Source organism: Hymenobacter sp. HDW8 (genome assembly GCF_011305775.1).
Taxonomy (GTDB): domain Bacteria; phylum Bacteroidota; class Bacteroidia; order Cytophagales; family Hymenobacteraceae; genus Hymenobacter; species Hymenobacter radiodurans.
This window is the reverse complement of the sequence record NZ_CP049907.1, coordinates 3,101,795-3,159,465: the sequence shown is the minus strand read 5'-3', so window position 1 is coordinate 3,159,465 and position 57,671 is coordinate 3,101,795. Positions and strand designations below refer to the sequence as shown.

49 protein-coding genes and 2 pseudogenes (1 of these 51 cut by a window edge) are annotated in these 57,671 nt (G+C 54.3%); 28 read left to right on the top strand and 23 right to left on the bottom strand.

Annotation, left to right across the window (positions count from 1 at the left end; translation table 11 throughout):
• A protein-coding gene (locus G7064_RS13405) for an endo-1,4-beta-xylanase (RefSeq protein WP_166073982.1) crosses the window boundary here: on the top strand, positions 1-14 show its final stretch. 2,626 nt of this gene lie to the left of the window's left edge; 14 of the gene's 2,640 nt are visible here — the last part of the coding sequence; the start codon falls outside the window, past its left edge; its stop codon occupies positions 12-14.
• A gap of 324 nt (positions 15-338) precedes the next feature.
• Here the strand turns inward: G7064_RS13405 and G7064_RS13400 are convergent, their stop codons facing one another.
• On the bottom strand, positions 339-782 hold the full coding sequence (locus tag G7064_RS13400; protein WP_133274299.1) for a hypothetical protein: 444 nt from the start codon (positions 780-782) through the stop codon (positions 339-341).
• 403 nt (positions 783-1,185) lie between these two features.
• On the opposite strand from G7064_RS13400, the gene G7064_RS13395 reads away from it, so the two are divergent.
• The 7 genes and pseudogenes from G7064_RS13395 to G7064_RS13365 all read left to right on the top strand — a co-directional run bounded on the left by G7064_RS13395 (position 1,186) and on the right by G7064_RS13365 (position 7,969).
• On the top strand, positions 1,186-1,557 hold the full coding sequence (locus G7064_RS13395; RefSeq protein ID WP_166073981.1) for a hypothetical protein: 372 nt from the start codon (positions 1,186-1,188) through the stop codon (positions 1,555-1,557).
• 271 nt (positions 1,558-1,828) lie between these two features.
• Complete coding sequence (locus G7064_RS13390; protein ID WP_166073980.1) at positions 1,829-4,282, top strand: TonB-dependent receptor; 2,454 nt, start codon at positions 1,829-1,831, stop codon at positions 4,280-4,282.
• 18 nt (positions 4,283-4,300) lie between these two features.
• A pseudogene (locus tag G7064_RS13385) lies at positions 4,301-5,220 on the top strand (cation diffusion facilitator family transporter).
• A gap of 95 nt (positions 5,221-5,315) precedes the next feature.
• Positions 5,316-6,581 (top strand): MFS transporter, encoded by a 1,266-nt coding sequence (locus G7064_RS13380; RefSeq protein WP_166073979.1) that lies wholly within the window; start codon positions 5,316-5,318, stop codon positions 6,579-6,581.
• A gap of 70 nt (positions 6,582-6,651) precedes the next feature.
• Positions 6,652-7,041 (top strand): hypothetical protein, encoded by a 390-nt coding sequence (locus tag G7064_RS13375; protein ID WP_133274305.1) that lies wholly within the window; start codon positions 6,652-6,654, stop codon positions 7,039-7,041.
• 117 nt (positions 7,042-7,158) lie between these two features.
• Positions 7,159-7,608, top strand: a complete 450-nt coding sequence (locus tag G7064_RS13370; RefSeq protein ID WP_133274306.1) for a DUF6526 family protein — start codon at positions 7,159-7,161, stop codon at positions 7,606-7,608.
• Positions 7,609-7,666: 58 nt separating this feature from the next.
• Positions 7,667-7,969, top strand: a complete 303-nt coding sequence (locus G7064_RS13365; protein WP_133274307.1) for a DUF4286 family protein — start codon at positions 7,667-7,669, stop codon at positions 7,967-7,969.
• Positions 7,970-8,042: 73 nt separating this feature from the next.
• Here the strand turns inward: G7064_RS13365 and G7064_RS13360 are convergent, their stop codons facing one another.
• The 4 genes from G7064_RS13360 to G7064_RS23065 form a co-directional block, all read right to left on the bottom strand.
• Complete coding sequence (locus tag G7064_RS13360) at positions 8,043-8,549, bottom strand: GNAT family N-acetyltransferase (protein WP_166073978.1); 507 nt, start codon at positions 8,547-8,549, stop codon at positions 8,043-8,045.
• 127 nt (positions 8,550-8,676) lie between these two features.
• Positions 8,677-8,910 carry a hypothetical protein gene (locus G7064_RS13355; protein WP_166073977.1) on the bottom strand — a complete coding sequence of 78 codons (234 nt, stop codon included), beginning with the start codon at positions 8,908-8,910 and terminating at the stop codon, positions 8,677-8,679.
• Between the two features lie 144 nt (positions 8,911-9,054).
• Positions 9,055-10,791 (bottom strand): prolyl oligopeptidase family serine peptidase, encoded by a 1,737-nt coding sequence (locus G7064_RS13350; RefSeq protein ID WP_317172857.1) that lies wholly within the window; start codon positions 10,789-10,791, stop codon positions 9,055-9,057.
• Positions 10,674-11,252, bottom strand: coding sequence for a hypothetical protein (locus G7064_RS23065; RefSeq protein ID WP_317172761.1), 579 nt, complete (start codon positions 11,250-11,252; stop codon positions 10,674-10,676). Before G7064_RS23065 ends, G7064_RS13350 begins: the two co-directional genes overlap by 118 nt.
• 309 nt (positions 11,253-11,561) lie before the next feature.
• Between G7064_RS23065 and G7064_RS13345 the strand changes: the two genes are divergently transcribed.
• Together G7064_RS13345 and G7064_RS13340 are read left to right on the top strand one after the other, a co-directional pair.
• Entirely contained in the window at positions 11,562-14,018 is a 2,457-nt protein-coding gene (locus G7064_RS13345; protein ID WP_166073976.1) for a TonB-dependent receptor, read from the top strand.
• Positions 14,019-14,039: 21 nt separating this feature from the next.
• Positions 14,040-15,188: a PepSY-associated TM helix domain-containing protein gene (locus tag G7064_RS13340; protein ID WP_166073975.1), complete on the top strand. Its 1,149-nt coding sequence runs from the start codon at positions 14,040-14,042 to the stop codon at positions 15,186-15,188.
• 6 nt (positions 15,189-15,194) lie between these two features.
• Here the strand turns inward: G7064_RS13340 and G7064_RS13335 are convergent, their stop codons facing one another.
• The 8 genes from G7064_RS13335 to G7064_RS13300 all read right to left on the bottom strand — a co-directional run bounded on the left by G7064_RS13335 (position 15,195) and on the right by G7064_RS13300 (position 27,468).
• The gene (locus G7064_RS13335) at positions 15,195-15,881 is read right to left on the bottom strand and encodes a hypothetical protein (RefSeq protein WP_166073974.1); all 687 of its coding nucleotides are present in this window, start codon (positions 15,879-15,881) and stop codon (positions 15,195-15,197) included.
• A gap of 100 nt (positions 15,882-15,981) precedes the next feature.
• Positions 15,982-17,442, bottom strand: a complete 1,461-nt coding sequence (locus tag G7064_RS13330; RefSeq protein WP_166073973.1) for a hypothetical protein — start codon at positions 17,440-17,442, stop codon at positions 15,982-15,984.
• A 111-nt stretch (positions 17,443-17,553) separates the two neighbouring features.
• Positions 17,554-19,089: a hypothetical protein gene (locus G7064_RS13325; protein ID WP_166073972.1), complete on the bottom strand. Its 1,536-nt coding sequence runs from the start codon at positions 19,087-19,089 to the stop codon at positions 17,554-17,556.
• Positions 19,090-19,148: 59 nt separating this feature from the next.
• The gene (locus G7064_RS13320) at positions 19,149-22,622 is read right to left on the bottom strand and encodes a hypothetical protein (protein WP_166073971.1); all 3,474 of its coding nucleotides are present in this window, start codon (positions 22,620-22,622) and stop codon (positions 19,149-19,151) included.
• Positions 22,623-22,686: 64 nt separating this feature from the next.
• Positions 22,687-24,135 carry a hypothetical protein gene (locus G7064_RS13315; RefSeq protein ID WP_166073970.1) on the bottom strand — a complete coding sequence of 483 codons (1,449 nt, stop codon included), beginning with the start codon at positions 24,133-24,135 and terminating at the stop codon, positions 22,687-22,689.
• A 150-nt stretch (positions 24,136-24,285) separates the two neighbouring features.
• Positions 24,286-24,600 carry a hypothetical protein gene (locus G7064_RS13310; RefSeq protein ID WP_166073969.1) on the bottom strand — a complete coding sequence of 105 codons (315 nt, stop codon included), beginning with the start codon at positions 24,598-24,600 and terminating at the stop codon, positions 24,286-24,288.
• A gap of 183 nt (positions 24,601-24,783) precedes the next feature.
• Positions 24,784-26,175, bottom strand: coding sequence for a hypothetical protein (locus G7064_RS13305; protein ID WP_166073968.1), 1,392 nt, complete (start codon positions 26,173-26,175; stop codon positions 24,784-24,786).
• A gap of 291 nt (positions 26,176-26,466) precedes the next feature.
• Positions 26,467-27,468, bottom strand: a complete 1,002-nt coding sequence (locus G7064_RS13300; protein ID WP_133274316.1) for a sugar phosphate nucleotidyltransferase — start codon at positions 27,466-27,468, stop codon at positions 26,467-26,469.
• Between the two features lie 156 nt (positions 27,469-27,624).
• Between G7064_RS13300 and G7064_RS13295 the strand changes: the two genes are divergently transcribed.
• From G7064_RS13295 to G7064_RS13285, 3 genes are all read left to right on the top strand, one after another.
• On the top strand, positions 27,625-28,203 hold the full coding sequence (locus G7064_RS13295) for a LemA family protein (protein WP_133274317.1): 579 nt from the start codon (positions 27,625-27,627) through the stop codon (positions 28,201-28,203).
• A gap of 79 nt (positions 28,204-28,282) precedes the next feature.
• Positions 28,283-28,738: a TPM domain-containing protein gene (locus G7064_RS13290; protein ID WP_166073967.1), complete on the top strand. Its 456-nt coding sequence runs from the start codon at positions 28,283-28,285 to the stop codon at positions 28,736-28,738.
• Positions 28,735-29,562 carry a TPM domain-containing protein gene (locus G7064_RS13285; protein WP_166073966.1) on the top strand — a complete coding sequence of 276 codons (828 nt, stop codon included), beginning with the start codon at positions 28,735-28,737 and terminating at the stop codon, positions 29,560-29,562. The genes G7064_RS13290 and G7064_RS13285 overlap by 4 nt, the downstream gene beginning before the upstream one ends.
• Here G7064_RS13285 and G7064_RS13280 read toward each other — a convergent pair whose 3' ends face one another.
• Both G7064_RS13280 and G7064_RS13275 read right to left on the bottom strand, forming a co-directional pair.
• A complete protein-coding gene (locus G7064_RS13280) occupies positions 29,563-30,183 on the bottom strand; it encodes a hypothetical protein (protein WP_166073964.1) in 621 nt (206 codons plus the stop codon).
• Between the two features lie 53 nt (positions 30,184-30,236).
• Positions 30,237-30,875, bottom strand: a complete 639-nt coding sequence (locus G7064_RS13275; RefSeq protein ID WP_166073963.1) for a DUF1684 domain-containing protein — start codon at positions 30,873-30,875, stop codon at positions 30,237-30,239.
• A 112-nt stretch (positions 30,876-30,987) separates the two neighbouring features.
• On the opposite strand from G7064_RS13275, the gene polA reads away from it, so the two are divergent.
• The 3 genes from polA to G7064_RS13260 all read left to right on the top strand — a co-directional run bounded on the left by polA (position 30,988) and on the right by G7064_RS13260 (position 35,370).
• Positions 30,988-33,840, top strand: a complete 2,853-nt coding sequence (gene polA / locus G7064_RS13270) for a DNA polymerase I (RefSeq protein WP_166073962.1) — start codon at positions 30,988-30,990, stop codon at positions 33,838-33,840.
• A gap of 145 nt (positions 33,841-33,985) precedes the next feature.
• Positions 33,986-34,420, top strand: a complete 435-nt coding sequence (locus G7064_RS13265; protein ID WP_166073961.1) for a hypothetical protein — start codon at positions 33,986-33,988, stop codon at positions 34,418-34,420.
• Positions 34,421-34,473: 53 nt separating this feature from the next.
• Entirely contained in the window at positions 34,474-35,370 is an 897-nt protein-coding gene (locus G7064_RS13260) for a YpdA family putative bacillithiol disulfide reductase (RefSeq protein WP_240935493.1), read from the top strand.
• Between the two features lie 195 nt (positions 35,371-35,565).
• Here G7064_RS13260 and G7064_RS13255 read toward each other — a convergent pair whose 3' ends face one another.
• The 3 genes from G7064_RS13255 to G7064_RS13245 all read right to left on the bottom strand — a co-directional run bounded on the left by G7064_RS13255 (position 35,566) and on the right by G7064_RS13245 (position 39,263).
• Entirely contained in the window at positions 35,566-37,023 is a 1,458-nt protein-coding gene (locus tag G7064_RS13255) for a hypothetical protein (RefSeq protein ID WP_166073960.1), read from the bottom strand.
• 23 nt (positions 37,024-37,046) lie between these two features.
• On the bottom strand, positions 37,047-38,300 hold the full coding sequence (locus G7064_RS13250) for an OmpP1/FadL family transporter (protein WP_166073959.1): 1,254 nt from the start codon (positions 38,298-38,300) through the stop codon (positions 37,047-37,049).
• Positions 38,301-38,456: 156 nt separating this feature from the next.
• Complete coding sequence (locus tag G7064_RS13245; protein ID WP_166073958.1) at positions 38,457-39,263, bottom strand: cyanophycinase; 807 nt, start codon at positions 39,261-39,263, stop codon at positions 38,457-38,459.
• Positions 39,264-39,628: 365 nt separating this feature from the next.
• Between G7064_RS13245 and mgtE the strand changes: the two are divergent.
• The 3 genes and pseudogenes from mgtE (at position 39,629) to G7064_RS13230 (ending at position 42,814) form a co-directional block, all read left to right on the top strand.
• Positions 39,629-41,010 (top strand): annotated as a pseudogene (mgtE, locus tag G7064_RS13240) (magnesium transporter).
• 88 nt (positions 41,011-41,098) lie between these two features.
• Positions 41,099-42,010, top strand: coding sequence for a CorA family divalent cation transporter (locus G7064_RS13235; RefSeq protein ID WP_133274329.1), 912 nt, complete (start codon positions 41,099-41,101; stop codon positions 42,008-42,010).
• Between the two features lie 45 nt (positions 42,011-42,055).
• Complete coding sequence (locus tag G7064_RS13230; RefSeq protein WP_166073957.1) at positions 42,056-42,814, top strand: hypothetical protein; 759 nt, start codon at positions 42,056-42,058, stop codon at positions 42,812-42,814.
• Between the two features lie 30 nt (positions 42,815-42,844).
• Here G7064_RS13230 and arfB read toward each other — a convergent pair whose 3' ends face one another.
• Together arfB and G7064_RS13220 are read right to left on the bottom strand one after the other, a co-directional pair.
• On the bottom strand, positions 42,845-43,249 hold the full coding sequence (gene arfB, locus G7064_RS13225; RefSeq protein WP_166073956.1) for an alternative ribosome rescue aminoacyl-tRNA hydrolase ArfB: 405 nt from the start codon (positions 43,247-43,249) through the stop codon (positions 42,845-42,847).
• 43 nt (positions 43,250-43,292) lie between these two features.
• Entirely contained in the window at positions 43,293-43,724 is a 432-nt protein-coding gene (locus G7064_RS13220) for a hypothetical protein (protein ID WP_166073955.1), read from the bottom strand.
• A gap of 190 nt (positions 43,725-43,914) precedes the next feature.
• Here G7064_RS13220 and G7064_RS13215 point away from each other — a divergent pair, with 190 nt between their 5' ends.
• Together G7064_RS13215 and G7064_RS13210 are read left to right on the top strand one after the other, a co-directional pair.
• Positions 43,915-44,643 (top strand): head GIN domain-containing protein, encoded by a 729-nt coding sequence (locus tag G7064_RS13215; RefSeq protein WP_166073954.1) that lies wholly within the window; start codon positions 43,915-43,917, stop codon positions 44,641-44,643.
• Positions 44,644-44,800: 157 nt separating this feature from the next.
• Positions 44,801-45,808, top strand: a complete 1,008-nt coding sequence (locus G7064_RS13210) for a DUF3667 domain-containing protein (protein WP_166073953.1) — start codon at positions 44,801-44,803, stop codon at positions 45,806-45,808.
• 13 nt (positions 45,809-45,821) lie between these two features.
• Here G7064_RS13210 and G7064_RS13205 read toward each other — a convergent pair whose 3' ends face one another.
• The gene (locus G7064_RS13205; RefSeq protein WP_166073952.1) at positions 45,822-46,415 is read right to left on the bottom strand and encodes a hypothetical protein; all 594 of its coding nucleotides are present in this window, start codon (positions 46,413-46,415) and stop codon (positions 45,822-45,824) included.
• Between the two features lie 160 nt (positions 46,416-46,575).
• Here G7064_RS13205 and G7064_RS13200 point away from each other — a divergent pair, with 160 nt between their 5' ends.
• Positions 46,576-47,523: a 3-oxoacyl-ACP synthase III family protein gene (locus G7064_RS13200; protein ID WP_133274770.1), complete on the top strand. Its 948-nt coding sequence runs from the start codon at positions 46,576-46,578 to the stop codon at positions 47,521-47,523.
• A 75-nt stretch (positions 47,524-47,598) separates the two neighbouring features.
• On the opposite strand, the gene G7064_RS13195 is transcribed toward G7064_RS13200, so the two are convergent.
• Positions 47,599-49,758 carry a matrixin family metalloprotease gene (locus G7064_RS13195; RefSeq protein WP_166073951.1) on the bottom strand — a complete coding sequence of 720 codons (2,160 nt, stop codon included), beginning with the start codon at positions 49,756-49,758 and terminating at the stop codon, positions 47,599-47,601.
• 319 nt (positions 49,759-50,077) lie between these two features.
• Here G7064_RS13195 and G7064_RS13190 point away from each other — a divergent pair, with 319 nt between their 5' ends.
• From G7064_RS13190 to G7064_RS13175, 4 genes are read left to right on the top strand one after another with little or no spacing between them, the layout of a single operon-like run.
• On the top strand, positions 50,078-50,932 hold the full coding sequence (locus G7064_RS13190) for an ATP-binding cassette domain-containing protein (RefSeq protein WP_133274339.1): 855 nt from the start codon (positions 50,078-50,080) through the stop codon (positions 50,930-50,932).
• On the top strand, positions 50,916-51,692 hold the full coding sequence (locus tag G7064_RS13185) for a hypothetical protein (protein ID WP_166073949.1): 777 nt from the start codon (positions 50,916-50,918) through the stop codon (positions 51,690-51,692). Before G7064_RS13190 ends, G7064_RS13185 begins: the two co-directional genes overlap by 17 nt.
• Positions 51,693-51,708: 16 nt before the next feature.
• Positions 51,709-52,092: a GntR family transcriptional regulator gene (locus tag G7064_RS13180; RefSeq protein ID WP_133274341.1), complete on the top strand. Its 384-nt coding sequence runs from the start codon at positions 51,709-51,711 to the stop codon at positions 52,090-52,092.
• 2 nt (positions 52,093-52,094) lie between these two features.
• Positions 52,095-52,829 (top strand): DUF2807 domain-containing protein, encoded by a 735-nt coding sequence (locus G7064_RS13175; RefSeq protein WP_166073948.1) that lies wholly within the window; start codon positions 52,095-52,097, stop codon positions 52,827-52,829.
• 41 nt (positions 52,830-52,870) lie between these two features.
• Here the strand turns inward: G7064_RS13175 and G7064_RS13170 are convergent, their stop codons facing one another.
• Complete coding sequence (locus tag G7064_RS13170; RefSeq protein ID WP_166073947.1) at positions 52,871-53,785, bottom strand: DUF72 domain-containing protein; 915 nt, start codon at positions 53,783-53,785, stop codon at positions 52,871-52,873.
• Between the two features lie 349 nt (positions 53,786-54,134).
• On the opposite strand from G7064_RS13170, the gene G7064_RS13165 reads away from it, so the two are divergent.
• Positions 54,135-54,977: a septal ring lytic transglycosylase RlpA family protein gene (locus G7064_RS13165; protein ID WP_166073946.1), complete on the top strand. Its 843-nt coding sequence runs from the start codon at positions 54,135-54,137 to the stop codon at positions 54,975-54,977.
• A gap of 197 nt (positions 54,978-55,174) precedes the next feature.
• Positions 55,175-57,610: a penicillin acylase family protein gene (locus tag G7064_RS13160; RefSeq protein ID WP_166073945.1), complete on the top strand. Its 2,436-nt coding sequence runs from the start codon at positions 55,175-55,177 to the stop codon at positions 57,608-57,610.
• Positions 57,611-57,671 lie beyond the last annotated feature (61 nt).

Here is a 57,671-nt window from a genome sequence, read left to right as displayed (position 1 = left end):
TGCTGAACAGATAAGTAAACTTCCATAATTCTAGAAACAAAAAGGGCGCCTGTACAAGGCGCCCTTTTTGTTGGATGTAGGTAGTAGAACTTAAATTATGCAGTTAGCAGAAATTTTCGTCAGACGAAAAGGTTCTCCGTTTTGTCTGTGGGGGTTTTTTTGGTAGCGGGGCGAAGGATGGCCGCAAAGCGACGCAGTAAGCGGGTGGATAGTGTTTTCATAGCGTGGGTGGTAAAAGGGTGGTTTATATGTCTTTATACTGCAAAGGTCAACAGTTGTTGTGTTCTTACTATTGTCGGTAGGTTATGCTTTTGTTGCTGAGCCATTGGGGGGCTTTTTTAAGAGGCCGACTGCCATTCAGCCAGCAACGCCAGCATATGAATGGGCGAGTTGGTCAGCCAATCCAGCGCCGAGCCAGGGTCAGCAAAAAACTGCACATCGAAGCGAGTGATTTGCCGGCTAAACCCCAATAAGCTTTCCACTACCATCTGATTGTAGGTGGCAGCGGGAGGAACAACTACCGCTACATGCTGCACGGATTGGGCCGCCACGCGGGGAAACCAGCTAACGCCCACCCAAATCTGTTCCTTCATGCTCAGCTCAGGTAAGCCGTTCATATCCACCAGCACGCGCTTGATTTGATGCGTCTGCACCAGCTCAGCTAGGTAGTTCATGGCCTGAGCAAAGCTGTGCAGAGAACTACCACCGCACCACTGGTAGCGCAACAGGCACAAGGATTCATCGTACTGCACCCGCAGACAGTCTATTTGAGCAAGTATCATTCTGAAAGTAAAAGCCAGAAGCTTTTTAAAGTGCTAAAAGCAACGCAACAATTATAAGTAGCGAATTGCTTGCCAGTAATTTTTATTTAAGAATGTAATAGCTTATTTATTTACGCATTAAGAATAGATTATATACTTTATGAGCACTGACAATATAATGCTTTACTTATTAGATTAGCCAGTACACCTTTCTCTTATTTCTTTAATTCGTATAAAAATAGCAGCCCGTATAAATCCGGATCGGTTCGAAGTGTAGCTCCGTAGTTTTGACAATTTAAGGCTACGCTCTTCAATTAATTCTGGGGGGCTTTTATCAGGCCGTAAATAGTTAATAAGTTGATTTAACTACCTATTATCATTTTCCGCGTACTTTTGCGTATTCCCTTCTGACACATTGTTGCAAATGCGGACTTTGCGTTCCCGTCTGGCTCTTCTGCTGCTGCTCTGCTTTACGCGGGTGCTGCTGCCCGACGCGTGGATACTGGCGCTGCACCAGCACGAGCACACACTGGAGGAATCGGCGCAAGCCACCCGCGTTGATAAAGCGCAGGACAAGGCCTTGCTCACGGTTCAGCACCAGCACTGTCAGGTCGATCATTTCTATAACGTCCCCTTCCAGGTACCAGCGCCGCTGGAGTTGCCATTCGTGGTGCTCTATGCCCATCAGGAGGCTGTGGGGGCTTTTTGGCTGATGCACATCGGAGTGTGCAAGTGGCGCGCCTGCGGGGCCCACCCACCCAGGCTTAGCTTCTTCTCCCAGCCACATTCCCGATGAATTTGCTCCCCAGGGGCTAATTCTACCTGCGTTTCCTCACTGCTTTGCTGTAGGGGTTGCCCTCGCGACAATTTTCATAAGGCGCTTTAGGTTCCGACCCTACGTTCAGGCAACCAAGCCGCCCAAGGCAAGAGCAGCCACGATGGCAATGCCTCTTTGCAGGCAGCAAAATGCGCCAACAGGACCGTAGAGTGCGCAATGGCTGGCATTTCAGTTTCCCAATATCAATTGATGGGCTGCGCGTGCGTAGTTGCCCACTGAACCTATGTTTATGACGCGTATCATTCTGACCGCCGGGCTGTTGCTGCTGGCGGGGGGCGTTTTTGCCCAAAAACCATCTTCTCCTCCGGCCTCATCCACTAGCCGCGCCCTCGCCGCACCCATTACAGGACGCATCGTTGACCAAGCCACCGGCGAGCCGCTCCCGTCGGCCACCATCCTCTTTCCAGATCTGCGACGATTTACAGCCACGGGACCCGATGGCGCTTTCCGCTTCACCAATCTACCCAAGGGTCGTTTTCTAATGCAAGTGCGCAGCTTAGGCTACACCACTGTAGTGCGCACTGTAGATACCGGCGCTGGGCAGCCACTCGATATTGCGCTGGTTTCGGCGGCCACCGAAATTGGGCAGGTGGTAGTTACGGGCGTATCGGCGAGTACGGAGATGCGCCGCTCTCCCATCCCGACTACCGTCGTAAACCGTACCCAACTGAATCAGATGGCGGCTACCAATGTAGTTGATGCCATCGCGCACACCCCCGGCCTCTCCCAAATCACGACCGGCGTGGGCATCAGCAAACCCATTATTCGGGGTTTGGGGGCCAACCGGGTGATAACACTAAACAATGGCGCCCGCCAAGAAGGCCAGCAGTGGGGTGATGAGCACGGCATCGAAATCGACGAAGCCGGCATCGACCGAGCCGAAGTTATCAAAGGCCCTGGCAGCCTGCTCTACGGCTCCGATGGCTTGGCCGGCGTCGTCAACTTTGTGGCCCCCGACCCCGTGGAAGAAGGCAAAATCATCGGCTCCGTATCGACTAACTATCAGACTAATAATAGCTTGCTGGGTTACTCCGTGATGAACGCCGGCAACCTCAACGGCTTCAATTGGATGGCTCGCAACAGCGGCAAAGTAGCCAGCAACTACCGCAACCCTTATGATGGCCGCGTGTTCAATTCGGGCTTCCGGGAGCTAAATGGCAACGGTTACATCGGCCTGAATAAAAGCTGGGGCTATTCGCACCTCACCCTTAGCACCTTCAATCAGCTCGTGGGTTTGGTAGAAGGCGACCGGGATACTATTACGGGCCAGTTTCTAAAGCCAGTTGCTCGCGGCGCCGATGACATTATAGGCGAGCCTCAGAGCGAAGATGCCCTGCGCACCTACACGTTGCAGGTGCCCCGCCAGCAGATTAATCATTTGCGCATTGGCACTGAGAACAACTTTATTTTCAACCAAAGCCGCCTGACGCTCAACGTGGGCTGGCAGCAAAACCTACGTCGCGAATTTGGCAACCCCGCCGACTACTACGAGGAGTCGTTGTTCTTTCAGCTTCGTACCGTAGACTATAGCCTGCGCTATTTTTTGCCCGAGGTGAACGGCTGGAACACCACGATTGGGACCAGCGGCATGCGGCAGCAAAACGTGAATAAAGGCGTTGAGTTCCTAATTCCGGCTTACCAGCTATTCGATGCTGGCGCGTTTGCGGTCACCAAGAAAACATTCGGCAGGCTCGATCTGAGCGGCGGCTTGCGCTACGACTGGCGTCGCATCGAGGCCGATAACCTTTACCTTGATGCCGAAGAACAGCCCGTGCCCGCGCCGACGGGAGAAATGAAATTTCCGGGCTTTGTGAGCACATTCCGGAATGTATCGGGTAGTGTGGGGGGCTCTTTTGAGGCTACCGAGAAGCTCGTGCTCAAAGCTAACGTGGCCCGTGGTTTCCGGGCACCCAATATTGCCGAGCTAGGCTCCAATGGCATTCATGAGGGTACTATTCGCTACGAAATTGGCAACCCCGCGCTGAAGGCCGAAACCAGCTTTCAGCTTGACGCGGGGGCCAGCTACGAAACCGAACACGTAGGCCTGCGCATCGACGCTTTCCGCAACCAGATTCAGAACTACATCTTCCCGCGCCGCCTGCCCGGCGCAACCGGCGCCGATTCGCTTTCGGTCGACGGCGACCCGGTTTTCGCGTATGGCCAGGGCGATGCGCGCCTGCTGGGGGGCGAATTTACGATTGATATTCACCCTCACCCGCTCGACTGGCTTCACTTTGAGAACAGCTTTTCGATGGTGCGGGCCCAGGAGCGCAACCAGCCCGACAGCCTGCGCAATCTGCCCTTCATTCCCGCCGACCGGCTACAATCAGAGGTGCGCGTCAATTTTAATAAAGTAGGTACTCACTTCGCCAACCTCTATGCCCGCGCCGGTATTGAGCACACGTTTGCTCAAAATAGATTCTTCTCCGCTTTCGGCACCGAAACCCGCACGCCCGGCTACACCCTGACCAATGCCAGCATTGGCACCGACGTGGTAACGTCGCAAGCCAAAACGCTGTTTTCTATTTATTTAACGGGCACAAACCTCTTCAACGTAGGGTACCAAAGCCATTTGAGCCGATTGAAATACGCAGCTTTCAACCCCGCGAATGGTCGTAGTGGCGTATTTAATATGGGCCGCAATGTGAGCGTGAAGCTGGTGGTGCCACTAGTGTTTAAGTAGAAATAACTATACTGAGCTATGGCACACGCTCACCACCACGGTCACGATCACCATCACGCCGTTCCCACTGAGGGCGACTACAGCCAAGCTTTTGCTATAGGTATTGCGCTGAATATGGTTTTTGTGGTGGTGGAAGCGGCGGGCGGCCTATGGGCTAACTCTTCGGCACTGCTTTCCGATGCGGGCCACAATCTGAGCGATGTACTAAGTCTGGCGCTGGCCTGGGGGCTACTCGCTTGGCCCGCCGACCGGCGTCCGAGCGCTACACTTATGGCCTGAAGAGCGCTACTATTCAGGCGGCTTTGCTGAATGCTGCCCTGCTGTATGCAGCACTTGGCATTATCCTCTGGGATGCCATCAACCACTTGCTCCACCCCACGCCCGTCGACGGCCGCGTTGTGATGCTGCTGGCTAGCATTGGCATTGTGGTCAATGGCTTCACGGCGTGGCTGTTCCGACGCGGGCAGCAGGGCGACGTAAACGTGCGTGGCGCTTATATGCACATGCTCACCGATGCCTTGGTGTCGGCGGGCGTGGTGGTTGGGGGCGCCCTCGTGCTCTGGACGGGTTGGCTGCGGCTCGATGCGCTGATCAGCTTTGGTATTCTGGGTTTGATTGCGTACAGCTCGTGGAGCTTGCTGCGCGAAACCGTACAACTCAGCCTACAAGCCGTTCCGCCGGGCATCGACCTAGCCGCCGTGCGTCAGTTTTTGCTGTCCTGCCCCGGCGTTACGCAGGTCCACGATCTGCATGTGTGGCCCCTGAGTACCCGCGATACCGCCCTTTCGGCCCATCTCGTGCGCCCAGGTGGCGCCAACAACGCTTTTCTGCATGAGCTACAGACCACGCTAGAAGCTACGTTTGGTATCAGCCATTGCACCGTGCAGATAGAAGATACGGTACCAGTAGCAGGCAGTCACGGTGGCTGCGAAGTATAAGGCTGCTTATTGCGGGCAGGCTGGGGGGCTTTTTTGCCAAAAAATCTTCACCTTCACCGGACCCAAAATCAGCATATCTACCCAACCTTGCTTTTATGAGTAAACCCGCTGCCCCAGCTCCCATTTTGCCCCCCGAAACTAAACACGCCTCTGTATTTAGCGCCGTGGTGATTGTGGCTGCCCTGGGCTACTTTGTGGATATTTATGACCTGATTCTGTTCAGTATTGTGCGCGTGCAAAGCCTGAACGCACTGGGTGTGACAGATAAAGCGGCCGTCACCAGCCAGGGCCTGTACCTGATCAATATGCAGATGGGCGGCATGCTGCTGGGGGGCATTTTGTGGGGCGTGTTGGGCGACAAGCGAGGCCGGATCTCGGTGCTGTTCGGGTCTATTCTCTTGTATTCGCTGGCCAATATTGCTAACGGCTTTGTGCAGACCATCGACCAGTATGCCTGGCTGCGGCTCATTGCAGGTATCGGTTTGGCCGGAGAGCTAGGGGCTGGAATTACGCTGGTAGCCGAAAGTCTGCCGAAAGAAAAGCGTGGGTACGGCACCATGATAGTGGCCACCGTGGGCGTATCGGGAGCTATGCTGGCCTACTGGGTGGGCGAGCGGTTTGGTTGGCGCAACGCTTACTTTATCGGGGGCGGACTAGGCTTAGCATTGCTGTTATTACGCGTTAGCGTTTACGAATCAGGCATGTTTGAACAAGCCAAGCGCAGTGAGGCCGTGCGCGGCAGGTTTCTAGATTTATTTACCAACGGGCCACGCTTGGCCAAATACATCAAGTGCCTACTCATTGGTGTGCCACTATGGTTTGTAGTGGGCATTCTGATCACGCTGGCGCCGGAGTTTGGGCGGGAGTTGGGTGTGCAGGGCGAGGTAACGGCCGGCTTGGCGGTATTCTGGTGCTATTTCGGGCTGGTATTTGGTGATTTTGCCAGCGGGGGGCTAAGTCAGATCTGGCGAAGCCGCAACCGCGCGTTGCAAGTGTTCCTAGTATTCTGCGGACTCATGGTGGCGGCCTACTTGTTTGGCTTGCGCGGCGCCAGCACCACTACTTTCTATGCGGTGTGCTTCGTGTTGGGCTTATCCGTGGGCTTCTGGGCGTTGTTTGTAACCGTGGCAGCTGAGCAGTTCGGCACCAATCTGCGAGCTACGGTAGCTACTACGGCTCCTAATTTTGCCCGCGGCTCCGTAATAATTCTGGCTCCCACCTTTCAGTTTCTCACTGGCCCACTTGGCCTTATCGGGAGCGCGGCTGTTTTGGGTGTGGTATCGCTGCTGATAGCATTCTGGAGCGTAAGCACTCTGCCTGAGAGCTACGGCAAAGACCTTGATTATCTGGAAGTTTCATAAGTATCAGTATTTGGCAACATTCGGCTGCTTCGTACCGTTTCAGGCTAAACAGCGGCAAGTCCGACCTATCATGAAAAAATTAGCAAGTATTCTTACCCTGGTTGGCATCGCTTTACTAAGCCACACCGCCCAGGCCCAAACTACTACCGTTGACTCTACTCAATTGCGGATTCAGCAACAGCAAGAGGCGTTAAAAACCAATGAGCAGGCTCTGAAGGAGCAGCGCAAGGAACGCGAGAAGACTGCCGACGCGATTGATAATCAGCGCGACGACATGCGTAAGCAGAAAAAGGAAATGGATCGTCAGGAGGACGAGATGCAGGCTAATCGTCGGGCGCAGAAAAAGCAGATAGAAGGTCAAGAACTAGATCTAAAAGCTACTAAGCAACGCGAAAAAGCCCGGCAGGCAGAGTTGAAAGCCGAACGGCTTCGCTTAAAAGCAGAACGTAAGCGCTCCTAAGCAGTTGTCTGTAAGCCGTCGCTTTACGTAGGCAGTTCAGACACAATTACCCTTGTAAAAACTCCAGCCCATCGGCTGGAGTTTTTTATGTTCACACGCTCACTTCACCCCTTATTAATGGCCAATCTACCGACCAAAAACACTGCTCGCTATTATCCGCTGCACCATTTCGTTCTGCTGCCAGCGGCGCTCATTATGGCCTTCTACACCGGCCGGCGCTACGCTGAGGTAGCCGGCGACGACTCAGATCTGTCGCGGCTCTGGTTTTCCATCATGGCGCTGGCCGTTATCGGGTTAGGTGTGCTGGTAATGCTACGTCAGCATTATGCCCTTACTTTGCAAGACCGCCTGATCCGGCTGGAGGTACGGCAACGGTATTTTGAGGTCACGGGCCAAAGCCTGCGGCCGTTGGAAGATCGGCTTTCGCTAAAGCAGATTCTGTCGCTACGCTTTGCCGGCGATGCCGAGCTGGCTGGCTTGGTGCAGGCTACTATCAGCGAAAATTTGCCCCCCAAAACCATTCAGGCTCGTATTCAAGAGTTTCACTTCGATCCTATGCGGGTGTGAGGAAAGCTTACACCGATCAAATGGCTGCCTGACCATTTAACAATCAACCGTTTACATCATGATTCTTTACAACGTAACAAGCAGCATCGAGCCAGAAATAGCGGACGAGTGGCTGGCTTTTATGCAAGAAACCCATATGCCGGAGGTGATGGCCACTGGTTTTTTCATTCGCAGTCAGCTCTGCCGTCTGCTCAATGAGGAAGAAGGAGGCATCACCTACGCAGCGCAATACTACTGCGCTAGCCTGGAGCAGCTCGAAGAGTACCAGCGCATATCCGCCCCCGGCTTGCGCGCCGACCTCGAAATTCGCTTTCCCGGTCAGTACGTTTCTTTCCGCACCGTACTAGAGGTGATGGACTGACAGCAAGCTGCACCTTAATTAAAAAGCCCCCAGATGATTCCGGGGGGCTTTTTTAATTGAGTTATTCGCTCATCTACGCATTATTCACCGCTGCTTCCGCGGCGGGGGCACAGGCATAAGCTTGCAGTTGCTCGGCGTTGAGGTTGCCGTTGAACCACTCCGGGTCAAGGTTGGCCCCAATCTTTTTGTAGAAGCCGATAGCGGGCTCGTTCCACTCCAGCACCTGCCATTTCATACGATTAGCGCCGGTAGCGCGGGCTTCAGCCACTACCGCGTCGAAAAGCAGTTTGCCGAGGCCCGTACCGCGCACTTCTTCCGTCACGACCAAGTCTTCCAGAAACAGCATCCGGCCCTTCCAGGTAGAGTAAGCAGTGTAGTACAAAACCAGTCCCACGATCTGCTGGGGGGCTTTTTCGGCTACAAAAAACTTAAAAATGGGTTCTGGCCCAAAACCGTCGCGCTCCATGTCGGCCAGCGTATTGGTCACCTCGTGAGGGGCGCGCTCATACACGGCTAGCTCCTGAATAAGAGCCAGCACTTGGGGCAAATCGGCGCGAATGCCGCGGCGGATGGTCGTCATCGGTGGAAAGATCAAAGGTGTATAATGACAAACGTAGCCCTTAGTGAATAAGAGCCGAAAAGCACAATGAGCAATAGCTCCAAATTGGCTATTGCTCATTGTGCAGTTTTACTTTTTAAGCGCTCAATTACATCTGAGGCTGCATTTTCTTGATGCTCTCCGTGGCGTTGACGGCGTTTATCTCGCGGGGCACGTTGGTGTCGGGCTTGCCGCCGGTGGTGTCGGCAGGGGCGGGAATGGGCGGCAGGGGCTTTACAGCCACATTTTCGTCCATGTTCTTATAATCCGGATTCTTGCACGAGGTCACGGATAGGGTCAGGGAAGCGCCGGCCAACAGACCGAGCACAAGCGTTTTCTTCATAAACAGCCGAATAAGGCGGGCAATTGGGTTTCGGGCCGCAAGATACAAAGCGACCCGCGAAAGGTTAGTACGGAAAAAAGCCCCCCAAGGGCTATTTCTTCCCAGATTTAGTCCAAGCTCAACCGCTGGGGGCTTTTTGCACGCTTATTTTCCGTAGGGATTCAGGCCCATGCTGTAGTAGGTAAAGGCCCACACATCGGCCCATTCCTGGATTTGCAGCTTGGTGCTTTTGCCCGCGCCGTGGCCCGCATTCACATCTACGCGGATAAGCTGCGGATTGGCACCACCTGCTTTTTCCTGCAAAGCCGCCGCAAATTTAAACGAGTGCGCCGGCACCACGCGGTCGTCGTGGTCGGCGGTGGTAATCATGGTGGCCGGGTAGTCGGCGCCTTGCTTCAGCGTATGCAGGGGCGAGAAGCTATAAAGATTCTGAAACTGAGCATAGTTGTCGGAGGTGCCGTACTCGGGTGCCCAGTTCCAGCCAATCGTAAACTTCTGATAGCGTAGCATGTCCATCACGCCCACGGCCGGCAGCGCCACGCGGGCCACATCGGGGCGCTGAATCATAGTGGCGCCCACCAGCAAACCGCCATTTGAGCCGCCCGCAATAGCCAAGTGCTTAGGCGAGGTGTAATTCTGCACCGATAAGTACTCGGCGGCGGCAATAAAATCGTCGAATACGTTTTGCTTGTTGGGCGTCATACCGGCTTTGTGCCAGGCCTCGCCGTACTCGCCGCCACCGCGCAGATTAGCCACAGCCAACACTCCCCCGTTTTCCAGCCACAGCATGCGCGCTACGCTAAATGATGGAGTCAGGGAGATATCGAACCCTCCGTAACCGTAGAGATAAGTCGGGTTTTTGCCGTCCAGCTTCAGCCCCTTCTTGTGCACGATGAACATCGGAATCTTCGTGCCGTCTTTGCTGCTATAAAAGACCTGCGTCGTTAGATAGTCATCAGGCTTCACCTCCACTTTGGGAGCCTGAAATATTGTGCTTTGCTTAGTAGCGAGGTCGTATTTGTAAATGGTGGTCGGATACGTGAACGAGGTGAAAGCGTAGTACACTTCCTTGGCATCACGGCGGCCGCCGAAGCCAGCGGCCGTACCAATGGCTGGCAGTTCTACATCGTTCTGAAACTCGCCAGTCTCGCTGTACACTTTTACCTGACTGCTCGCGTCTTTTAAATATGTAGCAATGAGGCGGCCACCCACGTGCTCCACGTTATCAATCTTATAAGTGGTTTCAGGCAGCACCGTTTTCCAGTTGGCTTGCTGCGGCTTTTTGGGGTCGATGAGCACCAAACGGTACAAAGGCGCTTGGTAGTTGGTGAGCACTAACAATTTGCCCCCCACGTTGCCCACTACCGAATTGTTGTGCTCGTAGCTGCTGATGAGCGTCGTGAATTTGTCGGCCTGCTTCGGGTCGGTGAGGTCGCGCACGGCTAGGCGGTTGCCGTCGGCCACGCCATCGGTAAGGCTTAGCACTAGGAAACGCTCATCTTCCGTGGTGCCCGCAAACCGGAAGCCCAGTGGCATTTTCTTGTCTTCATACACCAGCTTATCCGTCTTTTGCGGGGTACCAAGCTTGTGGTAATAGACTTTGTGAAACTCGTTTTTGCCGGCCAGCTGGTTTTCGCCCGACTTAGGCGCGGCGTACCGACTGTAGTAAAAACCATCCTTCGCCCACGCCACCCCCGATACCTTTACCCACTCCAGCTCATCCTTAAGCGGCAAGCGCGTCTTGAGGTCCAATACTTTCACCTTCAGCCAGTCGGAGCCCCCGCCAGAAGTCGAGTACGCCATGTAGCGATGGTCATTGGAGAAATAAGTACCTGTAAGAGCTGTAGTGCCGTCGGTGGAGAACTTATTTGGGTCGAGCAGAACTTCTGGCAGGCTCTGGGGGCATTTTTCTGCACGTACAGCACGGCCTGGTTTTGCAAACCGTCGTTTTTGGAGAAGTACAGTTGCCCATCCTCCACCTGCGGCACGCCGTAGCGCTCGTAATTCCAGATGTTGGTAAGCCGCTCCCGTATCTGGTCGCGAAACGGTATTTTCTCTAAGTAGCCAAAAGTCAGCTTGTTCTGAGCCTCCACCCACGCCTTGGTTTCGGGCGAGTCGAGGTCTTCGAGCCAGCGGTACAGGTCGGCAACGGACGTGCCGTGGTAATCATCTACCTGATCGGATTTGCGGGTTTCGGGGTACTTCACAGAGGAGCTAGACGGAGTAACGGCCGCCATATGAGGGTTTGCTGAATAAGTAGTAGCCGATTTGGCAGTGGGCCCCGCAGAGCGGCAAGCCGCCAACGCCAGCAAGGCCAGCAGCGGATATTTAGGGATGTGCATGAGGTGTGGGGCAGCGGAGTAGATGTCGAAGATAGAAGTCCGTCTTCGCTTTATATCATAATGAAGCAGGCTTTCTTGTAATATATGAAGTCGCGTATGTTCACATTGATGGTGTTTATTAAGGTTAGCTCAGCCGTATGACTATTACATCTTATCGTTTGTAGCGCTACGCCTCTCTTAGCTCTTGGAATAACCAAAGTGAGGTAGGAAAGATCTTAATACTCCATAAATAACTATTCATAATATTTCTAAATAAGCAAATATGTTGTTCTTTTGCATCTCTTTAGAAATGTTCTGAATAAGCAATCTATGTCTTTCCACCGCTCTTTTAGCTTAGCCATCGCCCTCACTGGCAGCATTCTAACTGTTCAAGCACAACAAACAGCCGCCATTCGCGGGCGCGTTACTACCTCCGACGGCAGGCCAGCCGAGGCTATTACCGTGGGCTTGGAAGACCGTAGCCAAGGGACTATCACCAACAGCCGGGGCGAATATGTGTTAAGTAGAATGCGGGCCGGAACTTACACGCTGGTTGTTTCGGGCATCGGCCTGAAATCGGCAGAGAAGACGGTAGAAGTAATAAGCGGCCAGAGTGCCACCCTCGATTTTGTGCTGATCGAAAACGCCCAGCAGTTGCGCGAAGTGGTAGTAAGCGGGGCCCGCGTCAATAAATTCGCTCGCAAACAGTCGGACTACGCGGCCAAGATGCCCCTGGCAAACCTAGAAAACCCGCAGGTATACAATACGGTGGGCAAAGAACTACTGACCGAGCAGCTGGTTTTCACCGTCGATGATGCGCTGCGCAACGCGCCCGGCGTGCAGCGTATGTGGGAAGCCACCGGCCGGGCCGGCGACGGGGGCAGCTACTACAACACCCGCGGCTACATTGTACAAAGCCAGCTGCGCAACGGCCTGGCTGGCAACGTGACCAGCAGCGTGGACGCGGCCAACCTGGAGAAAGTCGAGATTATCAAAGGTCCGTCGGCCACGCTCTACGGCAGCGCCCTCACCTCCTACGGCGGCCTCATCAACCGCGTGACCAAGAAGCCCTACGACAGCTTCGGGGGCGAAGTAGCCGCTTCGGGTGGTAGCTTCGGCTTTCACCGCCTCAGCGCCGACGTGAACACACCGCTCAATACGGCCAAAACGCTCGCTTTTCGTCTGAACACAGCCTATCAGAAGGAAGATAACTTCCAGGACCAGGGCTTCAACCGCAACATCGCCATTGCGCCCAGTCTGTCGTTTCAGCCAACTGAGCGCCTGAGCATCAACCTCGACGCGGAGCTGTACCGGGGCCGTAGCGTGGGTAAGCAGCTCATTTTCTTCTACTCCCCCTCTACGCAGCTCGGCGTGTCGCGGGCCGAGGACGTGAATATTGACTACCGCAAATCTTACATGGGCAACGGGCTGGAGCAGGACTCGCGCAGCACCAACTTCTTCGGGCAGGTGAACTACCGCATCTCGCCAGCCTTCACCTCGTCCACGAACTTCTCGGCCAGCCGCAGCTACTCCAACGGCTTCGGACCCTACTTCTATCTGGTGCCCAACGCGGTGGCTACTAACAACCCGAATGCGGCGCCGGGGGCCAATTTTCTGGCCCGCGCCGACCAATCGACTAATAACAGCACCGAGCAGGTGTACGAGGTGCAGCAGCTCTTCAACGGCGACTTCCAAGTGGCCGGCCGCCTGCGCAACCGCGTCGTGTTGGGCCTAGACTTTCTACGCATTAACTCCGACCAGAACTTCTTCGGCAGCGTGTTTGATATCGTGCCGCTCAACCAGGCCGACTTCGATTATTCGCAGTTCAACGGCACGAACTTGGGAGCCCGCTACGCGGCCGGCGCGCCGGACTTTACGTACCCCGTCACCACCAAAATTAACACCTACAGCGCTTTTGTCTCCGATGTGCTGAACCTGACCGACCGGCTAAGTATACTGGCCGCTCTGCGCGTAGACCACTTCGATAACAAGGGCGGGCTAGAAGGCGGACAAGTGGCTGCTTACCAGCAAACGGCCCTGTCGCCCAAATTCGGCGTGGTATTCCAGCCGCTGAAGGATAAAGTTTCGCTGTTTGCTAACTACCAAAATAGCTTCAACAACCGGGGCTCGTACCTGGCTTACGACGTGACCTTACCCGATAGCACCGGCCAGCGCGTCGCTGATCTGGAGCAGGCTAACCAGTGGGAAACGGGCGTGAAAGTTGATGCGCTGGGGGGCAAATTGACCGCCACGCTCAGCTACTACAACATCCAGGTGCAAGACCTGCTCCGCGCCGATCCGCGCCCGGAAGCTGCCGCTCGGTTTGCCCAAACCCAGGACGGCACCCAGCGCAGCAAAGGCATAGAGTTCGACGTAGTAGCCAACCCATTTGCGGGCTTCAACGCGGTGGCTGGCTTCTCCTACAACGACTCCCGTCTGGAGCGTTCTACCGCGCTAGATGAGGGTCGTCGCCCCGCTACGGCTTCCTCGCCCTATCTGGCCAACCTGTGGCTGAGCTACCGCCTGCCCGCCTCTCCGCTACAAGGCTTAGGCCTAGGTTTCGGCGGCAACTACGCCAGCGACAACAAGATACAGAACACGACGGCCAGCGTATTTACCCTGCCCGCTTATACGGTGCTGAACGCATCCGTTTTCTACGACCAGCCCAAATTCCGGATTTCGGCCAAAGTGGATAACCTCACCAACGAGCGGTACTGGATTGGCTACACCACCATGACTCCCCAGAAGCTGCGTAATTTCGTGGGCAGCGTAGCGTACAAGTTTTAAGCCCTTTAAGCTCTCCTGCTGATGACGCCTCTCAAACAAGCCATTCGCAAGCTTCACCTCTGGCTCGGTCTCGCGTCGGGGCTAGTGGTGTTTATCGTGAGCATCACGGGGGCCATTTTTACGTTTCAAGAGGAAATTCGCGAAGCCACTGAGCCGTGGCTCATTGTGCCGGTGGCGGCCACGCCCGAGCTGCCGCCTTCCCGGCTGCAAGCCACCATCCAGCGCAACCATCCCGACCTGACGTTCAGTTGGGTGATGTACATGGGGCCCAATCGCTCCGCCATTTCCTACGGCACCGACAAAGCCGGAGGCTCCTTCGCCGCTTTCGTCGACCCCTACACCGGCCAGGAGTTGCACTTCAAAAACCTAAAACGCAATTTTTTCACCATCGTGCAGGAAATCCATATGTACCTGCTGCTACCCGTGGCGGTGGGCGAATGGGTGGTGGGCATTGGGGTCCTGATTTTTGTGGTCATGCTCATTACGGGCATGGTGCTGTGGTGGCCCAAGCGCAAAAAGGACCGACACCGCAGCTTCACTATCAAGTGGAACGGCCGCTGGCGGCGTGTCAACTACGATCTGCACAACGTGCTGGGCTTCTACACTGCCAGCATCGCGCTCATCATCGCGCTTACGGGTCTGGTAATGAGCTTTGAATGGGTGAATAACTCCGTGTACTTAGCGGCCAACGCGGGCAGCAGCTTTCCCGAGGAAAAAACGCCCCCCAAAGTAACTGCCCAACCCGCTAGCACGCCCAGTCAGCCCCTCATCGATATATTCTACGCGCAAATGCGGCGTGACTCGCCCACGGCCCAAATGCTTTATGTCGCGGCCCCCGTCGCCCCCGATCAGCCCGCATACTCTATTGCCTACCGGACATCCTTGCTCTACTCCCACCGCGACGAGTACTACTTCCACCCCACCACTGGCCAACTGCTCAAAGCCATTCCAGACGCCGGCAAGAGTCGCGGCCAGAAGCTCATTGATGCCAACTACGACATCCATACCGGTCAGATTCTGGGTCTGGGGGGCAAAATTATCGCCTTTTTGGTCAGCCTGATTGCGGCTAGCCTACCCGTTACCGGTACGCTGGTATGGTGGGGCAAGCGCAATAAGCCCAAGAAAGCAAAGCAACAGGTACAGCCCCGCCGAACTCCAGTCAATTCCTAGGAGCGTTCAACGCGTGCCTACTTCCCCAATTCGGCCCACTTTCGGAATCACCTGAATCAGGAAGCGCTTATTATCACCTTCGCGCGCGCCGCGGTAACGGCCAGTACCATAGAAGCCACTACCACCAATTATCAGCTCGATATTGCTGTCCTGGCTGAAGTTTAGGCCATTTTGCTTCCAGAAGTTCAGCAAATTTAGCGCCCGCCGGTAACTGAGCTGGTAAGTAAGCTGCTCCTGCGTGCGGTTGCGGGCATCATTGCCGGCGTAGCGTGCCGCCATGCCTTCCACGATTACCAAGTAGCGCACCGGCTGCTCCGTCTTGATGGTTTTGAGCACAGAACGCAACGTGCGGCCGGCCTGCAAGAGCGCGGGCTTGTACGCATCCTGAATTTCATCCTGCCCAGCCTTAAACTGCACCGGCACCAGCAGTTCGTGACGCTCCAGATTCGGATCGTAGCGGAAGTATTTGCCTTCCAGCCGCTGCAACGAGCGCCGAATTTTAGTAATCTGCTCAAGCTCTTCCGCTTTGGCTTTCAGGTCACCATTAGCCTTTTTCAGGTCGTTTTCACGATCCTTAAACAGCTTGAAGCTGTACACAAACAGCACCAGCATCACCACAAACAACGACGTCATCAGGTCCACGTAACTAGGCCAGAAAAAATCGTTGGAAGAGCGGTTTTGAGAATCCTGCATGAGTAGAATATGTAACGCAAAGAAGTACTTTATCTCGCGTCAGAATCGTTATAAATCGTTGTAAAAAGCCCCTCACAAGAGGAATAAGGCTACGCTTCGCTTATTGTGGCTTCACGCCGCCAAACAAGCTATCCATGGCCCGCTGCATGCGGTTTTTGGCTGTAGCTTTTACCAATACCTCATTTAGTGCGGACAGCTCCATCAGAATTTTGGCTTGGATCTGCGAGTCCATCTCGATTTTGCGCATCAGCTCGCGCTGGGTAGCGGTCACATCGCGGGACAGGTTTTTCTGCTCCGCGTCCAGGTTTTTGAAGGGCTCCAAGTAGTGCGTAATGCGGTCGAAAACGTTCTCCTCGTTGAGGCGCTGGAAGTACTGCCCCCACTTTTCGTAAGCCTGTTGGGCGTCGCGCTCGTGGAAGCTGAGGCGCTGCTGCATCAGGTCGGTAAGGCGGCCGGTGGCCAGGTCGAAGTATTGCTCCGTGCGGGCGGCCACGTTGGTCATTTCCTTCTCGTGGCGCTGGAAAAAGTCGAGCTGGTGCTGAATCAGGTTATCGTGCTGGCCGATGTACTGCCCGACGTTGTTGATGCCGCGCTCAAATCCCGTCAAGCGGTCCAGGATGCTCCGCACAGCGTTAGCAGTGGCGGTACCCTCTTCCAACATTTGATTGAGCCGCTGCTGATAACCGACGAACGATCCAAACAGCTCCGCCGACTCCCGCACTTTGTCGAACACGGCTAAGTTGGCATTCGCCATCTTATCAAACCCAATTTCATTGAGCTTCACCAGAAAGTCGCGCTGCACTTTTACGTTCTCCGTCAGCGTCCCGATGATGGGCTCGAAGATCGTGACTTTGCTTATAAAATCTTGATTAAACGCATCCAGCACCCCTTTTAGAGTAGACAAGCTGTTCGCCATGTCGTTGTGCAGCACGGGCAACAAGCGCGCTTGCAGAAAAGTATAATACCTATTCTGACCTTGGTCGAGCTGCTGATGCGCCTTCCGCACCAAACCATTGCCCAACAACGTCAGCAGCAATCCCACAAAGCTGCCGGTCATGGCGATGAGTACGCCGGTGAGGAAAGGCGTGAGCGCATCCTCATCAGAAACGCCATTTCGCGCAATGCCTACCAAGCCCAGAATTACACCCAAAAAGGTCCCCAGCAGACCCAAATACAAGGGCGTAGCCACATTCGCCTGCACCGCATTTTCCAGCACCTGCGACTGCCGCTCTGAAATATCTTTTAGGATACCAAAGTCAGCAGCGGCGCCTTTATTATGGCGCAGATAATCGTTGGTATCGGTCAAGATTTCCTGAAAGTCGGCGGGCACGGCGTCCGCCCGAATCAGGTCGATGAGGTATGCATCGGCGGGCGCATTGGCGGCGTAGGGGGGCAAATCTTCGCCGGCCGGCGTTACCAGCCGACGCTCCACCCGGAGCGTGTTTTTGGCTGGATAAATCTGCGCTAATCGTTGAGCCTGCGCGCGGGTTTGCAGAAACGTGCGGATCTGCAAGCCCACCACCACGAGCACAACAATTATTTCAAGAACGATTTCAAGCATTAAGCAAGAGTTTGTAGAAACACACACCGCCGCGTTTGACTTACGCGGCGGTGGAATGTACTCACGAATACGACTACAAAGAAACAACGCCCAAAGCGTTGAGGTACGTTCCTACTCGAAATGAATAGCGGCTTTTTGCTCAATCTGCCAAGCCCCATTGCTTTTAAACAATGTCCCTTCTTCATCTGTCACGATGCGCGAAACGGGCGTGCTGGGCTGCTGGTAGCGGCAGGCTTCGCGCAGGGAATATTGCGCGCTTTGGATAGCATAGGCGTGTACCGCCGTGTTAGAAGTAATTCGAAACGTGGCGCGCTCAGGCCGCTGGGCGTCTACTTTGATTTCGTAAATACTGTCGTGCTGGGGTTGTTCCTGCAAGTCGTATTCACTAAATCCACCATTCACAGGCACTTTTACATAATAGCGACTTGTCTGGACTGGTTGATTTTCCGGCTTATTAATCTGAGGCGCCACTGACCAATTATCTGGAGTAGGCAACTGCACAGGCGGCACCAAACTATCGAAGTCATCACGCGGGGCAGCAGCGGGCGGGCCCGCTGGTATCACAGGAGCCGGGGCGGCAACCGACGCTTCGGCCATTGGCGCTGGTGCGGTATAGGTTGGCACTGGAGCCGGTGGCGGTGGCGTAGGAGCCGCGGGCTGCGGGGCTGGCGGAGCGGGGGCAGCAGCTACGGGCGCGGCTGGGCGCGCTGGCGCTGGAGGAGGCGTTACTGGGTTTGGCGCTGCGGCCACTGGAGGACGAGTTTGCGCCGGCGGAGCAGGTGCGGCTGGTCTGGGGGGCAAATTTTGACCGGCGGGCTTTGTTTGAGCTAGTGCCGCGCCTACGCGTTGCTCCACCATCTTCTCAATCTCGCGCTGTAGCTCGGGCGTCAGTTTCTTGAGCGAAGGACTATCACTTGGCATGGCCAACTTTACCGCTTCCAGCGCAGCCCGATGACGCTCGGCGCGCGCATTCAGCGCCTTAATATGGCCGCGCTGCAAGGCAAAAAGCACGAGGCTTAATATTGAAAACACCAACGCAATCGGAGCAAAAAGCTTGCTGATGGTGCTCTCAGCCGCATACGTGCGCGGACTGCTTACGCTCGTGCCAGTCGGTAGCGCCACGCCTACGTCGGAATCCACCGTGGTATCGGCCAGGGAAGCCGTATCAGCAGCTTCTTCAGCTACGAGGTCAGCACCGGTGTCACCCAGGGGCGTACCGTTTTGCACAAAGCCTTTGAGGCCCGTTTCTAAGGCCGTGAGGCGCTGCATCCGAACCGGGTCGTTGGTGCGCGCTGGGTTTTTGAGCCGGTTAATAATTTCGGTGGTGAGCTTATTAAGCCGCGCCTCATCCGTAGTCAGACCGTTATAAATTGCCCCCCGCTCCAGTGGTTTATACAAACGGCTGTATACACTCTGCTTATCAGCTTTGATACTGTTCTCGAATGCCTGCAAGCTACCGTCGCAACGCAAGGTGCTCTTAAGTTCAGGCACACCCGTATCCTCGTACACGAACTTGGCCGTGGCGCACCAAATCTGGGTTTTTGACTCATCGAGGGTGGGCTTGCCTAGTTCGGTTTGAGCATGGACACTTGAGGCAGACAGTATTACGCCTAGCAGTAAGGGAGCGAAACGGGAAAATATTTTCATAGCAAGAAATACAACGGTATAACGCCGTACAGAATCAGCTCCTGCACGGCGTTATTTCATTATGAATTCGGGTTGATCAACTCCCGGCTCAGGTTATACAGCGCCTGCTTCATCGGGTAGAAAAACAGCGTTTCCGGCAGCGTTTCACCCTGACCGAGGTTGCGACCAATTTGATGCAGACCCAAGTTCAGGCTATCCTCAATTTCGCGGAGTAAGAAGTCTTTTACCTTCTGCCGATCCACGTCAACGCCGACTTCGCGCATCAGTGGAGCCACGTCGTCGTTGTCGAGCACGATTTCGAGGAAACGGCGCGTATTATCGATTACCGACTGCTTCAATTCGGCATCAACCTGCGGGATTTTGAGACGAGCCGTATCAATGTCGGCGCCTTCTAAAGCACCATTGAGCTTCACCGTTCGAATCTTGTCGAAGTCAGCGGCGCTGGTGGCGCTTTCTTCGAAAAGCACGCCACCGTTGGTGGTTGCTTCTTTGGGATTATCAGCCAGAATTACGCGGAAGTTCTGCGGTGGCTCCTGACCAGTAGCTGCCAAGAATACTGCCTTAGTAATCTTCTCAATGGCCGCCAAACTGCTGCCGCCGCTGAGCAACCGCAGATACAAGCTGCCTTTGCCAGAGAAGCACAGATAACGCGGCGTTTTCAGGCCCAGATGCTGTACTAGCTGTGCTACGTGGTAGATAATAGCCGTGTAGTGCAGGTAGAAAAGCACTCGCAGTTGCCGTCCTTTGCCCAAGCCCAGACTCTGCGTAAAGCGCAACGCCTCGTTGTAGGTAAAGAGCAAGCTCGTTACGTCAGCCGAACCAAAATCAGGATTTTGCAGGGCCGCCCGTAGGTATCCTTTGTACTCCTGGTTCTGCTCCGAATCGGGCAAGCTTTCCACGTATTGCACCCCGAGGCGCAACAGGCCGTTTTGCTTCGGCGCGCCCTGTACGCGAGCATAACCATCACCCCACAGGTCGTCGCCAGCAAAGCGGAACGACGAGCTGAACGACGGCTTCTGCTCCGCGAAAATCAGCAAGTCGGTGGTGCCACCGCCGATGTCGATGTTGATGACGTTCTCGTCGCGGTTGGGCACTACCTGATTGGTAGCCGTCAGGTAATAGTACGGGGCCACCGATTCCGAAATGCACTGCGTGGGTCGGCGGGCGCGGAATACCTCCTGGAAGGCTTCGTCCCACACCTGCTGAAACTGATTGCGCAGGAACATATCGAAGCTCAGGGGGGCAAACCACACCACGCGGGTATCTTCCAGAATACCACCGTACTGAGCCGCCTTGTGCTTCATCAGCAGCAGAATCTCCTTAAAGAATGCCGCAATCCGATTCACACCCTGCGGGTCCAGCTCCGCCGACCATTTCAGGTTAGTTACGAAGCGGTTTTGGGGCGGCTGGTTGGTTTCAGTGTTGATGCTGAAGCCAATATTAATGTTGCTCAGCACTTTGCTGGGCTCGTTCGCATAAGAGTTCGTTTCGCAAACCGCCGTCCGAATCGGAAACTCATATACCGACTGCTGCTCACCCACGATACTGGGCACAAACTCCCGATTCTGAATCAGGGGAATGTCAAACAGCTGACCGGGCCCGCGCATGTAGCGCTGGAAGGCTGAGTAGCCAGTATCGGGCAACGGCGCGTTCAGCAGTTCGACCTGCAAGTCGCCCTCGCCAATAGTGAACGGCCGCGGGTGAGCCGAAGGACCGTCGGCATACGCTACGTGCGTGTTGCTGGTACCAAAATCGACGGCGAAGGTAAAGCGGCGCGTGCCACGGTCTAGCTCCTTCCAGCGTGGCACAATAAGACCACGGGCCGGCTCCGCACCCAGCGTAGCTGGCGGACAAGTAAGTTCGGCAAGGTCGAAGTGGGTGCCGGTGATTTCATAATACGTACTACCAGCTGTAGCTACACTTTTTTGAGTACGCTCAAACTTGGTAGCCCGACGGGCTGCGCCTTGGTCGGTTAACCGCTCGCCACTCACGAAGAAGGTGAGGTCGTAGCGGCGCTGCAGCATGGTAGGGCTGTTGTCGGCATCCACGAGCATGACCTTGTAAAAGTCGTTGTACTCGGGCTGCGCGCGCATCTTGTAGAATGGGAACACGCCCAAGCCAATGTTGGCCCTTACGATGCGGCCCTTCTCCGGAATCTCGCGGCCCTGCGCGTCCTTGGGGTTCTGTGGATTTTGGTAGTAGCTGCGTTCAAACGTGATAAAACGCCCCCCTTGTACCGGCACCCGCACATTTACCCGCACATGGTTGAGGTCAATAGTAAAGGTGACCAGCTCGGCTAAATCGTGCTCGGTAAAGTACTCGAAGAAGGACTGCTTCAGCGGCAGCAGGTATGGAAACCGCGCCCGGCCTTGGGTGTCAGCGCCGTACTGGAAGGTCACTTTACCCGTGTGGAAGCGCTGCGTGTTAAGCTCATAAGGCAGCTCAACCAACGCATCTTCCAGAAAGTCGCCTACCGTAAGGTAAGGGTACTTGAAGCCTTTGCCGGGCAGCACCCGATTCTCCAGCGTCAGCTCATCGGCGTAGGGCACGGGCGTGCGGTCGTCCCAAGGCTGGCCGTTGAGGTAATTTGCCCCCTGCATAGTCAGGTTGGGGCGCAACACCAAGGGGCGCAGGCGGCCGGTATTACTCTCGCGGGTGGGCTGAATAAATAAGTCACTGCTCATCACCGCCGATTGGTCGGCGCGGCCGGGAAGCGGCACGTACTTCACGCTCACCAAGTTGCCCTGGAAGTCAGTGATGGCTGGGTACTTGGCAGCAAAACGCTGGGCCGTATGCTCGCCCTGCATCTGCATCTGATTGATGCGGCTGCGGTCGAGGCTAGCGAATACACTACCTGCAAACTCCCGGCGCTGCAGCTGCGGATAAGCCAGAAACATCTCGTACACGAACTCTCGGAAAGCCGGCGAGCGGTCTTCGAGCAGCACGATCTGATTATCAAAATAATGCCCCCTAGCCTGCGCACGCTCCAAGTCTAGCGGTGCTACCGTGGGGGCTGTGAAGAGCAAGGTAAGCGGAGAAGTGCCCCCCAACAAGCGTGGCCCACCTGGCAGGTCCGGCGACTCATAGAACACCAGATACATATCCGTGAAGTCACGGAATCGGTCATCCTGCAGGAACAAGCGCAAGGTTTCGCCTAGCAGGCGTGTGCCTTCATCCGACTGCATCTTGCGCAATTCCGTCTCCGCATTCCACCGACGCAACGTGATTTTGCGGCCAGCCTGGGTGTAGAGGTTGAAGTTATACAGCACTTCAAACAGGTCCCAGTAATGCGATACCAGCTCGTGGTACACCGAACCAGGATTGCGCTGCCCTTCACGAGCCAGGAAATCGAAGGCCGTTTCAAACAAGTGCATCCGCGCAAACGGCGTTGGGATGGACACGGCCACGTTCTTGGCCCGCCCGCCGGTGGGGTCGGTTACGGTATCAATTTCGGTGCTGGTAATGGGGGCGGTTTTCTGCCAGCCTTGCACCTGCTGGGAGCCGTTATTATGTAAGCGAAGGACTTTGGGCATTCCTTTATGTCTTATTGAATAGTAATGCAATTCCTTTCTCTGGCTGAGAAGGGAAGCTTTATTCTTATACCACTTTTACCTTTTCTTCAAATGCCTTGTCCGTTACGCGGTCAAACAGAGCCAGCAGCTTCTTGAAGTTGTCGGGCTCTTGAATGGATTTGGCGGCGTCGTTGAGGCTATTGAGGAAGTAGTTCTGACTGAGACCTTTGTTGAAGAAGTCGTTCCACTTTTTCTCCACGGGCTTACCGGCAATCATAGCGTTGAAGTCGTCGGTGGTCAGGTCAAAGGGACGGAAGGCGCGGCGGTTTTGGGCCAGTTCTTTCAGCCACTCATCCACGCCGAACTCGGGGCTGTGGAGGAAGTTATTCAGCTCCTTGAAGATGGGCTCATTGCGCATGGCATAGTCCAGGTTCAAATTGTCGTGGTAGGGGGCTTTATCGGTGGGCAGGTGCTGCTTGTGGTAGCGCGTAAAGTACAGGAACTGCGTCAGCTGCTTAGCAATCATTTCCCGTGACTCGTCGGGCAGGTGGCTGAAGTTGAGTTCCTGCGTATCCACACCCAATCCGTACTCATGGAAGTGCGGACCACCGTTGCGTAGTTCCGCATCAGGGTACTGCATAAAGTCCACGATACTGAGGGCGGCCAATAGCTCGATGAGGTGAGCTTTGTTACGCTGAGCCGTGCCGCCGGGCTGGTTTTCGTAGGGGGTATCGGGGGTATCAGCCAGGTAATACAATGCATCTAGACCTTGCAGGTTGTGCTCGTAATAGCTGAGTGCAGCCTTGGTTTTGGTCAGGAAGCTGTTGGAGTCAATGATGGAGTTATCCTCCGACTGCAATGCAAAGTAGGGCATCACCGTCACGGCGCCGGTCAGAGCGTCGCGTAGGTAGCGTGCGTTGCTTAGGCGCGTGTTTTGGTCCTTGAGGTTTTTAAGCAGTAGTGGGAAGCCCGCCGCGCCTGTACCACCGAAGATGCTGGAGATAAAAAACACCCGGTCGCCTGCCTGGAAGTTGTCGGCGAAAAACCGGATTTCCGGTGAGTCGACTACCTTATTCAGCACGACGCTGCCCACGTTTGGCGAGCCGCGGAAACCGATGGTCAGGGGGCTTTCTAGGTTGTCCTGCGTGAACAGTAGCTCCACCAATCCCTTGGAATCAATGGAGAGTTGATCGTAGCTCAGATACTGGCGGAAGCTTTGATTGATGCCGCCGAAGTCGAATACGAAGGTGTCTTTCACACCACCGTTTGTGTCAGCCGAAATGCTGCTGAGCGTGCTGATGTTGGTGTGGAAGAAGCCATCCTCACGCTGGCCCAAGCGATTGTAAATCTGTTGATAGCTTTTCAGCATATCCACCGTCCGGTTCATGTCGCCGTTGTGAGCGTCGGGATCAATGATGATTGGTACTACCCGGTCGCAATTGGGTAGCTGTACGCCGGCGGCCAGCAGCATGGTGAGGGAGCGAATAACGCGGGAGCCCGTGCCGCCAATACCGAATAAAAAGAGTTTAGCCATTGAATCGCAGAGTTTGCAGATTGATCAGATTTCGCGGATGCGTGCAGAAACGCATGAATTGTCGTCTTACCGCGAAGCCATCAGGCCAATGCCTGATTATAGCTTAACGATAGAAACGATAAAGACGCGTCCTATCGCGTCTTTATGCCCTTAAAAAGGTGTAGTGCTGGCGTTGGTTGAGCCTTTGCGCAGGATAACGGAGAAGAGAAAGAACCAAAGTAGGCCGTACACCGCGTTTATCGTAGCCAGCCAGTAGATGTAGGAGTGCTCGGCTACCTGCTGACTGTTGCACTGCACGATGGCGATAATGAAAGCAATAATCGCGTTAGCAATGAGGAAAATGGTCCAGTGGCGCATCTTGTTAAAGGTCGCGACGCCCATCGCACGGTTGATCAGATAATAGAAAATCAGCACCAAAGCCAGCGAAACACCCAGCGTCAGTAAGCCGACGTTAGGAAAAATCACCTCGCGGTAAACTGGCGTTTCGGATGGCGGCTGGGGGAACCGATGATTTCGTAGAGAAAGCGAAAAAATGACTTCATAGCGGAAATGTACAAATAACTTTGAGTGGAGATTCGCTGAACGTTAAAGATTCAACAGAATTGTGTGAGCAATGCAAAACAAGCTTTGCTCTATTACATCCTGACGCTATTTGGCAGGCTCAAGCGTAAGTGGAATCTGGAAAATGGGTGCCTGCTGACCAGCTACAACAGCGGTGGATACACCATCAAGAAGGCTAGCGAAAGCAAAGGTCTTCGGGCCGGCTTGGTTGATGTTGCTGTCGTTTTGAGTGGTCCACTGGCTTACCCAAGCCGGGCGGGCATCATTGAGCACAACCTGCAAAGGACGCGCAGCACGGGCCATTTTGGTCAGGCGGACTTTCACAAAATGGGTATATTGATTCTCAGGACCGCTGCTGGTACGGGTCTGGTCAGTCGCGGCGGCCACGTTGACGATCTTCGCGTCGGTGTCTTGGCCAACCAGCTTCAAATTCTGCTTCAAATAAGCTACATCCTGATACAAGGCAGGCATATTGCCCAGATTTAGCCCTAGTACAAACTCTACCGGGTTTTGTGCGGAGGCCTCCTGTACGGCTACCGTGTGGTACGTGGCACCAGCCTCACGCTTACTCGCGGTTTTCTCGCCGTAGTACCAATCACCTTTATTCTGGTACCGATTCAGCAAGGAGGAAGCCGGACGTGGATACTTAATGCCATAATGTACCTGCTGCGCTGGCTGTTTGGCCAGCAAGGCTGCATCGAAGCGCCGCACGGCGTCTTGGGGGCCAATTACCCAGAAATAATACGGAATATCGGTGTCGCAGCAGTTGGGTACTTTGCGGGCACCAGTCATGATGGCCGGGTAAAACGTGCCCTGAAAGTCGGAGGTGAAGCCGTACACCGACACAGCCAAATCGGGGCGCTGGGTGCGGCTGATAGCGTCCGTAATGTCAGTCTTGATGTAGGGAATGGCGCCGGTGTTCTTGGGCGAGTAAATAAAATCTGAAATCAGGATGCTGACCGTGTTCGGATCGTAGTAATTACTGACCAGCGTGTCGAGCACCGTTGGAATGTCGGTACTGCTGGCGGGTTCCTTGATGCCGCTGCGCACAGTACCAGAGAGTTGCTGATATGAGTCGCGGTAGGGCTTCTCTTTAATGCGATAATACACCTTGCGGCTTACCGCTGGGCTGTTATTCAACTCCGACAGAAACTGCGCAACGTATTGCTGAAAGCGAGTATTGCTAGCATCGGCGCCGGGCTTGGGCATGAAGCCTTCCATCGAGCCCGACACCTCCAAAAACACATTTACTTGGGTGAGCGGCGCAGCGGAAGCATTAGTTTCCTCTGCAACCGGTGCAGATGCATCTGGGGCAACTTTGGCATTGTCGGGGGGCGTTTTCGTCTTGTTATTCTCGACCTGCGTTTCGGATACCGCGCCGCCATCGGTTTTGACATCATCGCGGGAGTAACAACCTGCCAATACTAACAGCACAGCGGCTAGCGCAGGTTGGAAACGGAATCTGGGGGGCAAATTCATAGGAGCAAAATAGAGGCAAACGGCCTGTGCCGCAACCTGCGTACTGCTGGCCGGGCCGGTGGGTTGTGGAGGAACGCTGAGAAAGTCGGAAAATTTTGTGCCACTTCGCGACGTATAGCCTTGTCGATATTATCGAAAGTTTTCCACTTAGACTGTCAGGCAAGGCAAAGCGCAGAATTTCGCGTGCTGATGTTAAAGTAGGGATTCACCCAAAGCGAACGTCATCCTTCATTTAGCGTCTACTAGTTGAAGCACAAACTTTAATGAGGGCAAAAAAAGCCCCCCAGACCGTTAGCTGTAATTGATTTCGGTGTTGTCGCCGATGTTCAGACTGTGGTTCAGACCACTGAAGGAAGCATCACTACCCACAATACAGTCTTGCATGACGGCGGAGCGAAGCTCACTATAAGAGCCAATAATAGAGTCGCTTAGAATTGCGTTGCGCACAATAGTGCGGTCGCCGATGGCGACGTTGGGCCCGATGATAGAGTGGCGGATCTGGCAGTCGCGGCCGATGCTGACGGGCGGGATGATGATGGTGTCGGGAAACTCTGGGTACTCGCGGGTCACCAGAAATTCCGGGCGGTTCAGCAGGCGGGCGTTGGCTTCAAGTAAGCTTTCCTTGCGGCCGCAGTCAAACCAGTTATCAACCGGCGTGGTGGTCATTTCCTCCCCCTCATTAATGAGTAGCATAAGCGCATCGGTTAGCTGATACTCATTATGCGTACGCTGCTCATCGGCAATGATGCGTTCTAACGCCGTAGCCAAGCGTTCGGGATTGGCAATCTTGTAGAGCCCGACCAGCGCATGGTTCGACTTCGGGATGCGCGGCTTCTCGACTACTTTGGTCACCTGCCCAGTGGCGTCCGTTTCTACCAACCCAAACATGGAAGGCGTTTTCACTTCCTTCACGGCCAGCACAGTGCCAGGCGTGTCCAGCAGCTGACTTAGATCCACGTCTACAATCGTGTCGCCGAGCAGAATCAGCATGCCGTCGGTTTCGTGGCGGAAATACTCCCGGGCCACCCACAAGGCATGACCAATACCCTCGCGGGGCTCCTGTACCACAAACTCAGAACGGACATTCGGATACTGCCGCCGAACGTAGCTCTCGATTTTCTCGCCCAAGTAGCCAATCACGAAGACAAAATCTTCAATGCCGGCGGCCACTAGCCGGTCGATAATGTGGCCCAGAATGGTGTTGCCCGCCACCGGCACCAGCGACTTGGGCTGGGTGTGGGTGTGAGGCCGTAAGCGCGAACCAATACCAGCAACAGGAATAACAGCTTTCATAAACGACAAACGTGGCGTAAGACCGCAAAATAGTAATTCGTGCGGCAGTAACTCCAAAGACAACCGCTAAGTCGAGTTTCCGTACTTTGCACTGCGCATATTTAATATTTGATGCGTAACCACAACCATCTTTCCCTTCCTCTCTCCCTTACTCCTATGAAACGTCTTCTTCTCTACCTGTTTGGTTTGATGGTATTGCTCACGCAATCGTCGTGCGGCTACAACGGCATGGTCAGCCGCGATGAAGCGGTTAAAGCCCAGTGGGGTAACGTGCAGAACGCCTATCAGCGCCGCGCCGACCTGATTCCAAACCTGGTAAACACCGTAAAAGGTGCCGCCAACTTCGAGCAAAGCACGCTTACCGGCGTTATCGAAGCCCGCGCTAAGGCTACCAGCGTGCAACTTAACGCTGATCAGCTTACCCCCGAAAACATTCAGAAATTTCAGGAAGCCCAAAGCCAGCTAAGCGCCGGTCTGGGTCGTTTGCTGGCCGTGTCAGAAAATTATCCGGAGCTAAAGGCCAACGCCAACTTCCAGGAATTGCAGGCCCAGATTGAGGGCACCGAAAACCGGATCAACGTGGAGCGCAACAAGTTCAATACCGTTACCAACGACTACAACGGCTTCATCCGACAGTTCCCCAATAACTTATTTGCGGGTGTATTCGGCTTCTCAGCCAAAGGCTATTTTGAGGCCGATGCGGCTTCTCAGAAAGCGCCCACAGTACAGTTTTAAGTTTTAGCGGCTGGCTTCTGATTTGGCGTAAAAGCGTGAAACAGAAAGCCAGCCGCTACAAACCCATGATCAGAAACACATGAAGAACCCTTTGACCCCGGAGCAGGAAGCCAAGCTGGTTGCTGCCATTCGACAGGCCGAAATCAAGACCTCAGGCGAAATTCGGGTACACTTGGAAGATACCTGCCCAACCCCCGAACCCCTGGACCGGGCCGCGCAGGTATTTGCCGAGTTGAACATGCACCGTACGGCGCAGCGCAACGGGGTTCTTTTTTATCTGGCCTGGGAAGCACGCCGCTTCGCTGTTATTGGCGACGCCGGCATCAACGCCGCCGTGCCCGACGACTTCTGGGAAACCACCAAAGAAACAGTGCTGAAGCACTTCCGGGCCAATGACTATGTGACCGGCCTGGAAAAAGGCGTGCGCATGGTAGGCGAGCAGTTGCAGCACTTTTTCCCTTACGATGCGGGCACCGACAGCAACGAGCTCGACGATTCAATCTCATTTGGCAAACCGACGCCCCCGCGCGCATGAGGCACCCCTCCCCTTCTGCCTTCTGGCGAATCTTAGTCCCTTGTCTGTTGCTGTGGCTGGCCGTTGCCGGAATTTGCCCCCCAGCCTTCGCCCAAGATTTGCCCCCCAGACCCAGTCCGCCCCGGCTGGTGAACGACCTGGCCGGTATGCTGCGCCCCGATGAGGTAGCAGCCCTGGAAAATAAGCTGGTTGCTTACGACGACTCTACGTCTTCTCAAATTGCTGTCGTAACCATCCCAACGCTAGGTGATTATGAGCTGGCCGACTACGCTCAGCAGCTGTACGAAGCGTGGGGCATTGGGCAAAAAGGCACCAACAACGGCATCCTGATTCTGGTAGCCGAAAAAGAGCGCAAAGCCCGCATTCAAACGGGCTACGGCCTGGAAGGCGCTGTGCCGGATGCGTTGGCGAAGCGTATTATTTCCAATACCGTGGTGCCGGCCTTTCAGCAACAGCGCTACTACGATGGCCTCGACCGGGCTACGGATCAGCTTATTGCGCTGGCTAAGGGCGAATACAAAGCCGACCCAGCCACAAACCGACGAGAACGCAGCAGCGACGACAGCGGCTCCGGCTGGACTTTCTGGCTGGTAATCGGGGTGCTGGTGCTGTTTCTACTGATGCGCAATCGCGGTGGTGGTTCCGGCGGGCGCCGCAGTAGGGGCTTCGGGGGCATGGGTATTCCGCCCATCATCTTCGGCGACTTCAGTGGCGGACGCGGCGTATTTGGCGGCGGAGGCGGCGGCTTCGGGGGTGGAGGCGGTGGCTTTGGCGGCTTCGGGGGCGGTAGCTCCGGCGGCGGCGGGGCCAGCGGCGACTGGTAATTACTGTGCTTCTTCGGCGCTACGCGTCCCCACTTGCTGATATACTGGTAACTCATAAAACGGCCGCAACAGCTGGATAACATCCAGCGCATCGGCTACGGCTTCGTGCGCCACGGTATTATCGTCAAACTTTGCGCGGGCCTTGCAGATGCTCATTGTAGGCAGGCGCGAATCCTTCTTCCAGTTTAGATAGAACGCGGCAGGGTCCAGCATAGCGGGCTCAGCCCGCACCAAAGTGCCGTAGCCGGGCAGCTCGCGCAGAAAGCCCAGGTCGAAAGAGGCAATATTCTTCCCGGCCATCGTCACCGTCACGCAGTTGTGCTTGTCCGCATTGAAGCCTTCAGCCAGTAAAAAGTCTCGCAATTGAGGCAGTAGCTCCTCTGGGGGGCAAATTTCCGGGTTGGGCTCCTTGCGCGCCAACTCTTCCAGTAAGCGCGCATTCAAGGCCAGCGCGCCGGCTGTGCCTACGTACTCCGGGTGCCGCACCGCCCGCCGAAAAACCGGCAAATCGGTCAGTGGCCTTGGGCGCTTGGTGTCTTCTACTACGGCCGCTAATTCCAGAATCTGATGGCGTTGGGGCTTACCGCCGGTGGTTTCGAGGTCGAGGGAGATGTAGCGCATGCCTGACTGTACGGGTGGCAGTAAGCAGACGTTGGGGCTGCCACCGCTACTTCCTAATGATCACTCATTACGCCCGCTTTGATAGCAACTGGCAAGCGGTTTTCGACCGGCGGCACGGGGCAGGAATATTGCCCCCCATACGCGCAGAACGGGTTGTAGGCCCGATTGAAATCCAGCACCACTTTTCCGTTTTGAATTTGGCCGAGGTGTAAGTCGAGGTAACGGCCGCCACCGTAGCTGCTATGGCCGTTGGTGCGGTCGGTGAAGGGAACAAACAGATAATCTTGGTAGCCTTCTTTCTGTAGTAGATCAAGGCTTTGGTAAATAGTGAGCTTCAATTCCTGCCCTTCAAGCGTGAAATAAGCGTCGCCATATTTGCGGTACATCGGCCGGCGGGCGGTGCTGGTTTCCATCTCAAAAGGAGCAGCCAGCGAATCGCGGATAAAACGGGCCTCAACGCGAGCAGCGCGATTGAGTGGGAAAAACGGCAGTCCCTTGAATTTCTTTAGCTCCTTCGCGGGCAAGGGCGACTCGGCCGGGTTGCGGTATTCAGCGTTGAGTTCCTGCTGGAAAGCGGCTACTTCTTTAGCGTGGTCTGCGGCTGGGAGCGTAGGAATGGCAGCCGTTGTTTGGGCTGTGGCGCTCAAGGAATATAAAACCAGCAGCAGGGGAAAAAGGTAAGTGTATTTCATGCTCCAAAGTACACGGGCTTTAGCATACTCGTAGTATTATTGACCGAACACGGCAGGCTCTGGCGCGTTTACTTCATACGCTCGCCCACCTACCGCTTGTATCTTCGCCCCCATGACCGAATCTACCGCCCCCGAAACTCCCAAAAAACTCTTTCTCCTCGACGCTTTCGCCCTTATTTACCGCGCCCACTTCGCTTTTAGCAAGAATCCGCGCATCAATTCCAAGGGAATGAATACGGGCGCCGTACTCGGCTTTACCAACACGCTCGTGGAGGTGCTACAGAAGGAAAAACCCACCCACCTCGGCGTAGCCTTCGATGCTCAGAAGAAAACGTTCCGCCACGACAGTTTCGCCGAGTACAAGGCTCAGCGCCAGGCAATGCCCGAAGATATCGGCACGGCCATCCCCTATATCAAGCGGGTAATTGATGCCTTCAACATCCCGATTCTGATGGTGGACGGCTTCGAGGCCGACGACGTGATTGGCACCCTGGCCCAGCGCGCCGAAGCGCAAGGCTTTGAGGTGTTTATGATGACGCCCGACAAAGACTACTGTCAGCTCGTTACCGAAAAAATCAAGATCTACCGGCCCGCCTTTATGGGTAATGCCGCTGAAGTGCTGGATCTTGCCCATGTCCTGCAGCGCTTCGAGATTGAGCGCGTAGAGCAGGTAACCGACATTCTGGGCTTACAAGGTGATGCGTCCGATAACATTCCGGGCATTCCAGGTATTGGCGAGAAGACGGCCAAAACGCTGATCCAAAAGTACGGCTCGGTGGAAGGGCTGATTGCCCACGTAGATGAGCTGAAAGGCAAGCAGCAGGAAAACGTGCGCAACTTTGCCGAGCAGGGCCTGATGAGCAAGGAGCTAGCCACTATTCATGTGAACGTGCCCATTCCGTTTGAGCCCGACGCCCTGAAAATGGGTCCGCCTAACGAGGAACAATTACGCGCCTTGTTCGATGATCTGGAGTTTCGGCAGCTGGCGGCGCGGGTGCTGAGCGGGGGCGCGCCAACCACATCTACGCCTTCGCCACGGGCGCGGCGCGCGGCGGCTGGGGGGCAAATTGCGCTGTTTGGTGCGCCAGTTTCTACAGCTACCGCGGAGGATGAGGAGGAAGATGAATTTTTGCCCCCCGCCACCAAACGCACCCTCGCGGACGTACCGCATCAGTATCACCTGATTGATACGCCGGCACTGCGTAAGTCCTTGCTGAGCTTCCTGATGCAGCAGAAAGAAGTCAGCTTCGATACCGAAACGACTGGGTTGGATACGATGACTTCGCGGCTGGTGGGTTTGTCGTTCTGCTATCTGCCCGGCGAGGCGTACTACGTGCCGGTTCCGCACGACGATATGACTGCCGCTCAGGCTATTGTGGACGAGTTTCGGCCTTTTCTTGAGAGTGAAACCATTGGCAAGATTGGCCAGAACATCAAGTACGATCTCACTATTCTGAAGCACTACAACGTGCGGGTGCGTGGGCCTTTATTTGACACCATGCTGGCTCACTACCTGCTGGAGCCCGATATGCGCCACAACATGGACATTCTGGCCGAAACCTACCTGCATTACACGCCGGTTTCTATCATAGAACTTATCGGACCCAAGGGTAAAAACCAGAAAACCATGGCCGATTTGCCCCCCAGCCAGGTCAGCGACTACGCCTGCGAAGATGCCGATGTGACCTTGCAGCTCAAGCACGTATTCGAGCCCAAACTGGCTAAAATCGGCCTATTGAAGCTACTGAACGAAGTAGAGAACCCGCTGGTGCCCGTGTTGGCCGATGTAGAGTATGAAGGCGTGCGCATCGACAGCTCGGCCATGGGTGAATATTCCGCTGAACTGCAAGGCTACATTACGGATCTGGAAAAGCAGATTTTTCAGGCGGCCGGGCAAGAGTTCAATATTGGCTCGCCCAAGCAGCTTGGGGAGGTTTTGTTTGATAAGATGCAGCTCGGTGGCGGTAAAATCAAGAAAACCAAAACCGGCCAGTACGCCACCGGCGAGGAGATTCTGAGCGTGCTGGCTATTGACAACCCTGTGGCCGCGCTGATTTTGGAATACCGTCAGCTGACCAAGCTGCGCTCCACGTACGTGGAAGCACTGCCGCAGCTTGTGTGTGAGCTAGATGGCCGCGTGCACACTTCCTTCAATCAAGCCGTAACGGCCACCGGGCGCCTGAGCAGCACCAATCCTAACCTCCAGAATATCCCGATTCGCACGGAGAAAGGCCGCGAAATCCGCAAAGCCTTCGTGCCCCGCGACGCCGACCATTTACTGGTTGCAGCCGACTACTCGCAGATCGAGCTGCGCATCATGGCCGACTTCAGCAAGGACGCAACGATGATTGAGGCTTTCCGCCAAGGCATCGACATTCACAGCAGTACGGCCAGTAAAGTATTTGATGTGCCGCTTTCAGCCGTGGATCCCGAGATGCGCCGTAAAGCCAAGACCGTGAACTTCGGTATCATCTACGGTATTTCAGCGTTTGGTTTGGCCCAGCGCCTGAGCATTTCCCGCAAGGAAGCGCAGGATATTATCGAGGCCTATTTTGAGGAATTCGGGGCCGTGAAGCGCTTCATGGACGAAAGCATTAACAAAGCTCGGGAGCTAGAATACGCCGAAACGCTGCTCGGTCGCCGCCGCTATCTGCGCGACATTAACTCACGCAACGCTACGCTACGCGGCTTCACCGAGCGCAACGCCATCAACGCGCCCATCCAAGGCACCGCCGCCGATATCATCAAAATTGCCATGATCCGCATCCACGATTGGCTGGAAAAGGAAAAGCTAGGCACCAAGATGATTCTGCAGGTCCACGACGAATTGGTATTTGATGCGCCCAAGGCGGAAATCGAATACATCACTCCTCATATTAAAGAGTTGATGATAAACGCCTTGCCGCTGAGCGTACCGATGGAAGTAGAGGTGGGAACAGGCAGCAACTGGCTACAGGCGCATTAGGCTAGAAGGAATGTTGCTGAATGATTCATGATGATAATGTCGTCGAAATAGAGCGACTTAATAACGGTAATTGATGGAGCCTAAGCCCTTCAAGCACTTGCCTCCGTATAGCGTGGCTACACTTCCATATTTATCCTTAGCGCTTATGCCACACCAGGTCCATACCTCCACATTGCAGAATGTAGCCCGCGGCGCGCTAGGCACCTTTATGATTGTAGCCGGTACGGGGCACCTCACTTTTGCGCGGCAGCAGTTTCAGGCCCAGGTACCCGATTTTGTGCCGCTGGATAAGGATACCACCGTGCTGGCATCAGGAGTGGTGGAAATTGGGCTGGGGTTGGCGCTGCTAGTACTGAAAGGGCAGAACCGGGTGCGGATGGGTTTGGGCTTGGCAGCCTTCTATGCGCTGGTTTTTCCCGGCAACATTCACCAGTACACTCATCATATCTCGGCTTTTGGCCTCGATACCGATGCTAAACGACTTGGCCGGCTGTTTTTTCAGCCTGTGCTGATGGGTTGGGCCCTGTGGTCGACAGGAGCTTTGCAAGCCTTGAAACAAAAGCAGAACGACCGAACATAGCCGCAAATTGGTGAGCCATGAACTCTCGGTAGGCTGAGTTGGTATACTTATATATGACGACGAATCCTTCTTTTGATGTAGTAGTAATCGGTGCAGGACCGGTGGGTTTGGCCTGCGCTATTGAGGTGCAGCGCCGTGGTCTGTCGGTTTGTGTTGTCGACAAAGGCGCGCTGGTTAATTCTATCGTGGGATATCCTACGAATATGGAGTTTTTCTCCACGCCCGAACTGCTCGAAATTGGTGGCTACCCTTTCCCGACTAGTGGCTACAAGCCCCTACGTGAAGATGCACTGGATTATTACCGTCGCGTAGCCTTCGCCGAAAAACTCAATCTCCGCCTATATGAGCGCGTGCTAGGGCTGGAAGGCGAAGCGGGTGCCTACGAGCTGCGCACGAATCTGGGGCTTATTCAGGCTCAATCAGTGATTGTAGCGACGGGTTTCTTTGACGTGCCCAACAAGCTAAACGTGCCAGGCGAAGAACTGCCCCACGTAAGCCATTACTACAAAGAGCCCTATGCCCATGTCGGTCAGCCGGTAATTGTGGTGGGGGCCAAAAATTCTTCGGCCAAAGCGGCGCTGCAATTAGCCCGCGCGGGCGCTGATGTGACCTTAGTAGTGCGCGGACCAGCGTTGGCCGAATCGGTGAAGTACTGGATTAGGCCAGATTTGGTGAATCGTATTGCCGAGGGTCGAATCAAGGCCCTTTTCAACACCACTATTTCGGCCATCCGACCCGGCGAGATAGATGTAGTGACAGAAAATGCCCCCCAAACCCTACCGGCCAGCTTCATTTACGCCCTCACTGGCTACCGTCCCGACTACAGCTTGCTTGCTGCCCTAGGCATCGACACGCAGCCAGATGCCGTGTGCACTCCCTGGCACGATCCCGAGACTTTCGAAACCAACCGCACGGGTGTATACTTGGCTGGTACCGTGTGCGGGGGCTAAATACCAGTCGGTGGTTTATTGAGAACGGCCGCTATCATGCGGCCGTTATTGCCGCGCACCTTGCTGGCCAGGCAGTTCCTATTTTGCCCCCCGTGCTTCAGCCCGTACAATTATCATAACATCGGTCAGTTGATTCACACAAAAAAGGCCTTCTCCTGTGCAGGAGAAGGCCTTTTCACTTTTTAATGAGGCGAATTAAGGGAACTTCACACCAGGATAATCATTAGCATTCAGCGTCGGTACAGATGCACCGTACTGCTGGTTGATGATGCGAATCATCTCATTAGCCACGATGGAGTAACCGCGAGGAGTTAAGTGCACACCATCCAAAGAGAACAAGTTGCCCGTGATAAACTGAGCGGTATTGTTCACGCCGTTCGTCACGATACCACCGCTGGCTACACGAGCGAAAAAGCCATTCACATCAAATACAGCTAAGTTTTTTGCCGTTGCTTTGGCTATCATGGCATTGTTGAAGGCGGTAGTAGCTGTGCGTACTGCCGTCTGCTCAACATCGTCAAGCACGAAGGCGCTTGGAATAGGATTTCCCGCGCTAGTACCAAACGTCTGAAGCGTATCAATACCATAAGTAGTCAGGAAGATCGGAAAACCGGCGGCTGGTTGGCCGCTCTGCCCATATATATAACGCCAGGCGCGACCCGTACGCTGGTTAAGCAAGCCTAGGAAAGGAGAGGAAGTCAGAGTAAAGAGTTGACGACCTACACCGCTAGCATCGCGAATATCAGCAGTAAGAATTTGTCTACGGTTAGTAGAGGTTGCGCCACCTGGGGCTGAACCTGTCTGAATTACTAGGCCAGGTACACCATTGGGCAAGCCGGGCTGCGGGGTCAGTAATGTAGCTTTAAATGATGGTCCTACCGTCGTGAAGAAAGGAATGTTGGTAACGTCTGGAATAGTAGCAACAATCCCTTTTGCGCCATTTGCCGTGAGCGCATCGATGAGTTGATTGTTGTTAGCCGTGAAGGTTGCTGTACTTGTTATTGAGCTGGTTGGAGCAGTACTTGCTCCACCCGATGTAGCATAACCCAACACGTCATTGTTACCCATCCAAGCCGAGAAGAAAGTTGGGTTGGATGCTGCTACACGGGCCAGATAAGTTTGAGTAGGCTGAGCATCAGGTGTAATACGCTCAAACAGTGGATTACCCTGTACGCTACCGTAGCCAGCCGTTAGAATATCCGACATGCGAATGCCGGGTACACCTAGGTTATTAATAGGCTCGGTAAACTTAGTGTAGAGCGGACGAGCCGCTGTAGCGCCAGCCCGCAGAGCTAGCTCTGTGGTAACCGGAGCTGTGATGGGGCTGCCGGTAGCAGTAAAGCCAGCCAGACGCAGGTAGCCAGTACCGTTGCGCTGAGCTTCTGTGAACAAAGGCTGCACGAACTCGCCGCCGCCTACGCTACGGAACTGCTGCGCCAGCAGGTTGGGATAAGAGTTTAGCTGACCTTCCAAGTACAAGCCGCCGTCTGCATAGCCAGCCGTTAGAGAGTTACCTACAGAGATGTAGCGAGAGAAGTCCGCGGTGCCACTGCTGGGCTTGATGTCTTGTTCCAGATCAGGCTGGCAGCCCGTGAGAGCCAACCCAAGAAACGCCAGGAACGGGGCGGATTTAGTAAACAGTTTAGAGGCCATATCGATACAAGCGAGGCAAAGAGTTAGAAGGAGTAGTTCAGGCCAATACCTGGAATGACAATGTTGGTTTTGTAGGTACCTGCTACGCGGTCCTGAGTACCATTGGCCACCAACTGGCTTTGCGTCTGGCTGCGCTTGGAAATGCTTACAAACTGGGTTGAGAAATCTACTCCAAATTTGCCTACGGCGTACGAAGCACCAATGGTACCGCTAACGCGGTTCGCGTCGGGCGTTTCGGGCGTCACGTACCCGTCGCGTACTGGCGACTCATCATAAGCAGCACCAGCACGCACGGTCAAGCCATCCGTAATTTTGTACTGTCCACCTAAGCGGAAAGTCAGCGCATCTTCATAGTTACGCTTCGATACGCTGGTGTTGGAGCCGTTGATAGGATCAGCAAACGTGAATTCCAGGGTTTTGTACTTGCTCCACTCAGCATAGTTCACGTCGAGGCCGATGGTGAGCTTTTCGGTAGGCATAATACCGACACCGATGCTGGTAGTAGCAATCAGGGGTAGTGTAGCGTCGAACTTGGTATTAGGAAAACGAGCCGCTAATACCGAGTTAGGATCGACGCCAGTGAACGTAACGTCGCCGCCTTTCACCTCGGCATCAATCTTTGAACGATAGTTTATACCTAGGCTAAACTTCTCAGATGGCTTAAAGAAGACACCCGCGTTGAAACCGATTTTGCGTTCTGCCTCGCCGTCCAGCTCAATATGACCAAAGGAATCAGGCAAAGGCACATCGCGCTGCAGGTTTACCGCACCGTAAGCCAATACCGTCAGGCCAGCGCCCACGCTGATCTGATCCGTAATGGCGTAGCTTACAGTGGGTTGCACATAAATCGACTGAAGCTCAATCTCTGTCAGAGCCGTGCGGCCCTCCCAACCTTCAGCATATTTCAGCGTGCTGCCAAAAGGCGTGTACACCGCAATACCCGCCCGAAACTTGCCTTCTGCTGGGCCAAAGCTCGCGTACAGGTTAAAAGGCGTAACTACTGAGTTGCGTAGCTCGCGCTGCGTGCTTCCTCCTTCGGCCACAAAAGCCGAGCGGGCAAACGTAGCATTAACTCCTACTTGTACGCCCCGCTCGCGTACCATTGCCAGCGCACCCGGGTTGTAAAACATAGCAGCCTGATCGAGCGATAAGCCAACGCCAACGCCGCCCATGCCGTTGTTTTTCTGCCCGGCTAGCGTCACCTGATAGCCACCCGCCGAGGCCGCAGTACTCGTAAGTAGCGCACCACCCACTAGGAGTAGAGATTGTAACTTCATAAAAAAGGGGAATGAGTGAGAATTTGCGGTTTATGGCACTAAATGTAAGTAGAAAAATTAATCAAATTAGTAGGCGTGCCGAGTAGTTTACAAGACGCTCTAAACTTTGAACAATTTGCCTTCATTGGATATTGGGGGGCAAATTAGCAATAATGTCTACTGATTAGCTACAACTTGCCGGCTGTGCAAATTCAGGCGCTGGCCACTCACCAGCACATGCACGCGCAGGTCCTGGCCTGCCACCGGCTCGCCCCGGCCAATGCGCCCTAAATTGCTGCCATGCAGATGCTGCCCATCCACCACCATCACTACCCCATCACCGAAGATTTCCGCTTCTTGGCCGCCCCGCACAATGATGCCCGTTTCCTGCCCTAGTCCTAAGCCCAAACGCGTAGGATGCTGCACCACCGCGTGCGCCAACCGCCCAAAGCGCCCTCGCTCGGCAAAATGCTGATCCAAGTACACTTCCCCCAACAGGCCCAGGCCGGGGGCCGTGCGCAGCCCTCCTTTTGTGAGCGAGCGGGCACCATGGCCTTCCACAATCATACAATCGGGGAGCACGGCTGCACCGGCGCTGGTGCCGGCCACAATAAAGGCCGCATCGTGGCGGTAACGGTCGGCCAACACGGCTAGGGCGCGGGTTTTTTGCCAGAACTCCGTAATCCGCTCTTGATCACCGCCCGTAAAGAAAACCATAGCCGCTCGCTCCAGGCGCCTGAGGTTTTCCTCCGTATCGGCGGCGTGGCGTTCGTCTATGCGCAAATGATGCACCGAGCGGCAGCCCAAGTCGTGCAAACTATCCTGGTAGCCGCGGCTGCTTCGGCCAGGGTTGCTGGAGGCCGTGGTGACAATCTCGACCGGAGCAGTAGGCGCTGGCAGCATATCAGTGAGCATAGCCAGCATGGCGTCGTCGTCGCCGCCGCCCAGGGCTACTAGCGTTCCGAGAGGTGATTTTTTGGGCATAATTGGCAGGATAAAAACAAATAGCGGATATAGAGAGCCCCGGGGGGCTTTTTCAGGCCAGTCGATCGACGGCTGCGGCATGAAGGTAAGAGGCGCATGCCACCCACCCGCGCTTGTTCCCTACGTTCTGGATAATGGTATGGTAACCCTTTTACTGTGTCACTCAAAAAAGTATACGCTGCCACCAGCGTAGCGCCATCCTCGGCACCACACGAATCGACTTCGCCAGTCAATTTTCAGGTTCAGCTCTTACCGCTCGAAATTAGCGACTAGTTTACAGCAAGGCCGTTTTTTTAGGTTAATTTTGAGAGGCCAATTCTCACTAACTCATCCTTGCCTAGCGAAGCACTCCTCTTTAGTAGTTCATGAATCAGCACCCTACCACCGACCAGATTACGTCCCTGATTCAGGAGGGCGAATTTTTTAAATTAAAAGAACTGCTCAAGAAGTTTGAGCCCGCCGAAGTGGTGGAGCTGATTGAAGAGGAAGACGAACGCGAACAGCTTATTATTTTTCGGCTGCTGCCTTTGCAGTTGGCCACCCAGGTGTTTGAGTACCTGGAAATAGACGTGCAGCGGCACTTTCTGGCCAATCTGAGTCAAGATAAAATCTCGGATATCCTGAATGAGATGTCGCCCGACGACCGGACGGCTCTGCTGGAGTTTCTGCCCGATGACTTCGTAAAAGAGCTGATTCAGACGCTATCGGAGGCAGAGCGCAAGGTAACGCTGGAGCTGCTAGGCTACCCCGAGTACAGCGTGGGCCGCCTGATGACCCCTGATTATATTGCTATTCGCGAGAGCTGGACGGTGCAGCAAGTGCTCGACTATATTCGGCGGCACGGGGGGCAATCGGAAACCATAAACTTGCTGTACGTCACCGACGGCCGTGGTGTGCTCATCGACGATATCAGTATCCGGGAGGTGTTGCTGGCCGACCCTAGTAAGCGCGTGAGTGAGCTTATGGATCGGCGCTTCGTGCACCTCCAAACCATGCAGGATCAAGAAGAAGCCATTGAGGTGTTTCGCAAAAATGACCGGGTGGCGCTTCCTGTCGTCAATGATGAAGGCGTGCTCTTTGGCATCGTGACTATCGATGACATTCTGGATATTCGAGAAGAGGAAGACACCGAAGACATCCAGAAGCTTGGTGGCTCGCAGGCTCTGGACGAGCCGTATCTCAGTATTCCGCTGCTGGGCATGGTGCGCAAACGCGCCGGCTGGCTCGTAATTCTGCTGATTGGGGAGATGTTTACGGCCACGGCCATGGGCTACTTTGAGGAAGAGATAGCCAAAGCTGTAGTGCTGGCGCTGTTCATTCCGCTCATCATCAGTGCGGGCGGCAACGCGGGCTCCCAAGCTACTTCGCTTATTATCCGGGCCATGTCGCTGGGTGAGTTGAACCTGGGTGAATGGTGGCGCGTGATGCGGCGCGAACTGGCTACTGGCCTGATGCTGGGGGCATTTTGGGAGTGGTTGGCCTGTTGCGTATCTTGTTGTGGTCGCGCCTGTATCCTAATGAATACGGCGAATATTACTGGCAAATTGGGCTTACGGTTGGTTTTTCGCTGGTCGGCATCGTGTTGTGGGGGTCCTTGTGCGGCTCTATGCTACCGTTGCTGCTCAAGCGCCTCGGTGCCGACCCAGCTACTTCATCGGCCCCTTTTGTAGCTACGCTGGTCGATGTGACCGGGCTAGTGATTTACTTCTCGTTTGCCCTGCTATTCCTGAGCGGCACGCTGCTGTAGTCCAACTTTAGCCCGCCGGAAAGTAACCGTACCCAACAGCCGCACCGTACGTTAGCCGAGGCAGCGTGCCGGTTACTTTCTATGGCTTATGACAGAACATCTTCTTACCCAGCAAGAAAGCCTTTTTGCCTGGCTCGATATTACTAATCCTGCCGTAGCGGAACTGCAAGCCGTAGCGGAGCAGTACCAGCTTCCCGACTCGCTGGTGCGCGACTGTTTGGAGCCCACGCACTTACCTAAGTTTGAAGCTACTAACGGCCTAAACTTTGTCATTTTAAGGGTATTCATCACGCCCGAGAATAGCGAGGCCGATACCATTCAGGAGCTAAGCACCAAGATTGCCGTTTTCTACGCCGCCGACTATCTGATTACCGTGCACCGGCTGCCGCACCCCGTGCTGAGCGAATTAAAAAAGGTAGCCCGTGCGCCCGGCCGGGAGTGCAACTCACCCTCCGAAATAGCCATTCACCTCGTTCGCTATGCCCTCAATAGCTACGTGCAGCCTGCCCTCACGCTCACGAAGGAGCTGGACGATTATGAGGCAGAAATATTTTTGAAAAAGGAAGTCCCCAACGCGCTGCAGGGCCTCTACTTTCTCAAACGCAAGGCCTCGGCCGCGAAGCAGCTCCTTCTCCTCACCCGCGACATTCTGACCATGCTGCGGCGACAGTCTGCTAGCACCGATAGCACCCTGCTGCAAGACACCCAGGATCTGCAGGTGAAAGTAGAAACGCTCTATCAGCAACTCGATGGGGCTGCCACCAACCTCATGAACCTGTACCTGTCGTTGTCGTCGCAGCGCACAAATGAGGCCATGCGCGTACTCACGGTGTTTTCGGCCTTTTTCCTGCCCTTAACCTTTATTGCCGGTGTCTATGGAATGAACTTCGAGTACATGCCCGAGCTGACCTGGAAAATGGGCTATCCGGGGGCCATGGCGGCCATGGTGTTCATTTCCGTTGGCATCTACTTTTGGTTTAAGCGAAAGGGCTGGATTTAGCTTAGCTTCCATCCCCAGAAGTTGTAAAATGTCAACTGAAAGAATATGCTGCGTTTTAATAGCCGGCACCGCAAACTACGTTTCTGTCTCCTATTGTTGGCAGGCTTGCTAGCGAGTGGGGGGCTTTTTACAGGTTGCGTTGCGGTAGGAACATTACCCACTCTTGCATCTGGCGACTACCAGCTTTTTCGTACAAACGACCCGGCCTTGGCTGCTGCCATTGGGAACGAGCGCGCTGTATATGTGGAGCAGGTGCAGGATTCCTTAAGATTCCTGTCGCAGCCCAAAGATGACAACGAGGCTGCAACGCATAGCCCGCGCCGTCTTAGCTATCCATTGCGCCGCGGGCAGCACGTCATTCTGCTAGACAGTAAGTTTGACTTAGACGTCTTTACAATTCCTTTTAAGGCTCGTCCACCCCAAGGAGCGTTGCCCTTACAGCTTAATACCAACTTCAACGCGGCAGTTTATTATGGCCGTCGGCTAGATTTTTATCATGTCAATAGCCGGCAGCACTTAAATGGAAAGCAAGAGCCGCAGGTTCGGACTGTTGGCTTAGGATATGGCTTGTTCACTGGGTTGGGTTCCTCTACTATCAATCCTGACGTCACGAATCAGCAGACACGTGTGGCCGAATATGAAGGCTTTGTGGTGCACGTGGGAGCCGCAGCTATTTATGATGCCCGCATCTTTAATTTGGGCCTAGCCATCGGAGCCGATCAATTACTAGGCCCTGATGGCCAGCACTGGATATACCAGCGCAAGCCCTGGTTTGGGGTGCTGTTTGGCTTGGACTTAAATTAGAGACTGCCGAGTCATAAACGACCATTGCCTCTACAAATCCAGCCGCCGATTGGCTTTCTTCTCGCTGTGCTTTTTCTTGGTTTCTAAGCGTTTGCGCACGGCGCCTTTGCTGGGCTTAGTGGCTTTGCGGGCTTTGGGCTTGTGCAAAGCCCGCTTGAGCAAATCGTGAAATTTCTGGAGCGCAATTTCCTTATTGCGCAGCTGGCTACGGTCTTCCTGAGCCGTTACCAGCAGGTAGCCTTCGGTGGTGAGCTGCGAGGCTAGCTTTTGGAGCAACAACTCCTTCTGCTCGTCGCTGACAAGATGGGAAGACGATACCTGCCACCGCAGTTCCACCCGCGACTCTACTTTATTGACATTTTGCCCCCCAGGCCCGCTGCTGCGGCTGGTTTGCACTTGTAACTCGGGCCAGAAATATTCGGCGGGCGGAAGCATTAATTCTAGTAAAAATTAGAAAGCAAAAACTGCAAAATTACGCCTATAGTAAGCGCCAGAGCATATAGCCGAGCAATGAGCAGCGCGCCGTCCAGGCTAACGTACGCAGCCAGTTGGTACGCACTAGTCCATCGATGGCAATATAATCGAAGCCTTGGGCGAGGCGGTTGTGAAAAGGTACGGAGACAAAGAACGTTACCGCCCAGATAAAGACCACCAGCGCTAGGCTCCACCACACACTGCTTCCCAGCGCCCGCCCCTGCCAAGCCAGCCACGCTGCCAGCCCCAGTTCGGCCACCATCGGGGCCATTACCACCCAGCCCATGCGCGAAGAATGCGTCCGATGAAACGCCACAAATTTATCAGCCGCCACAAAGGCAAAGCTGGGATAATGCACCAGCTGCACCGTCCAGATAAGACCCGTGAGGTAGGCCGCCAAGGCGAAATTGAGTAGGACAAGCAGCTTCAGTGACATCGTAGCCCAAGGTACGTGCCGCCGCGCTAAACCGTGACGCTTTTCTCCAGCGCCAGTCACTTATTCAAGCTCTGGGGGCTTTTTTATAATAACTTATACTTCCATTCATAAAGTCTGAGAGGCAGGCAACGGTTGATAAATCTTCCCCATCTTATAGTTGATTCCTAACCTTTCACTTATTCTGAGTGCCATGAAAAACCTACGCTTGTTCTTTCTTCCCCTGCTGGCCGCTCTATTTGTGCTGTCGGCTTTCCGTCTGGCGCCAACTGCTGAGCGCGAAGTGCGTAGTGTGCCGGCCTTTACGCAGCTTAATCTGGCGGGCTCTTTCAACATCGTATTACGGCAGGGCAGCACGCAGAAGGTAGAAGTTGAGGCTTCGCCCGAAGACCTTTCACACATAGAAACGACCGTAACCAACGGCAAGCTGCGCGTAGGCGCCAAACAGGAAAAGAAGACGGGGGGCCTCAGCTGGTCGTCGTACAGCTTCAAACGGCCGGTCACCGTCTACGTGACCATGCCTACCATTGAGGCTTTGGGCGTAAGCGGCTCGGGCAATATGACCACCACCGACCCCATTCAGGGCAACGAGCTGCAACTTTCCGTGAGCGGCTCGGGCCACATGAAGCTGGGCCGCGTGCAAGCCAACCGCTTAAAGTCGTCGGTATCGGGTTCGGGCGAAATCACCATGTCGGGCACCAGCCCACGCCACGAAGTAAGCATTAGCGGCTCAGGTCAGGTAAATGCCCCCAACATGCGCAGCGAAACCTGCCGCGTGACCATCAGCGGCTCGGGCAACTGCCGCATCGAAGTCACCAAAACGCTCGACGCCAGCCTAGCTGGCTCCGGCAATGTGTACGTGACCGGCAAGCCGCAGATAAATGCCTCCACGGCGGGCAGCGGCCGTGTACGCAGCAGCTAAATATCTTTCGTCACGCAATAAAAAAGCCCCCAGCAATCTTCTGGGGGCTTTTTTATTGCGTAAAATTCAACGAAGCTATATAGAGGGCTAAATTAAAAGCTCGTACTTGTGCCCGCGTTTTCCGTGGCTTGCGGCCCAATCGTTTATTTGTTTGCTTATGGCTCATACTGCTACCAAACTTCCGGCTTGTGCCAATTGCCACTACAGCTTCCCTCCCGACCTGCCCAACGAATTTTGTCCCCGCTGCGGCCAGCAGAATCATGAGCTTAGCCTCTCGGCCGGGCATGTGTTGGAAGAAACGCTGGAAGGCCTATTTCACTTCGACGGGAAGGTGTTTCGCACGGCTAAGCTGTTGCTTTTCAAGCCTGGTGAGCTTACCAAGCGGTTTTTGGAAGGAAAACGAATGCCGTACGTTCCACCTATTCGGTTGTACGTCTTTCTGAGCTTCGTCTTTTTCTTTTTGCTGTCCCTGAGCATGGGCACGGTTAGTAAAGAGCCCACTAGTAGGCTGTTGAAGATGAAAAGCGTGCAAGAAGTTGCTGATTCTGTGCGCGCCAACGCTCCTGAGTCAACCAAGTTTCAAGTATATGAGGCTGATTCGTCCGACTCTCCGCTGACTTCGGCCCTCAACTTGAATTTTAGTCAGGCGGAGCTTCTTACCTTAAGCAAAGACCCAACCCCCGCGCGCCTCGATTCGGCCATCCGCAGCCGCGGAGCAGAGCCGACCACCATGCGCCGCTTTGCGCTACGCCAAACCATTCGGTCGCTCAATGCCAGCCCCGACGAAATCACGAACAAGTGGATTCGGATGCTGCCTACGGTCATGTTTGTGCTCATGCCGCTATTTGCCTTACTCCTGAAGGGGCTATACCGGCGGCAGCACCAGTACTACTTGGCTCACCTCATTTTCTCTATTCACTTTCACAGCTTCGTGTTTGTGCTGTTCATCGTGAATCTGCTGCTTGGCTATCTGCATATGAGCGACTGGTTTGAGCCGGTGCTCTTCTTCCTGCCAGCCGTGTATTTTTACTTGGCGCTACGCAACAACTTCGGACAGCCGTGGCTTAAAACCCTCGCCAAAGTGCTCCTGATGATGGCAGCCTACGGCTTGGTATTAAGCATTTCTATGATAGTATCAGCCCTGATCAGCGTGTTTACGCTGTAGCGGGGGGCTTTTTCTAGAAGTCGAACAGGCCCCGGCGGGGCGAGTCGTCTTTGTTACGGTCGCGCTTTTTCTGCTCGCGCTCGCGCTGCCGCCGACGGTCGTCGCGGTCGTCGCCATCCCCGAAGACGCCATTCAGGAAGCCCTCTTTTTTGTCTTTAATCAGAATATAGCGCACCGACAAAGCCGCCGGAAACCGGAACCAGTCATCGCTGCTGATTTCAACACTGGGCTTGATATCCAGGGAAAGTACCACGGGCACGAAAGCAATTTTGTATTCCACGCCCGCAATGGCATCGAAGCCGCCAAAGCCACCGTTGTCTTTTTGGGTGCCAATATGGGCACCGCCGCCGAGGTAATAGTTCAGGCTTTTGCCCAGCAAACCAAAGTGTTGCTCGGCCAGCAGTGTGGCGCTTACCTCGCGGGTACCTATCAGCCCGATGCCTTCCAGTGTGGTTCGTTCAAATATTTTTTGCTGCACCGTTACGCCAAAGTTGTCTCTGCCGACACGCAGGCCCGCGGCGGTGCGGTATTTCTGGGCGCTGGCAGCTAAGCTCAGCAGTAGCAGTAAACCCGTGAAAACCATGCGTGTACCAAAGGAAAATATCATAATCTTATTACTATAGCGGCGTAACTCCGAGACTTGAAGGCTGTTTGAACGTTAAATGAGGGTACAAAGTACGAGCCATCACGTCATTTGATGGCGCATTCTCTGGCAGCGCCGTAACTTGCAGCCTCATTTACTGCCCTCATTCAGCCCCACCCCACCCGTGTACATTCATCAGGTAGCGGCGTATGTGCCCACCAAGGTTATTACCAACGAGCATTTTACCCGCCTAAACGGCCTCTCCCACGACTGGATTATTGAGCGCACCGGCATCCGGGAGCGGCGCAAGGCTGCGCCTGGCGAAAATACCAACACCATGGCCACCGAGGTCACGCGTCGCGTGTTGGCGGCGGTGCCCGCTATTGCCGCCGATAGTATCGACCTCATTGTAGGCGCCACCTACACGCCCCACGACACCATTTATACTTTAGCCCATGCCGTGCAGCGTGAGTTGGGTGTTGCCGACATTCCGGTAGTTAGTATTTCCTCCGCCTGCTCTTCATTGCTGAATGCCGTGGAAATTGTGGAGGGTTATTTTGCTATGAATAAAGCCACTAGGGCTTTAGTAATCGTATCGGAGCACAACACGGCCTACAACAACGAAGAAGATACCATAGCTGGTCACCTGTGGGGCGATGGGGCGGCAGCCCTGCTCATTAGTAAGGAGCGCTTAGCAGAAAGCGACTTGCGCATAGTAGACGTGAGAACCGGTGGTGCTGCTCATGTAGGCAAAGCCGATACCGCCGTGACACTCAAACCTGTAGAAAAAGGCATCGTGATGCCGCACGGCCGCGACGTGTTCACGCACGCTTGTCAGTATATGGCCCGCGTTACAAGCGAGGTGTTGGAGCACAATAAGCTGGAAGTCAATGATGTGACATACCTCATTCCGCATCAGGCCAACCTGCGCATCACCAAGAATGTGGTGCAGGCACTAGGCTTACCCCCGGAGCGCGCCATTTCTAACATTCAGGACCTGGGCAACACCGGTTGCGCGGGTGCCGCCATTGCCCTCGCCGACTATCACCCGCGCCTGCAGCCCGGCGAGCGAATTATCATTACCGTTTTTGGCGGTGGCTATTCATACGGAGCTATGCTGCTGGAGCGCTAGAGCAAAGCCAATCTGAAAAAGCCAATAAAAAGCCCCCAGAAGATTACTGGGGGCTTTTTATTGGCTTTATTCGTTTTATTCGTTTGTGGAGCGCACGAAATTGAGTGAGCCCGTTTTACCCGTCTGGTCGCGCCAGCGCACGATGTACCATCCTGACCGCAGATCGGTGAGGGTGAGGAAAAAAGGCCGGCCCGATTGATAGTTGACTTGCTCCGTACGACGCCTCCGCCCTACGGCATCATAAATATCGAGGGTGAGCTGGCCGGTGGCAGCTCCTATGTACAGCAAGCTGGCCGGTCCTTCATCCAATGGATTAGGGAAAAGCTGTAAACCCTCCACCACCGGGCCACCGGCCAGCGCCGTAACTGCCCGTGGCTGCGTGTTGTCGAGGCTGTTATCGGGGCGGCGCACGCGCAGGCGGTAGAACGAGCGTCCCGGCAGCGGATTAGCATCTATATACGTGTACTGGCCCCCGGTGCTGCCGGGCTGCACGGTAGCCAATGGTTGCCAAGCAGTTGTATCAACGGCGCGTTCAATAACAAATTCGCGCAGGAAACACTCATCCTGTGTAGTCCAGTTGACCTGGTTACCGATGCCCGCTAGGGCGTTGGCGTCTACGCTGGTTAGGGGTGCGGGCAGCATGGGCGTTACGCTACCGCACGCGGGCGGAACAAAGCTGCGGGTGCGCAGCAATAAACGCCCCCCAGCTATATCGCTTACCGGATTTATCTGCCGACTTTGCTGCCCCCGCGCTACCGCGTAATGCATCACGGCGGCCGGCAGAATTACGTGGGAGAGTTGCTGCGCGTGTCCCAGCTCGTGTACTACCACCGATTCGAAGTCAATCTGGTTGGTAGAAGGATTTCCTGGTCCATACTGCCAAGCGGTTTCAGTATCCAATTGCATATCAATCTCTGAAACCCAGAAATAAACGGGCCCATTTCCTATGCGGCAGCCTTCGTAATAACTGGTGGTACGGCCCAATACGCGCGTAGGTAGCTGTGTATCGCCGGTGCCAAAGTCAAAACCGATAACATTCTCTGAGTCCTCATCCGAGCCGCGCTTCGTGCTGTTAGCGCCAATTTCCCAGTTCATACCGGTTTGACAGCGCCAAGTAGCCAAAGCCCGGCGGAAAGCAGCCACCGCCGCCGCGTTGCCAGCCAGGCCCGACTCGAGGCGGAGCGTGTATCCTCCCTTTCCATTTTGATTGATATGGCCCGGCCGGACAATTTCGCCGGTTCCGTCTGTTTCCACATTGCTCACGGCATACAATACTGTTATCGGAACGCCGCTTGTGCCTTCTAGCTGTTCAGCCGATGTCACGCGCACGGGGCCGGTGCCAGCGGGGGCGCTGCGCTCGGGGTCGCTGCTGTTAGGCAGAGAAGGCACCGTGCCGTTGGAAGGCACACGTACCTGAATCCGGGTATCGGACCAGCTGATGTAGTCCGATGCTTTGGCACGGGTCCGAGTTTCGCCCCCATCATCAGCATTCAGAAAAGAGACAAAGCCGGTACCGCGTGTGGCGCCAAAGCCAGACCCGGTGATAGTTAGCACGGAGTTGGTACCGGCCGTAATGAGGAGCGGGGTAACACCAGACACGACTGGTGCCGTACCCTTAGCCGCTACGGCCGGCCGCGCCCGCTGGGCCTGCGCTGCAGCCAATATTGGGTTAGCGCTCACTTCCAACGTCGACTGACCCGTGGTCAGCTTCAAGTCAGCATAAAAGCTTTGGCTTACCAGCGGATACTGCCGAAAAGGCTCCGAAGCCGAAGCTTTCGTCAGATCGTAGCGAATGAAGCCTTGCTCGCTGCCGTAGGCCGTCCATGCCTGGCCTGCCGACTCAATACCAGAAAACGGGGCCGGATACAAGAACAGCACGCCCTGCTCGCCCGGAAACAAACGCAGCGTATTCGTCAGCTCCTGCCGACTCAGGTCTACGGTGCCGCCTTCCGTAATAACAGTTAGCTCGGCGGCGGCGGCACCCTTAAATACTTTGAAAACACGCACCCGATGCGCGGTATAAATGCGGCGGTGGCGGGCATCCCAGAAGCTGCGGGCATCCAGCACTTCCCCTTCTACCACCAGTGCTGAGGCCTGCGCCCTACTCGTTGGGTCGAGGGGTAGCATCAAGCAATGGCTTTCAGGCTCCACGCTCACGGTTTGGGCAATAGCCGGGGTTATGACAACAGAAAAGACCAGCCCAAGGGCCAGCTGTAGAGAAGACGATAATTTCATACCGAAGCAACGGGGACGAAAAGCGCTGACAATAGTGTGTTGTGTTCCAAGATACGGCTTTCGGCCTGCATTGGTAGATGCTCTCTAGCCTGCGCGGAGCGAAAACGCTTTACCTACGGGCTAAGTGTATCTGGTAGCTGAAGCTGAGAAAGAAACCAAGTAACAAGGCTTGAATAATGTTCGAAGCCAGCCTAAAAATGCGAGCACTTACTGGCCAATCAGCATCATAAGAAACATTTATTTAAAAGTATTTGAAAAGACAAATACTCAAGTACATTTACAGTGTACTAGATATGTAATACACTAAGACAGACTTCTTATGGTTCATGTAAACAATATGAGTTTTGGATACTCCAAAAAGCATTTACTTTTCGAGAATCTAAGCCTATCCTTATCACGAGGACACATTTATGGGCTATTAGGAAAGAACGGCGCTGGCAAGTCTACTCTCCTTAAGAACATGATTGGCTTGGCTTTCCCGCAAGCGGGTTCCTGCCAGATCAACGGTCAGCCGGCAGCCAAGCGACTTCCATCGGTGCTTGAAGACCTGTATTTTCTGCCCGAAGAAATATTTGTACCTGCACTTTCCGTCGAGCAGTTTGTGAAGCACACTGCCTGCTTCTACCCTCGGTTTCAAGAGGCCGAGCTACAACGGTATCTGCAAGAGTTTGAAGTGCCGCGGGGGGCAATTTTAGACCGACTCTCCTTTGGTCAGCAGAAGAAGTTCATGATTGCGTTTAGTCTGGCTACCAATACGGGGCTGCTGGTAATGGATGAGCCTACGAATGGCCTCGACATTCCTTCCAAAGTGCAGTTTCGCAAGATTATGGCTTCCGCTCTTACCGAAGACCGCTGCATGATTATCTCTACCCATCAAGTGCGCGACCTCGATAGCCTCATTGATACGGTAGTAGTGCTGCACGACCGCAAAATCGTGCTGAATCAGGAGCTAGATCAGGTGGCCGAGCGACTCACTTTCGCCACTCATTCTACTACTGATGGCCTTGATGTGCTGTATGCGGAAAAGTCGGTACGCGGCCAGCAGGTCATTTTGCCCAACACCGACGGGCGCTACAGCCGGGTAGACTTAGAAGTACTCTTCAATTCACTTACCAGCGGTAATCCAACGGTCCTCCAATATTTAGCCCAGCCGACGTATGAAAAATCATTTTAACGCCCAACGCTTCGGACAGCTATTCCGAAAACACTCCGCTGAATATTTGAATCAGTACTTACTATCAACGGGTGTATTAATAGGAGTGATGATGTTGATTATGGGATTTATTGCCTACATATCCGGCCCTCCCCTAAATGCCAGAATGCAGGATATATTTTTTATGCTGTTTTTATTCGGGGCGGGATTTATTTTCACTAGCACCATATTCTCTAATTTAGGAAACAAAAACCAAGCAATTGCAGCTCTTAGCCTTCCTGCATCCCATTTCGAAAAATACTTGGTGGGGTGGGTATATTCCTTTATAATATTCTTAATTGTCTTTACTGCTAGCTTTTATTTAGTAACAGCACTAGTTGTAAGCCTCGACGAATGGTATGGGCAGGAAAAAGAAATACTAAACGTTTTCTCCCCGGATCAGCAAGGCTTAAAAACCTATATTATATATGCTTTTATACACGCAGTAGCTATCTGGGGGGCAATTTTCTTTACCAAAATACAATTTATTAAAACTGCTTTCTTATTTTTTCTGGGTTTGGGAATTATGGCTGTGCTGAATTTTCAAATTTTGAAGACGCTTTTTACGCAGGACTTAAAAATGGCTATGCCTTTCGCTGATGTGTTCTTGCAAGCCGACAAAGAGATGTATTCTCTGGAACTACCCCAGCAGCAGCAACAGCTTATTATTCTAGTGCCCATCATATTAGCGTTCTTTTTCTGGACAACTGCTTATGTCCGAATAAAGGAAAAGCAAATTTAATAGGGGGAACAAATCCATGGAGTTCAAAGATAATGAAGCCATTTACCTGCAAATAGCCAGCTATGTAGGTGAAAATATTTTACTGGAAAAATGGCCCTCCGACGACAAAATCCCTTCGGTACGCGACTTAGCTGGTGAGCTACAAGTTAATCCCAACACTGTGATGCGCACATACGAATTTTTGCAAAATCAGGAAGTACTCTACAATAAGCGTGGCATTGGCTTTTTTGTAGCTCCCGACGCTATTGAAAAAGTAAAACGCTACCGCAAGGAGCACTTTCTGCAGCAGGAATTACCTGATTTTTTCCGCAATGTTTTTCTCCTAGATATTAGCCTGGATGAATTACAAAATAGGTACGAGCAATTTAAGCGTGAGCATTACGCACCCACTGAGAAGTAATTATGAAAACCAGCAATAAAATAGCTCTGACGGCTTTGGTATTCCTGCTCGCTTCGCTGGCGGCTTATAATATGGCCTTAAAAAAAGAGTATAATAAAGGCGCCTATAAAGATCCTTATAAGAACTTCACAGCCTTAAGCTTTCAGGATTTTGAGGCGTTGGAGGTAAACCCAGCCCATATTCTCAACGTGAAAGTTTCGGCGGGCCCGTACGCAGTGTGGGTGCGCAACGATGCGGCCGAGTATGTGCAGGTAAAGCAGATTGGCAAGCGCCTGCGCCTCGACGCCATATTTCCCGAAGAAAGGGAGTATGCAGGACCCTCTTACGCGGTGATGATCAGCTGTCCGCGACTTAGTAGCTTGGCTACTAATGCTATGTACTCAGTAAAAGGCAAACTCACCACCGATAAGGCGTCACCGTCAAGCTATGCTGTCACGGTAGCAGGGTTCGACCAAGACAGCCTACGCATTCAGCAGGACAATGCTAGTTCGGTGAAGCTAATTGGCAATGCCTTCAGACAACTGCATGTAGTGGCCGGACTAAGCTCACGCAGCAGCTCAGCCTTTTATGTGATGCCAGGCAACCAAATTGCGTCGGCCAGCTTCGATATTCGCAATAAGAGCCAACTCGTGTTAGACAATGTGTCTATTCCCAAGCTACGCTATCAATTTGCGGATAGCACGAAAGCGACAATTTCGGGATCTGCACTGGCTGCCTTAACCCGCTTAGATAAGTAGTTGAAGCAAGAGCCAGCCGAAATTGATTGGCTGGCTCTTGCTTAAAACAAACTTCCCTGCACAGGCTGGACAATAATCTTCGGGGGGGCAATTTCGAGGCCCGTTAGCGTGCGTAGCTTCTCCAGAAAATACTGCGTCCAGATAGGCGAGTGCATAATATCCTTCTGGTGAATAAATATGTAAGCCGTGTGCAAGCCAGCGCTCAGCCAGCCGGCCAGGCGCTCAGCCCAAACATCGGCGCGGCGGTAGTCGCTGTTGCCGAGGCCGTGGCCGTTGAAGCGGATGAAGGCCGTGGGCGTGGTCAGACGCTGGTGGAGCACGTCGCGGCGACCGGCTACGTCGGTAATTACCAGCGTCTTGTTCAGCGCTTCTAGCAAGGCAAAAACCGTGTCGCGCACGCCCGTATCGGCAAACCACCGCGGGTGGCGCAATTCCACGGCCAGCGGCACATAGGCTGGAAAATCGAGCAGGTAGCGCTCTAGGCGGCGCATGTGCTCCGGTCCGAACGTGGGGGGCAATTGTAGGAAGGCTGGCCCCAAATGTTCTTCCAGCCCGCTGATAGCCCGGCAAAAGGAAGTGGTCAGCTCATCAGCGTTGTATAGCTCCCGCTCGTGGGTGATGCTTTGGGGCATCTTGGGGCAAAACTTGAAGCCCGGCGGCACCGCATCGCGCCACTTGCGCACGGTGGGCGCGTCGGGGATGCGGTAGTGCGTGGTGTTCAACTCAATGCTATTGAACTGCCGGGCGTAGTGGTGCAGGTAGTCACTGTCCTTGATGCCTGCCGGGAAGTAAGAGCCAAGCCAAGCTTTGTTCGTCCAGATGGGACACCCCACGTACACGGCGGGCTGAGGTGGCGCTGTGGCTTGCGCACGCGCCAGCAACGTAGCCGTTTCGGGGTGGTCGGGAGGAAGCGTGAAATCCACGCCGCGCAGGTCGGAAAGGCGGCCAAAATCCATAGAGCAAAGTACGGCAAATCTCGCGGCAGGAAGTAGGTTATTCCAGTAACAAAATTCGAGGACTTTTGCAACACGGCTTTGAACATGCTCAACAGGCCAATGACAAAATTTTGTACCAATCAAATAATATCATTCTTTTTAGCCCTCCTGAGCCTTCTTTTAATAATACTAAGGGCATCTTTCTGAAACACAAAAGCGCCTTTTGCTACAGGAAGTACAAATTATTTTCGTACAAGTTTTATTCAAAAAATATAATTTATTATACTTGGAAACAGCTACCGCCGGTGGAATTGACTCTCCGCCAAAAAGTGGCGCTCTAGTTTTGGCTGTTTACCAATTGTCTAAAAGTGTGATTCGATCCCTCCGATTACCTCTTGCCGGTTGGCTGTTTGCTCTGCTCCTGACCTTGCCTTTAGCCTTCCCCCAAACTGCATTTGCCACCCGGCTCAGCGACGACGATAAGGCTCCCACAGCTACCACTCGCAAAAAAGTTGTCGTGTTACGCGGCCGGGCCTCGTGGTACGGCATCCAACATCAAGGCTTACCCACCAGCAGTGGCGAGCGATTTGACCGCAACAAGTACACCGCCGCTCACAAGACGCTTCCCTTCAACACCCGCTTACGCGTAACCAACCCCCAAAACGGCAAATCAGTAGTAGTACGCGTTACCGACCGTGGCCCATTCCGCCACCAGCGAATTCTCGATTTAGCTGAGATTGCCGCCCGCCCGCTGGGTATTATTCAGCAAGGTGCCATTTCGGTAGTGGCCGAAGTAGTCCCCGAAACGACGCCCCTTGGCCCCACGGATGCCCCCGAAGACCTAGCCGAGATTCTCAACGATACGATTGACCCGGAAATGCCCGTAGTGGCCACCACCGAAACGTCGGTACCTGCTACGCTTCCCGCCTCAACGGCGGCCTATGTAGTACAAACCGGCACCTTCGGTAGCGCCCTGAATGCTCAGAACCAGCTTATCAAGATTCAGTCAATCAACAACAAGCTAGTGGTAACGGTGACGCCCGAAACCGTGAATGGCAAAGCTCTCAACCGCGTGGTCGTAGGCCAATTCGCCGACCGCAAAGCCGCTGATGCCGTGCGTCGGCAATTGCAGCAGCGTGGGATTACCGGTTTGGTCCGCCAGATTCAGGTACCCATCGAGCCTGCCGCGCACGCAGTAGCCGCAGGCCGATAAGTCTTTACTTCTCTACTCTAAAAGCCCGAACTTTCTGCTTTAGCAGAGGTTCGGGCTTTTTCGTGTGAGCGGGGGCAAATTTTTGGGCATAGGTTGGTTAACGAAGAGTAAGCGTTGTTATGTGAGCGCATCACTATAACTTAACGGCACTTGCCAACCTGCTGGGGGGCTTTTTCACCCGATTTCTACCATTCTTTATGGCTTGGATAAAGGCCTTGTTGGCACTGCTGGTCAGTGTTACGCTTACTTGGGTACTCAACAGCAAGCAGGGCGACCTGCCGCCTTTTGGCAAGTTTCTAAGCCCTTTTGTAGGCTTTTGGCAAAACGCGGAATCCGCTACGGAGGCAAATGAGCAGCAGGAACTAACTTTATCTGGCCTGCAAGCGCCCGTGCAAGTGCGCTTCGACGACCGACGTGTGCCTCACGTCTTTGCCCAAAACGACCACGACCTTTACCTCGCTCAAGGCTACCTCACGGCCCGCGACCGGCTCTGGCAAATGGAGTTTCAGACCCACGTAGCAGCCGGCCGTATTTCGGAAATAGTAGGCGCGAAAGCCCTTGAGTATGACCGGTTTCAGCGGCGCATGGGTTTGCCGTTTGGGGCCCAGAAGTCGCTGGATGTGATGCTAGCCGACCCTACCACACGCATGGTGCTGGAGGCGTATTCGGCCGGTGTGAACGCCTATATCAGTAGCCTGTCGACCAAAGACCTACCATTCGAATACAAGCTACTGGATTACAAACCCGAGCCCTGGAAGCCCCTGAAATGTGCATTACTGCTCAAGCTCATGGCCTGGGACCTCAGTGGCCGCTCCGACGACTTACGACTTTCTAATGCATTGAATAAGTACGGCCCGGCCATTACCAACGACCTTTTTCCCAGCTATCCGACCCGCGAGGACCCCATTGTGCCAGTTGGCAGCCCCCTGGATTTTACGCCAGTTCCGACGCCCCCTAAGCCGCCCATATTTGGAGCCGCCATGTCGGATAAAGTACCCACGCGGGAGCCAGATCCTGAGTTGGGATCCAATAACTTTGCGGTAAGCAGCGCTAAATCGGCAACGGGCTTTCCTATTTTGGCCAATGACCCGCACTTACAGCTAAATCTGCCCAGCATCTGGTATCAGATTCAGTTGGTGGCGCCCGGCGTGAATGTGTATGGCGTTACTATTCCGGGTTCGCCCTTAGTTATTATTGGCTTTAATCAGCAGGTAGCGTGGGGCGTAACCAATGTGGGCGCTGATGTGCTCGACTGGTATCAGCTCAAATTCAAAGACAACGCAAAGCGCGAGTACTGGCACGACGGCCGCTGGAAGCCGGTGCGCCGGGTGATAGAGCGCATCAAGGTGCGCGGCCTGCCTGACCGCCTCGACACGGTACTCTATACCCACCATGGCCCCGTGGTGTATGATCACGACGAGAAGGTTTTTAACAAGCAAACACCCATTCGACATGCCTTACGGTGGACTGCCCACGAAGGCGGCAACGAGGTAAAAGCACTCTATGGCTTGAATCGGGCCCGAAATTACGCCGACTACACCGCGGCCATTCCCTTTTTTGCCTCTCCGGCCCAAAACTTCATCTTTGCCAGTGCTCAAAACGATATTGCTATTTGGCCCAATGGCAAGTTTCCGCTGAAATGGGCCGATCAAGGCAAGTTTATCCTCGATGGCACTAACCCGGCCCACGACTGGCAAGGGTGGATTCCGCCGGCCCACAACCCTCATGTGCGCAACCCGGCGCGGGGCTTCGTTAGCTCAGCCAACCAGTTTCCGGCGGGGCCCGATTATCCTTACTACTTGGGGTGGTCGTTTGGCACTTGGGAGCGGGGCCACCGCATAAATGAGCGCCTGAGCGCTATGCAGAGTGCTACGACTGACAGTTTGCGTCTTTTGCAGCTCGACAATCTAAACCTGAATGCTCAGCTGATGCTGCCGCGCCTGCTGGCTTTGGTGCAGCCCCAGCAACTAACTGCCGCCCAGCGCTCAACATACGAGACCATGCAGCGCTGGAATTATTTCTACGACGCCGATGCCATTGCGCCCAGCGTATTCAGCCTCTGGTACAGCAACTTAGTAAAGCGCCTCTGGGATGATGATTTTGGGGCCGCAGCCACGGGCTTAGAGATGAGCTATCCGCCCCGCGACCGGACTAATAATCTAATCTTATTGCAAGATACCAGTCGCTGGATCGACGACCGGCGCACGCCTCAGCGGGAAACCCTGACCCAATTGGTGCAGGCGTCCCTACAGTTTGCCACCGACTCACTGCAACGGAAATTTGGCCCCCAAGGTCCGTCTTGGCGTTGGGCCAACCAAAAAAGCACCGACATTTTGCATCTGGCCCAACTCAAAGGGTTCGGCCGAATGGACCTAGAAGTAGGCGGCGGCGCAGCCATCGTCAATGCTATTTCGGAGCGCAACGGCCCCTCTTGGCGCATGGTGGTTGCCCTTGGCCCCCAAGTGAAAGCCTTCGGCGTATTTCCCGGGGGCCAAAGCGGCAACCCTGGCTCAGCCCACTATGATGACATGATCGAAACCTGGCGAAAAGGCGAGCTAAACGAGTTGATTTTCCTGCAAAAGCCCGATGAGAAAAACCCGCGCGTAAAAGCTGGCTTAGCTCTAAAGCCATGATTTAGCCAACCGTAGAAGACGGCTACATCATATAAACCCGAACGTCATGTCGAGCAACAGT

What these genes read in the sequence shown, in the direction of transcription:
- G7064_RS13290 (WP_166073967.1), top strand. Translation starts at nt 28,283, where the DNA reads ATGAAGAACCCTTTGACCCCGGAGCAGGAAGCCAAGCTGGTTGCTGCC.
- G7064_RS13255 (WP_166073960.1), bottom strand. Translation starts at nt 37,023, where the DNA reads ATGGCCTCTAAACTGTTTACTAAATCCGCCCCGTTCCTGGCGTTTCTT.
- G7064_RS13400 (WP_133274299.1), bottom strand. Translation starts at nt 782, where the DNA reads ATGATACTTGCTCAAATAGACTGTCTGCGGGTGCAGTACGATGAATCC.
- G7064_RS13160 (WP_166073945.1), top strand. Translation starts at nt 55,175, where the DNA reads ATGGCTTGGATAAAGGCCTTGTTGGCACTGCTGGTCAGTGTTACGCTT.
- G7064_RS13180 (WP_133274341.1), top strand. Translation starts at nt 51,709, where the DNA reads ATGGAGTTCAAAGATAATGAAGCCATTTACCTGCAAATAGCCAGCTAT.
- G7064_RS13215 (WP_166073954.1), top strand. Translation starts at nt 43,915, where the DNA reads ATGAAAAACCTACGCTTGTTCTTTCTTCCCCTGCTGGCCGCTCTATTT.
- G7064_RS13205 (WP_166073952.1), bottom strand. Translation starts at nt 46,415, where the DNA reads ATGATATTTTCCTTTGGTACACGCATGGTTTTCACGGGTTTACTGCTA.
- G7064_RS13280 (WP_166073964.1), bottom strand. Translation starts at nt 30,183, where the DNA reads ATGCGCTACATCTCCCTCGACCTCGAAACCACCGGCGGTAAGCCCCAA.
- G7064_RS13175 (WP_166073948.1), top strand. Translation starts at nt 52,095, where the DNA reads ATGAAAACCAGCAATAAAATAGCTCTGACGGCTTTGGTATTCCTGCTC.
- G7064_RS13275 (WP_166073963.1), bottom strand. Translation starts at nt 30,875, where the DNA reads ATGAAATACACTTACCTTTTTCCCCTGCTGCTGGTTTTATATTCCTTG.
- G7064_RS13370 (WP_133274306.1), top strand. Translation starts at nt 7,159, where the DNA reads ATGGCCAATCTACCGACCAAAAACACTGCTCGCTATTATCCGCTGCAC.
- G7064_RS13285 (WP_166073966.1), top strand. Translation starts at nt 28,735, where the DNA reads ATGAGGCACCCCTCCCCTTCTGCCTTCTGGCGAATCTTAGTCCCTTGT.
- G7064_RS13170 (WP_166073947.1), bottom strand. Translation starts at nt 53,785, where the DNA reads ATGGATTTTGGCCGCCTTTCCGACCTGCGCGGCGTGGATTTCACGCTT.
- G7064_RS13300 (WP_133274316.1), bottom strand. Translation starts at nt 27,468, where the DNA reads ATGAAAGCTGTTATTCCTGTTGCTGGTATTGGTTCGCGCTTACGGCCT.
- arfB (WP_166073956.1), bottom strand. Translation starts at nt 43,249, where the DNA reads ATGCTTCCGCCCGCCGAATATTTCTGGCCCGAGTTACAAGTGCAAACC.
- G7064_RS13375 (WP_133274305.1), top strand. Translation starts at nt 6,652, where the DNA reads ATGAAAAAATTAGCAAGTATTCTTACCCTGGTTGGCATCGCTTTACTA.
- G7064_RS13260 (WP_240935493.1), top strand. Translation starts at nt 34,474, where the DNA reads ATGACGACGAATCCTTCTTTTGATGTAGTAGTAATCGGTGCAGGACCG.
- G7064_RS13335 (WP_166073974.1), bottom strand. Translation starts at nt 15,881, where the DNA reads ATGCAGGATTCTCAAAACCGCTCTTCCAACGATTTTTTCTGGCCTAGT.
- G7064_RS13230 (WP_166073957.1), top strand. Translation starts at nt 42,056, where the DNA reads ATGCTGCGTTTTAATAGCCGGCACCGCAAACTACGTTTCTGTCTCCTA.
- G7064_RS13195 (WP_166073951.1), bottom strand. Translation starts at nt 49,758, where the DNA reads ATGAAATTATCGTCTTCTCTACAGCTGGCCCTTGGGCTGGTCTTTTCT.
- G7064_RS13250 (WP_166073959.1), bottom strand. Translation starts at nt 38,300, where the DNA reads ATGAAGTTACAATCTCTACTCCTAGTGGGTGGTGCGCTACTTACGAGT.
- G7064_RS13235 (WP_133274329.1), top strand. Translation starts at nt 41,099, where the DNA reads ATGACAGAACATCTTCTTACCCAGCAAGAAAGCCTTTTTGCCTGGCTC.
- G7064_RS13390 (WP_166073980.1), top strand. Translation starts at nt 1,829, where the DNA reads ATGACGCGTATCATTCTGACCGCCGGGCTGTTGCTGCTGGCGGGGGGC.
- G7064_RS13220 (WP_166073955.1), bottom strand. Translation starts at nt 43,724, where the DNA reads ATGTCACTGAAGCTGCTTGTCCTACTCAATTTCGCCTTGGCGGCCTAC.
- G7064_RS13315 (WP_166073970.1), bottom strand. Translation starts at nt 24,135, where the DNA reads ATGGCTAAACTCTTTTTATTCGGTATTGGCGGCACGGGCTCCCGCGTT.
- G7064_RS13340 (WP_166073975.1), top strand. Translation starts at nt 14,040, where the DNA reads ATGACGCCTCTCAAACAAGCCATTCGCAAGCTTCACCTCTGGCTCGGT.
- G7064_RS13395 (WP_166073981.1), top strand. Translation starts at nt 1,186, where the DNA reads ATGCGGACTTTGCGTTCCCGTCTGGCTCTTCTGCTGCTGCTCTGCTTT.
- G7064_RS13185 (WP_166073949.1), top strand. Translation starts at nt 50,916, where the DNA reads ATGAAAAATCATTTTAACGCCCAACGCTTCGGACAGCTATTCCGAAAA.
- G7064_RS13245 (WP_166073958.1), bottom strand. Translation starts at nt 39,263, where the DNA reads ATGCCCAAAAAATCACCTCTCGGAACGCTAGTAGCCCTGGGCGGCGGC.
- G7064_RS13305 (WP_166073968.1), bottom strand. Translation starts at nt 26,175, where the DNA reads ATGAATTTGCCCCCCAGATTCCGTTTCCAACCTGCGCTAGCCGCTGTG.
- G7064_RS13360 (WP_166073978.1), bottom strand. Translation starts at nt 8,549, where the DNA reads ATGACGACCATCCGCCGCGGCATTCGCGCCGATTTGCCCCAAGTGCTG.
- polA (WP_166073962.1), top strand. Translation starts at nt 30,988, where the DNA reads ATGACCGAATCTACCGCCCCCGAAACTCCCAAAAAACTCTTTCTCCTC.
- G7064_RS13380 (WP_166073979.1), top strand. Translation starts at nt 5,316, where the DNA reads ATGAGTAAACCCGCTGCCCCAGCTCCCATTTTGCCCCCCGAAACTAAA.
- G7064_RS13355 (WP_166073977.1), bottom strand. Translation starts at nt 8,910, where the DNA reads ATGAAGAAAACGCTTGTGCTCGGTCTGTTGGCCGGCGCTTCCCTGACC.
- G7064_RS23065 (WP_317172761.1), bottom strand. Translation starts at nt 11,252, where the DNA reads ATGCACATCCCTAAATATCCGCTGCTGGCCTTGCTGGCGTTGGCGGCT.
- G7064_RS13330 (WP_166073973.1), bottom strand. Translation starts at nt 17,442, where the DNA reads ATGCTTGAAATCGTTCTTGAAATAATTGTTGTGCTCGTGGTGGTGGGC.
- G7064_RS13325 (WP_166073972.1), bottom strand. Translation starts at nt 19,089, where the DNA reads ATGAAAATATTTTCCCGTTTCGCTCCCTTACTGCTAGGCGTAATACTG.
- G7064_RS13320 (WP_166073971.1), bottom strand. Translation starts at nt 22,622, where the DNA reads ATGCCCAAAGTCCTTCGCTTACATAATAACGGCTCCCAGCAGGTGCAA.
- G7064_RS13210 (WP_166073953.1), top strand. Translation starts at nt 44,801, where the DNA reads ATGGCTCATACTGCTACCAAACTTCCGGCTTGTGCCAATTGCCACTAC.
- G7064_RS13295 (WP_133274317.1), top strand. Translation starts at nt 27,625, where the DNA reads ATGAAACGTCTTCTTCTCTACCTGTTTGGTTTGATGGTATTGCTCACG.
- G7064_RS13190 (WP_133274339.1), top strand. Translation starts at nt 50,078, where the DNA reads ATGGTTCATGTAAACAATATGAGTTTTGGATACTCCAAAAAGCATTTA.
- G7064_RS13265 (WP_166073961.1), top strand. Translation starts at nt 33,986, where the DNA reads ATGCCACACCAGGTCCATACCTCCACATTGCAGAATGTAGCCCGCGGC.
- G7064_RS13345 (WP_166073976.1), top strand. Translation starts at nt 11,562, where the DNA reads ATGTCTTTCCACCGCTCTTTTAGCTTAGCCATCGCCCTCACTGGCAGC.
- G7064_RS13365 (WP_133274307.1), top strand. Translation starts at nt 7,667, where the DNA reads ATGATTCTTTACAACGTAACAAGCAGCATCGAGCCAGAAATAGCGGAC.